Below are 56,251 nucleotides of genomic sequence, written 5' to 3' on the forward strand. Positions count from 1 at the left end.
CTGGCTGCGCTGTTCGCGCACCGCGCGCAGCACGTGACGGCCGTCGAAATCGACCCGACCAACGCGAAGTTCGCGGAAGACAACCTGCGCAACGACGGCGTGACCAACGCGGAAGTCGTCCTCGGCGACGGTTCGCGCGGCTGGGCCGGCAAGGCGCCGTATGACGTGATCTGCGTCGCGGGCGGCCTGCCCGTCGTGCCGCAGGAAATGCTCGAGCAGCTGAAGGTCGGCGGCCGCCTCGCGGCATTCGTCGGCGGCCGTCCGGTGATGAAGGCGCAGATCATCACGCGCATCGACGACAAGCAGTACCGCGTCGCCGACGTGTTCGAAACGTACATCGACCACCTCGTCAACGCGATCGAGCCGTCGCGCTTCAAGTTCTGAGCGGCGGAGCCACCATGCAGATCCTGACGGCCGCGATGCTCGCGGAATGGCTCGGCGACAAGGCGCGCCCGGCGCCGGTCGTGCTCGACGTGCGCGAACCGTGGGAAATCGCGACCGCGCACATCGCCGGCAGCGTATCGATCCCGATGCAGCAGATTCCCGCGCGCAGCGAAGAGCTCGACGACGAAGCGGAAATCGTCTGCGTGTGCCATCACGGGATGCGCAGCGCGCAGGTCGCGATGTTCCTCGAATCGCGCGGCTTCACGAAGCTGTACAACCTGCAAGGCGGGATCGACGCGTGGTCGCGCGACGTCGATCCGGCCGTGCCGCGCTACTGATCCTGCCCGCGGCGCATCACGCGCCGCCGCGCCGATCGGCACCCTGCCGCCGGCCGCACTGATCCCCCGAACGGGCACGCATCGCGTGCCCGTTGCTCTTTTCCGCTCCGGTCAGCCACCTCAACAGCGCTGCGCCCGCGCCCTGCCTGCGTGGTGCGAAGTCATGGTGCACGACGGCTCCCACACCGCGTGCAGGTGCAGGCACCGGAACGGGGAACCCTGACCGTGCACCATTTGCGCCCGTGAACCTGCACCGCGACGGACCGCGGATGCTGCACGACGCGTCATGCGCACCGTCCCGACGCCCCGCACCGCCCCGCGCAGGCACGCCGGACGTGCATCCGCACGACTGGCACATGCCTTGCGTTACTCGTTGGCCGACGCCTTCACGGCGCGCATATCCAACACGACAAGGGGATCCCGATGAAACGTCGCAGTCTGTTGAAGTTCGGTTCGATGGCCGGCGCACTCGCGCTCGCGGGCAAGAGCCCGTTCGCTCACGCGGCGGACGCGGGCACCGGCCCGATCAAGGTCGGCATCCTGCACTCGCTGTCGGGCACGATGGCGATCTCGGAGACGTCGCTGAAGGACACCGCGTTGATGACGATCGCCGACATCAACAAGAGCGGCGGCGTGATGGGCCGCAAACTCGAACCCGTGGTGGTCGATCCCGCGTCGAACTGGCCGCTGTTCGCGGAGAAGGCGCGCCAGCTGCTCACGCAGGACAAGGTTGCCTGCGTGTTCGGCTGCTGGACGTCGGTGTCGCGCAAGTCGGTGCTACCGGTGTTCGAGGAACTGAACGGCCTCCTCTACTACCCGGTGCAGTACGAAGGCGAGGAAATGTCGCGCAACGTGTTCTATACGGGCGCCGCGCCGAACCAGCAGGCGATCCCGGCCGTCGAGTACCTGATGGGCGCGGAAGGCGGCGGCGCGAAGCGCTTCTTCCTGCTCGGCACCGACTACGTGTATCCGCGCACGACCAACAAGATCCTGCGCGCGTTCCTGAAATCGAAGGGCGTGAAGGATGCGGATATTCAGGAGGTCTACACGCCGTTCGGCCATAGCGACTATCAGACCATCGTCGCGAACATCAAGAACTTCTCGCAAGGCGGCAAGACGACCGTGATCTCGACGATCAACGGCGACTCCAACGTGCCGTTCTACAAGGAGCTCGGCAACCAGGGGATCAAGGCGACCGACGTGCCGGTCGTCGCATTCTCGGTCGGCGAGGAAGAGCTGCGCGGGATCGACACGAAGCCGCTCGTCGGCCACCTCGCCGCGTGGAACTACTTCATGTCGGTGAAGAACCCGACCAACACGAAGTTCAAGGACCAGTTCGCCGCGTGGGTGAAGGCGAACAACCTGCCGGGCGGCGCGAAGCGCGTGACCAACGACCCGATGGAAGCGACCTACGTCGGCATCCATATGTGGAAGCAGGCCGTCGAGAAGGCGAAGAGCACCGACGTCGACAAGGTGCGCGTCGCGATGATCGGCCAGACCGTCGCCGCGCCGTCGGGCTTCACGCTCGCGATGGACGGCAACCATCACCTGCACAAGCCGGTGATGATCGGCGAAATTCGCGGCGACGGGCAGTTCAACGTGGTGTGGAAGACCAAGACCGCGGTGCGCGCGCAACCGTGGAGCCCGTTCATCGCGGGCAACCAGGGCAAGCCGGACATCGTCACGTCGATCCCGGCCTTCCTGCGCCGGCAGCGCGCGGCGCTCGCCTGATGCAGCGCAGTACGTCGCGTGTCACGCGCGACGTACTGCTCGCACGCCGATGCCGACCCCGCTGCACGGGCCGCGCTTGCCGTGACGAACCGCACGCGCCCGCGCATCGCCGCACGCATCCGCTTTCCCACGCCCGACAGGATTTCCCGATGCCTACACGCTTTCGCCGAGCCGCCGCCGCGATCGTCGCGTGCGCTGCCCTCGCGGGCGGGTTGCCGCACACCGCGTTTGCGCTGACGGCCACCGATACCGCCGCGCTCGCCGGCGACGACTTCGATGCGAAGACGGCCGCGATCGAACGGCTCGCCGCCGACGCCGATCCGCGCGCCGTCGCACTGCTCAACGCGCTGTCGACCGACGACGCGCTCGCGACCGGCGACGGCCGCCTGCTGATCCAGACCGGCGACACCGCACACGACGCGCTCACGCAAGCCGCGACGCCGGCCGGCGACGCGCAGCCCGTGATGCTGAACAACCTGCTGCGCACGAAGATTACGGGCGCGCTGTCGGGGCTCGCGCTCGCGTCGCCCGACGTCGCCGCACGCCGCGACGCGATCGATGCGTTGCTGAAATCGCCCGACCCGGCGCTCAAGCCGATGATCGACCGCGCCCGTGCAAAGGAAACCGATCCCGCACTGAAACGCCGCCTCGATGCGTTGTGGGCGATCGCCGCGCTGCACGACGCCGATCCGGCGAAGCGCCTCGAAGCCGCGCAGGTGGTGGCCGCGCGCCAGGACCTCGACATGATCGAGCAGTTGCGCCCGCTCGTCGCGAAGAACGCCGACGGCAGCTATGCGGAGCCCGACGCGCGCGTGCGCGACGCCGCGCAGCAGGGTCTCGACACGCTGCACGCGTTGCAGCGCCGCGGCGAGATCGTCGGCACGCTGTTCGCCGGACTGTCGCTCGGCAGCGTGCTGCTGCTCGCCGCGCTCGGCCTCGCGATCACGTACGGATTGATCGGCGTGATCAACATGGCGCACGGCGAATTCCTGATGATCGGTGCGTACGCAACCTATGTCGTGCAGACGCTGATCCAGCGCTATGCGCCCGGTGCATTCGACTGGTATCCGCTGGTCGCGGTGCCGGTGTCATTCGTGACGGCCGCGCTCGTCGGCATCGTGCTCGAACGGCTCGTGCTGCGACACCTGTACGGGCGCCCGCTCGAGACGCTGCTTGCCACCTTCGGCGTGAGCCTGATCCTGATCCAGGCGACGCGGATGCTGTTCGGCGCGCAGAACGTGCAGGTCGTGAACCCGTCGTGGATGAGCGGCGGCGTGACCGTGATGCAGAACCTGATCCTGCCGTACAACCGGCTCGCGATCCTCGCGTTCGCGCTCGCCGTCGTATTCGTCGCGTGGGCCGTGCTGACGAAGACGCGGCTCGGCCTGTTCGTGCGCGCCGTCACGCAGAATCGCCGGATGGCCGCGTGCGTCGGCGTGAAGACCGCGCGCGTCGACGCGTATGCCTTCGCGTTCGGCGCGGGCATCGCGGGCCTCGGCGGCTGCGCGCTGTCGCAGATCGGCAACGTGGGCCCCGACCTCGGCCAGAACTACATCATCGATTCGTTCATGGCGGTCGTGCTCGGCGGCGTCGGGCAGATCGCCGGCACCGTGCTCGGCGGCTTCGGGCTCGGCCTCGCGAGCAAGGCGATCGAGCCGTTCTGGGGCGCCGTGCTCGCGAAGATCGCGGTACTCGTGATGATCGTGCTGTTCATCCAGAAACGTCCGCAGGGCATGTTCGCCCCGAAGGGCCGCAGTGCGGAGGCTTGACGTGACTTCATTCACCCACTCCCTGTCGAACCCGGCTGCCGACTCGCCGCAGCCGGCTGCCGCCGCACGCACGGCAGACGGTTTCGCGCTCGGCCTGCCGCCCCGCCCCGCGCTGCTGTCGCGGCGCGCGTGGCTCGCGCTGATCGCGCTGTGCCTCGCGATCGGCATCGGCGTGCCGCTCGCCGCGCTCGTCGCGCCCGAGTCGAGCGCGTTCCATCTGTCCGCGTACGCGATGACGCTCACCGGCAAGCTGATGTGCTACGCGATCGCCGCACTCGCGCTCGATCTCGTGTGGGGCTACTGCGGGATCCTGAGCCTCGGCCACGGGTTGTTCTTCGCGCTCGGCGGCTATGCGATCGGCATGTACCTGATGCGCGAGATCGGCCGCGACGGCAAGTACGGCAGCGACCTCCCCGACTTCATGGTGTTCCTCGACTGGCACCGGTTGCCGTGGTACTGGAGCGGCACACAGCATCTCGCGTGGGCGCTCGCGCTCGTCGTGCTCGTGCCGGCCGTGCTCGCGTGGGTGTTCGGCTTCTTCACGTTCCGCTCGCGCGTGAAGGGCGTGTACCTGTCGATCATCACGCAGGCCATGACGTTCGCCGCGATGCTGCTGTTCTATCGCAACGAGACCGGCTTCGGCGGCAACAACGGCTTCACCGACTTCAAGCGCATCGCGGGCTTCGCGATCACGTCGCCCGGCACGCGCACGGTGCTGTTGCTGCTGACGTTCGCGACGCTCGTGCTCGCGTTCATCGCCGCGCGCGCGATCGTCACCAGCAAGCTCGGGCGTGTCGTCACCGCGGTGCGCGACGGCGAGACGCGGCTGATGTTCCTCGGCTACAGCCCGCTCGCGTACAAGCTGTTCGTGTGGACCGTGTCGGCCGTGCTGTGCGGCATCGCGGGCGCGCTGTACGTGCCGCAGGTCGGCATCATCAACCCCGGCGAGATGTCGCCCGGCAACTCGATCGAGATGGCGATCTGGGTCGCGGTGGGCGGACGCGGCACGCTGATCGGGCCGATCGTCGGCGCGTTCGCGGTGAACGGCGCGAAGAGCCTGTTCACCGCCTACTTCGCCGAATACTGGCTGTTCTTCCTCGGCCTGATCTTCGTGCTGGTGCCGCTGCTGCTGCCGCGCGGGATCATGGGCCTCGTCGAAACCGTGCTCGCGAAGGGGAAACGCGCATGAACGGAACGGCCCTCTATCAATTCACGCCGCCGCCCGAGGACGAAGGGCGGGCCGTCAGCGGCACCGCGTCGATGGGGCGCGTGGTGCCGGCCGGCATCGACACGTCGCACGGCACGATCCTCTACCTCGAGGATATCGAGGTGAGCTTCGACGGCTTCCGCGCGCTGAAGAAGCTGTCGCTCGCGATCGACGCGGGCGAGCTGCGCTGCGTGATCGGCCCGAACGGCGCGGGCAAGACGACGATGATGGACGTGATCACCGGCAAGACGCGCCCCGATGCGGGCAAGGTGTTTCTCGGCCAGACGATCGACCTCGCGCGGATGAACGAGCCCGAGATCGCGCGCGCGGGCATCGGCCGCAAGTTCCAGAAGCCGACCGTGTTCGAACAGCATCCGGTGTGGGAGAACCTCGAGCTCGCGATGCAGACCGACAAAGGCTGGCTCGCGTCGCTGCGTGCAAAGCTCGATCGCACCGCGCAGGCGAAGATCGAGGAGACGCTCGCGCTGATCGGCCTCGAAAGCCAGGCCTTTCGCGCGGCCGGCGAGCTGTCGCACGGGCAGAAGCAGCGGCTCGAGATCGGCATGCTGCTGATGCAGCGCCCCGCGCTGCTGCTGCTCGACGAGCCGGCGGCCGGGATGACCGACCACGAGACGATGGAGCTCGCCGAGCTGCTGAACACGCTGCGCGGCACCTGCTCGATGATGGTCGTCGAGCACGACATGGAATTCGTCGCGGCGCTCGCGGGCGACACGGGCCGCGTGACGGTGATGGCCGAAGGCGCGGTGCTCGCGCAAGGCACGCTCGACCAGGTCAAGCGCGACGACGCGGTGATCGAGTCTTACCTTGGACGATGATGCGATGCTGAAGATCGATGCACTGAACCAGTACTACGGCGGCAGCCACATCCTGCGCAACGTGAGCCTTGCCGCCGACGACGGCAAGCTCACCGTGCTGCTCGGCCGCAACGGCGTCGGCAAGAGCACGCTGCTGCGCTGCCTGATGGGCGTCGTCGCCGCGAAGAGCGGCAGCGTGTCGTGGCGCGGCACGGCGCTCGGCGCGATGCCGCCGTATGCGCGCGTCGCGGCCGGGCTCGCCTACGTGCCGCAGGGCCGCGACATCTTTCCGCGGCTGACCGTCGAGGAAAACCTGCTCGTCGGCGCGGCGAGCCGGAAGGCGCCATCCAAGGTGCCCGATCGTATCTACGACCTGTTCCCGGTGTTGAAGGACATGCGCGCGCGACGCGGCGGCGACCTGTCGGGCGGCCAGCAGCAACAGCTCGCGATCGGCCGCGCACTGATGAGCGAGCCGCAGTTGCTGATCCTCGACGAGCCGACCGAAGGCATCCAGCCGTCGATCATCCAGGACATCGGTCGCACGCTGCGCCAGCTCGTCGACGAATCGAAGATGACCGTGCTGCTCGTCGAGCAGTATTACGACTTCGCCCGATCGATCGCCGACCGCTACTGGGTGATGAGCCGCGGCGAGATCATCGCGGGCGGCGACGCGCACGAGATGGAAGCGAACGGCGTGCGCGAGCTGATCGCGGTGTGACGGGAAACGCGGCCCGGAACGGCATCGCTTCCGGCCGTCGATTCCGGCCATCGCTTCGGCACCTCGTCGAACGGCGCATGTCGGGCGCACGCCGGCGAAGCGGCTCGGCGCGAGATCGCGCGTTACCCCGCGCTGCAGCGCGGGTACCGCAGCGTATATTGTTGCGGTAGCATCCTCGTTCTCCGCGCCCGTCCCCTGCTTCCCGCCGATGTCCGCCCCCGATTCCCACGCCCCGCTGTCCCGCCCCGCCGTCGCCAAGTCGTGGCGCGGCCGCCTCGAACTCGGCTTCGAGCGGCACGGCGCGCGCACGACGCTCGCGCACCGGCTGCACGACGGCCCGCTGCGCGTGCAGCGGCCGCTGTACCCGGAAGGCGATGCGATCTGCCACGCGGTGATCGTCCACCCGCCGGGCGGCGTCGCGGGCGGCGACCGGCTCGACATCGACATCGCGCTCGGCGACGGCACGCACGCGGTGCTGACCACGCCCGGCGCGACCAAGTGGTACAAGTCGAACGGGCTGGACGCGACGCAGCGCATCGGCATCACGGTCGGCGAACACGCGAAGCTCGACTGGCTGCCGCAGAACAACCTGTTCTTCGACGCGGCGCATGCGTCGCTCGCTTTCACGGTCAAGCTCGGCGCGGGCGCCAGCGCGATCGGCTGGGACGCAACGCAGCTCGGGCGGCAGGCGGCCGGCGAAACCTGGTCGGCGGGCCGCATCGCATCGACTTCGGCGCTCGTCGATGCCGACGGCCGGCCGCTGTGGACCGAACGCGCGCTGCTCGATGCGCACGACCCGCTGCGCGGCGCGCTGCAGGGTCTCGCCGGCTTTCCCGCGTACGGCACGCTGTGGGCCGCCGGCGCCGCGTGCGACGCCGCGCTCGCCGAATCGCTCGCCGCGCGGATGCCGTTCGACGGCACGCTGCGCGCGGGCGCAACCTGCGTGACGCCGGGCGTCGTGCTGATCCGCGCGCTGTCGACGTCGATGGAAGCGTTGCAACGGCACTTCACCGAGTGCTGGCTGCACCTGCGGCCGATCGTGCACGGCGTCGACGCGCGGCCGCTGCGTCTCTGGCAAACCTGAGCGCGGTCATTCCACGCACCGTTTCGGCGCAGCGTCGCGGCTGGCGCTGCACGTTGCCCATGCATCGCGCACCACAAGCGCGCATCCGGCTGCGTTCCATGCACATGGCACGCGCCTTGCTCCTTACATAACCGATACACGACGCACGCAAAACAGCGCGGTGCTACGATGAACCGCGCGTTCGCCCCGTTGCGCACGCACCGATAACAATTACGTTTTCCTGAACGTTTGCCTTCATGAAACTGACTCCCCGCGAGAAGGACAAGCTGCTGATCTTCACGGCGGCGCTGCTGGCCGAGCGCCGTCGCGCACGCGGCCTGAAGCTCAACTATCCGGAGGCGGTCGCCTTCATCACCGCCGCGCTGATGGAAGCCGCGCGCGACGGCAAGACGGTCGCCGAAGTGATGCATTACGGCACGACGCTGCTCACGCGCGACGACGTAATGGACGGCGTGCCGGAGATGATTCCCGACATCCAGGTCGAGGCGACCTTCCCCGACGGCACGAAGCTCGTGACCGTTCATCACCCGATTCCGTGAGGCCCCGCATGATCCCCGGCGAAATCCTCACCGACGACGGCGAACACGAACTGAACGCGGGCCGCGCGACGCTGACGCTCGTCGTCGCGAACACCGGCGACCGCCCGGTGCAGGTCGGTTCGCACTACCACTTCTTCGAGGTCAACGACGCACTGTCGTTCGATCGCGCGGCCGCGCGCGGCTTTCGCCTGAACATCGCGGCCGGCACCGCGGTGCGCTTCGAGCCGGGCCAGACGCGCACCGTCGAACTGGTCGCGCTCGCGGGCAATCGCGCCGTCTACGGTTTTCAAGGCAAGGTGATGGGGCCGCTGTAAGCCGCGCCCCGCTCTTCAGGAACAACACATGACACTACGCTTGAGCCGCCGCGCGTACGCGGAAATGTTCGGGCCGACGACGGGCGACCGCGTCCGGCTCGCCGATACCGAGCTGCTGATCGAGATCGAACACGACTTCACGACCTATGGCGAGGAAGTGAAATTCGGCGGCGGGAAAGTGATCCGCGACGGGATGGGCCAGTCGCAGCGCGTGGCCGCCGACGTGCCCGACACGATCATCACGAACGCGGTGATCCTCGATCACTGGGGCATCGTGAAGGCCGACATCGCGATCAAGCACGGCCGCATCGCCGCGATCGGCAAGGCCGGCAACCCGGACATCCAGCCGGGCGTGACGATCGCGATCGGCGCCGCGACCGAAGTGATTGCCGGCGAAGGGCTGATCGTGACGGCCGGCGGCATCGACACGCACATCCACTTCATCAGCCCGCAGCAGATCGACGAGGCGCTCGCGTCGGGCGTCACGACGATGCTCGGCGGCGGCACGGGGCCGGCCACCGGCACCAACGCGACGACCTGCACGCCGGGCCCGTGGCACATGGAGCGGATGCTGCAGGCCGCCGACGGCTGGCCGATCAACCTCGGCTTTCTCGGCAAGGGCAATGCGAGCCTGCCGCAGCCGCTCGTCGAGCAGATCGCGGCCGGCGCGATCGGGTTGAAGCTGCACGAGGACTGGGGCACGACGCCCGCGGCGATCGACAACTGCCTGTCCGTCGCCGACGACACCGACACGCAGGTCGCGATCCACACCGACACGCTGAACGAAGGCGGCTTCGTCGAATCGACGGTCGCCGCGTTCAAGGGCCGCACGATCCACACGTACCACACCGAAGGCGCGGGCGGCGGCCATGCGCCCGACATCCTGAAGGTGTGCGGCGAGTCGAACGTGCTGCCGTCGTCGACCAACCCGACGCGCCCGTACACGATCAACACGCTCGACGAGCATCTCGACATGCTGATGGTGTGCCATCACCTCGATCCGTCGATCGCCGAGGATCTCGCGTTCGCCGAATCGCGGATCCGCCGCGAGACGATCGCGGCCGAGGACATCCTGCACGATCTCGGCGCGCTGTCGATGCTGTCGTCCGACTCGCAGGCGATGGGCCGCGTCGGCGAGGTGATCATCCGCACCTGGCAGACCGCGCACAAGATGAAGGTGCAGCGCGGCGCGCTGCCGGAAGACAGCACGCGCAACGACAATTTCCGCGCGAAGCGCTACGTCGCGAAGTACACGATCAACCCGGCGCTCACGCACGGCATCGCGCATGAAGTCGGCTCGATCGAGCCGGGCAAGTGGGCCGACCTCGTGCTGTGGGAACCGGCGTTCTTCGGGATCAAGCCGACGATGATCCTGAAGGGCGGGATGATCGCGATGGCGCAGATGGGCGACCCGAACGCGTCGATTCCCACGCCGCAGCCGGTCCACTATCGCGAGATGTTCGCCACCCGCGGCGGTGCGCTCGCGCGCACGTCGCTGACCTTCGTGTCGCAGATGGCCGCCGACGCGGGCATCGCGGAGCGCTACGGGCTCGCGAAGCAGATCGTGCCGGTGCGCAACTGCCGCAACGTGACGAAGGCCGACATGATCCACAACGCGTGGCGCCCGTCGATCAGCGTCGACCCCGAAACCTACGACGTGATCGCCGACGGCCAGTTGCTCACCTGCGAGCCGGCCACCGTGCTGCCGATGGCGCAGCGCTATTTCCTGTTCTGACCTGATTGCCGGCTTTCGATTCATGCGCACCCTCGACAAACGCATTGCCCCGAACGTGAAACTCGCCGCGTCGCTCGTCGCGCGCGCGCCGACGCTCACGCTCGCCTATGACGCCCGCTGCAAGAGCCGCCTCGCGGCGACGCTCGACACCGGCGAGGACGTCGCGGTCGTGCTGCCGCGTGGCACGATCCTGCGCGACGGCGACGTGCTCGTCGCCGACGACGGCGCGCTCGTGCGCGTCGCCGCGGCGCCCGAGACCGTGCTGCGCGTGCGCGCGGCCGACCCGCTCACGCTGATGCGCGCCGCGTACCACCTCGGCAACCGCCACACGCCGGTCGAGATCGGCGACGGCTACCTGAAGCTCGAAGCCGACCCGGTGCTCGCGGACATGCTGCGCCGGCTCGGCACGCAGGTCGAGGAGACCGTTGCGCCGTTCCAGCCGGAAGCCGGTGCGTACGGCGGCGGCCACAAGCACGGGCACGACGCGACCTTCGCCGAGGACTACGCGCTCGCGCAGCAGGTGTTCGGCGAGCATCACGGCCACGCGCATTCCCATTCGCACGACCACGACCACGACCACGACCATCAGCATGGTCCCGGTTGCGCGCACGGCCACGGCCATGACCACCACTGAACTCGTCGCGCTGCTGCACCTTGCATCGCCGGCGCTGCCGATCGGCGCGTTCAGCTATTCGCAGGGGCTCGAAGCGGCGCTCGACGCGAACCTGATCCACGACGCCGATACCGCGCGCGACTGGATCGCGAGCGGCCTGACCGACGTGCTCGCGCACGGCGAGCTGCCGTTCCTCGCGCATCAACTCGCGCGCTGGCACGCGCACGACGCGCCGGCGCTCGTCGCCGAGAATGCGTGGTTCATCGCGAGCCGCGAATCGGCGGAACTGCGCCGTGAAACCGAACAGATGGGCTGGTCGCTCGCGCAGCTCTGCGCGTCGCTCGAATGGGGCGATGGCGCGCGCCGCGCGACGCTCGCGGCGATTGCGCCGATCGCGCTGCCCACCGCATTCGCGTACGCGGCCGCCGCGCACGACGCGAGCGCCGATGCGGTGCTCGCTGCTTATGCATTCGGCTGGGTCGAGAACCAGACGGCCGCCGCGCTGAAGGCCGTGCCGCTCGGCCAGCTCGCCGGGCAACGCATCATCGTCGCGCTGCGCGGCGCGATCGACGCGGCCGTGCGCCGCGCGCTCGCGACGCCGCCCGACGCCGTCAACACGTTCGCGCCGCAGCTCGGCATCCTGTCCGCGCGGCACGAAACCCAGTATTCGCGGTTGTTCCGCTCCTGAACCCGACGCTACCCGCCATGAACGCACCTGCTCCCTCCTCCGCCCGCCGCACGAAGAAACTGCCGCCGCTGCGCGTCGGCATCGGCGGCCCCGTCGGCTCCGGCAAGACCACGCTGCTCGAAATGCTGTGCAAGGCGATGCGCGACAAGTACGACCTCGTCGCGATCACCAACGACATCTATACGAAGGAGGATCAGCGGCTGCTGACGGTCGCGGGCGCGCTGCCCGAGGAGCGCATCATGGGCGTCGAGACGGGCGGCTGCCCGCATACGGCGATCCGCGAGGACGCATCGATCAACCTCGAGGCCGTCGACCGGATGCTGTCGCGCTTTCCCGACGCCGATATCGTGTTCATCGAATCGGGCGGCGACAATCTCGCGGCGACCTTCAGCCCCGAGCTGTCGGACCTGACGATCTACGTGATCGACGTCGCGGGCGGCGAGAAGATTCCGCGCAAGGGCGGCCCCGGCATCACGAAGTCCGACCTGCTCGTGATCAACAAGACGGATCTCGCGCCGCTGGTCGGCGCGAACCTCGACGTGATGGCGTCCGACACGAAGAAGATGCGCGGCGAACGGCCTTACGTGATGACGAACCTGAAGGCGCTCGAAGGCGTCGCGGACGTGATCGCGTTCATCGAGAAGAAGGGTTTGCTGACGGTCTGAGCAACGCGGCGGCGCCTCCCGGTGCCGCCACGCGGGCTTCCGGCGGCATCGCGCCGCCTTCGTCTAGTCGTCGGACGGGTCCTGCACGTCCTGCAGCGCGCGCGCGCCGCGTTCGGCGGGCGGCAACAGTGCCGCGAGCACGTCGATCGTGCGCGCGGTCGCGCCGCGGTGCCGCGATGCGAACGCCGCGCCGGCCGCGCCCATCGCGATGCGCCGCGCCTTGTCGGCGAACAGCGCGTCGAGCACGTGCGCGAGATCGAGCGGATCCTCGACCTGCAGCGCCGCGCCGGCCGCGACCGCGTCGGCGGTCGCCTGCGTGAAGTTGAACACGTGCTTGCCGATCAGCACCGGCACGCCGACCGCGCATGCTTCGATCAGGTTCTGACCGCCGAGCGGCAGCAGGCTGCCGCCGATGAACGCGATGTCGGCCGCCGCGTAATATGCGCCGAGCTCGCCCATCGAATCGCCGAGCAGCACCGTCACGTCATCCGGCAGCGGCTCGGCCGCCGGCCGGCCGGACGCGAGCGCGGCCTTGTCTGCCGCCCATGCCGAGCGTCGCACGCACTTGAGGCCGCTGCGCTCGACGAGCGCCTCGACCTCGGCGAAACGCTGCGGATGACGCGGCACGAGCACCAGCAACGCGCCGGGCGTGCGCATCGCCGCGAATGCGTCGAGCACCAGCGCCTCCTCGTTCTCGCGCGTGCTCGCGGCCACCCACACGGGCCGCGTGCCGATCGCCTCGCGCCACGCATGGCCGCGCGCCGCGAGCTCCGGGGGCGTCGTCATGTCGAACTTCAGGTTGCCGAGCACGCTCACGTTGCGCGCGCCGAGCGACGTCAGCCGCTCCGCATCGGCCGGGCTCTGCGCGAGCACGCGCGAGAAGCCGCCGAACACGTCGTGGGTCGCCGCGCCGAACTTCGATGCCCGCCGGAACGAACGCGCGGACATGCGCGCATTGGTCAGCACCAGCGGCACGTCCGCACGGCGGCACTCGTCGATCAGCGTCGGCCACACCTCGGTTTCCATCACGAGGCCGAGCGTCGGCCGCCACGCGCGCAGGAAACGCCGCACCGCGCCGGGCATGTCGTACGGCAAGTAGCAGCGCAGCACGCGATCGCCGAAGATCTGTTCGCCGGTCGCGCGGCCGCTCGGCGTCATGTGCGTGAGCAGGATGCGCGCATCGGGACGCGCGTGCATCAGCGCGTCGATCAGCGGCTGCGCCGCGCGCGTCTCGCCGACCGATACCGCATGCACCCAGACCAGCGGCGCACGGTCGTCGCGCGAGCGGCCGGCCACGTGGCCGAAGCGTTCGCCGATATGTTCGCGATAGCCGCGCTCCTTGCGCGAACGCACGTATAGCCGGATGACGGCGATCGGGGCGACGAGCCACCACAGCGCGCGATAGATCACCCTCAGCATGCCGCGTCCCTTGTCTTGCTTCGACGAAAATGCGCGCTCAAACCAGCGCCCTGCCCGTCAGGCGTTCGAGAATGCCGAGCGGCGCGCATTCGCGGCGCACCATCGCGTCGACCGGCAGGAAGAAGGTCTGTTCGAGCATGAACTGGCCGGACATCACGGCGTGCGAAGTCTGATCGGAGAAACATATCCACACGCAGCCCGGCGGAAACGGCATCGTCTCCTGCGGGCTCGTCTTCTGGTAGTCGAGATCGGCCTTCATGCTGTCGTGCAGGTTCAGCATCAGGTGGTCGTACGCGCTGCGCGGCGACTTCGTCACGTGCAGCAGGTTCAGCAGCCACGCGGCGCCCGGCAACTGCGGCTTGATGTGCGGCAGGAAGCGCTTCGCGACGTCCTCGAACGGCTCGCCGACGCGCCACACGCGCGGCACGCCGGCCGGGTTCACGTTCGTGAACACGCGCAGGATGCGCTCGCCGTAGTTGGGCCGCGACGGGAACGCGTCGACGTGCAGGCGGCTGTCGTCCTTGCGCCACGACGTCTGGCGCGTCTCGACCTGCATCAGCCGCAGGCTCGTCGGCGCGACGCGCAGCTTGCCGCGGTATTCGGGAAAGAGGCCGTCGACGAGCGTGCCGGCCTGCTGCTGGAAGCGCGCGACGAGCGCGCGCACCGCCGACTGCGTGACGCTGTCGCCGAGCACGCCGGCGAGCGCGCCGCCGTTCGGCGCGAGGCTGATGTTCTTGCGTTTCGGGTCGGCGAGCGCCGGATCGAGCAGCGCTTCCTCGCCGCCCTCGATCGCGAAGCGCAGGTGCGGAAAATACAGCACCTTGCCTTCCTCGACGGCGGCCAGCAGCTGCTCGCGCGGCGCCGACAGGTTGTGTCCGCTCCAGTCGGCGGACGGGACTTCGATGATCTGGGATTCGCTCATGTTCGGTTCGCGTGGGTTCGCGCGTGTGACTGCGTTACAGGAGACCGAAGCCCGCGAGCGCCGACTTCACCTGCGCGATCGACGGGGGCTGCCCCGCCGTGCCGAGATTGACGACGTTCGGCGACCAGTAGCCGCCGGTCCGCCAGGCCGTCGCGAAATTGTACAGTTCGACCGTCGGACGCTTCAGCGCGGCCGCGATGTGAACCAGACCTGTATCAACCCCGACGGTGGCGGCCGCGCCGTCGATCAGCCCGACCACGGCCGGCAGCGACAGCCGCGGCGGTACGATCGCCGCCGCGCCGAACTCTTTCGCGAGGCGCTCGCTGGTCGCGCGCTCCGCATCGTTGCCCCACGGCAGCACGAGCGACGCGCCGCGCCGCACGAGCGCCTGGCCGAGTTCGATCCACGCGGCGTCCGGCCACTGTTTGTCGGCACGCGACGTCGCATGGACGAACACCACGTACGGCACCGGCAGGTTCAGCCCGAGCGCGGCCACCGCGAGCGCCGCCGCGCGCGTATCGAGGCCGAACTCGACCGGATCGGCCGGCGTCGGCACCGGGTCGCCCAGCGCGGCCGCGACGAGTTGCCGCGAGCGCTCGACGACGTGCGTGCGCGGCGCGATCGGCACGCGCTTGCGATAGAAGAAGCGCACGGGCCACTCGTAGCCGGCGCCGTCGGTGCGGTTGCCGAGCCCGACGAGCGGGCCACGCGCCCAGCTGGCGACCCACGCCGTCTTGATGAGGCCCTGGCAGTCGATCACGAGGTCGTACTGCTCGGCCGCGAGGCGCTGGCGGAACGCGCGGATCTCGCGCCACGTGGCGCCCGAGAACGGCTTCTTGCGCCAGCGGCGCAGCGAGAACGGCAGCACGTTGCGCACGCCGTCGACGAGCTTGACCAGGTCGACGAAGCTTTCCTCGACGAGCCAGTCGATCTGCGCATCGGGATGGCGCCGCCGGATATCGGCGATCACCGGCATGTTGTGCACGACGTCGCCCAGCGACGACACGCGTACGATCAGGATCTTTTGCACGCTGAAAAAACGCCGGCAGGCAGCCGGCGACAAGCATAAAGACGGGATTTTATCTCGCCCGGGGGGCCAGACAGACAAAAAGCGGCCGCACGCCGGTAGCGTGCGCCGCTTTTCGGGGATGGCGCGACGATCGGACTCACCGTCGCGCCGTGGGCGGCCGGCAGGCCGCCGACGCTCAGAACGGCAGCTTGACGTCCGGCTTCGCGGCCGTCAGCACGCGGCGGAAGTCCTCCTGGATGCGCTTGAGCCCTTCCTGCGTCTCCGACTCGAAACGCATCACGACGACCGGCGTCGTGTTCGACGAACGCGCGAGGCCGAAGCCGTCCGGGTACTCGACACGCAGGCCGTCGATCGTCACGACTTCCTCGGCGCCGTCGAACTTCGCCTCTTTCTGCAGCTTGTCGATCAGGCGGAAGTTCTCGCCCTCGTCGAGCCACAGCTGCAGTTCGGGCGTGCTCATCGCGTCAGGCAGCCCGTTCAGCAGCGCGCTCGGGTCGGCCGTCTTCGCGAGGATCTCGAGCAGGCGCGCGCCCGTGTAGAGACCGTCGTCGAAGCCGTACCAGCGGTCCTTGAAGAACACGTGGCCGCTCATTTCGCCGGCGAGCGGCGCACCCGTCTCGCGCAGCTTCGCCTTCACGAGCGAGTGGCCCGTCTTCCACATCAGCGGCTCGCCGCCCTTCGACTTCACCCATTGCGCGAGGTGGCGCGTGCACTTCACGTCATAGATGATCTGCGCGCCCGGGTTGCGCGACAGCACCTCTTCCGCGAACAGCATCAGCTGGCGGTCCGGATAGATGATCTTGCCGTCCTTCGTGACGACGCCGAGGCGGTCGCCGTCGCCGTCGAACGCGAAGCCGATCTCGGCGTCGGTGTCCTTCAGCGCCTGGATCACGTCCTGCAGGTTTTCCGGGTGGGCGGGATCGGGGTGGTGGTTCGGGAACGTGCCGTCGATGTCGGTGAAGCGCTCGACGAGCTCGCAGCCGAGCGCCTTGAACAGGCGCGTCGCGAGCGGGCCGGCCACGCCGTTGCCGGCGTCGACGACGAGCTTCATCGGGCGGGCCGGCTTGATGTCGCCGACGATGCGCGCGATGTATTGATCGGCCACGTCGAACTGTTCGTACGAGCCGCTGCCCGTCTCGAAACGCTCGTCGACGATGCGCTGGTACAGCGCCTGGATCTGCTCGCCGTAGATCGCGGCGCCGCGCAGCACCATCTTGAAGCCGTTGTAGTCGGGCGGGTTGTGGCTGCCCGTGACGACGATGCACGAATCGACGCGGCGCTCGCCGCCCTTCAGCGCGAGCGGGACGTTCGCCGCGAAATAGCCGACCGGCGTGGGCACCATGCCGACGTCGACGACGTCGACGCCCGCCGCACGCAGGCCGTCGGCCAGCGCGCCGACGAGGTCCGGCCCGGACAGGCGGCCGTCGCGCGCGACGACCACAGCATCGCCGCCCTGCGCACGCACTTCGCTGCCGAATGCCCGGCCGATCCCGCGTGCGGTGTCGGTGTCGAGCGTCTTGCCGACCACGCCACGAATGTCATATGCCTTGAAGATGGATTGGGAGATCATCGATTCTCTTCTCTCAGTTGCGTGCATGGAAAATTGTCTGGCTTGCCTGGCCGCCGCTCGCCGGTGCCGCGCATGATACAGGCTGGCCCGGCACGGCGTGAAACCGCTGGTGCGGAACGGCGGGAGCGACCCCGATCCCACTTATAATCGCGGGTTTTGATGACGCGCATGCCGCCCATTTTAATGCCTAGCCGCCCCGTCGCCGCCAACCTGCAGCCCCCGGGCGCCCTGCCGGCCGCCTCGCGCGCACGCCGCTGCCGCGCATGCTGAAGCGCTTCGGCAACCCGGACGTCGCGAAGGCCGTCGCGAATCTCGTCTGGCTGGGGCTCGAACGGCTCACGCAGATCGGTGTCGCGATCGCGATCAGCGGTCTGCTGGCCCGTTATTTCGGGCCAGATGTGTTCGGCAAATGGCAGTATGCGAATACGCTCCTCCTGGTACTGGCGCCGCTCACCTGGGTGTGCGGCGCGGAAATCCTCGTCCCGACCATCGTCCAGCGCCCGCCCGCCCAGCTCGGCGCGGTGCTCGGCAGCGCATTCGCGCTGCGCATCGCCGTCTCCGTCGCCGCGCTCGTCGCGACCTGGATCGCGATCGCCGCGGGCGCCTTCGATCCGCTGGTCGGCGCGATGCTCGCGGGCCTCGCGGTCACGATGGTGTTCCGCGAGCCGTTCGTCGGCGTCATCAACGCGTGGCTGCAGAGCATGACCTACAGCAAGCCGCAGCTCGTCACCAGCATGGTCACCGCGCTGGTGAAGGCGCTGCTCGTCTGGCTGCTGGTTCGTGCGGCCGCGGGCCCCGCCCGCTTCGCGTGGCTGTGGGCGCTCGAAGCCGCCGCCATCGGCTTCGCGCTGCTGCTGTACTACCGGCATCGTAACGGCGGCGCGCTCGGCTGGACGTTCGACAAACCGCTGTTCAGGCACTTTGCGACGGCCGGCACCGTGTTCTGGCTCGGCCTCATCTGCATGTACCTGTTCCTGAAGCTCGACCGCCTGATGCTCGAGCGTCACGTGTCGTTCGCCGATCTCGGCCGCTACTCGGCCGCGCAGCAGCTCAACGAGAACTGGATCACGCTCGCGCTGATGCTCGCGCAGACGATCGCGCCCGCCTTCGTCTACCGCGTGCAGGACGTCGTGCGGCTGCGCCGCAACATCGTCCGGCTGATCGCGATGACGGCCGGCCTGATGACGGCCGGCGCGCTCGTGCTCGACGCCGCCGCCCCGCTGATCGTCGGCAAGGTGTTCGGCCACGGCTACGAGGCCTCGGTCGACATCTTCCGCTGGGCGGTCTGGCTGTCGGTGCCCGCCGGCATCGAGGCGATAGGCAATCTTATCGTTCTCAAATATCAAGCAAAATTCGTGTTGCTGTCGAAATGGCTGCTCGCGCTCGCGATCGCGGCGCTCGTCAACCTGTTCGCGATCCCGCGGCTCGGCCTGTACGGCGCGCTCGTCGGGCTGGCGGCCGGCTACCTGGCCGCCGCCGCCGTCAATTTTTATTACATCCGTTTCAAGCTCCGACCATGACGTCCCCTGATTGCCCGACCCCGCTCGACGACGTGGCCGTGCTGATGCCGGCCTACAACGGGCACGACGACGTCGTTCGGACCCTCGCGTCGTTTCGCGAGGACACGCCCGTGCACGTGCTGATCGTCGATGACGGCAGCACGCCGCCGATCGTCGCGCCCGACCTGCCCGGCCTCACGATCGACGTGCTGCGCATGCCGCAGAACGGCGGCATCGAGCGTGCGCTCGCGGCCGGCATCGACGCGCTCGCCGCGCGCGGCTTCCGCTATGCGGCGCGCATCGACGCGGGCGATCTGGCCGCGCCGCAGCGCCTCGCGAAGGAGCGCGCGTATCTCGGCGCCCACCCGCGCGTGGCCTGCGTCGGCATGTGGACGCAAGTCGTGTCCCGCGCCGGCGAGCCGCGCTTCATGCTGACCCCGCCCGCCGATCCGCGCACGCTGCGCCGCACGCGCTTCCTGCGCTCGCCGCTCGTGCATCCGTCGGTGATGCTGCGCATCGACGCCGTGCGTGAAGTGGGGAACTATCGGGCGAAATACCGTGCGGCCGAGGATCTCGATCTTTTTTTACGGTTAATGCAACGCTACGATTGCGCGAACCTGCCGGAACTCGGTCTCTATTACGAACTGAACGAGGGCGGGATCAGTGCGACCAAGCGCCGGCGCCAGCTGGTGTCGACGCTCACGCTGCTGTTGAGCCACTTCAACGCGCTGAACCCGTACGACTGGGCCGGCCTCGCCAAGAACCTGCTGCATTTCGTGACGCCGTACCGAACGTTGCAGCGGATCAAGCAGACGCTGTTCGCCGGGCGGCCGTCCGCCTGACGCACATCCGGCCCTTTCGGCAATTTCGACGCTTTATTTATTCTTTTTTTCATGTCCGCCACCTCCCCGCTGCGCATCGCGCTCGTCTGCAACACGGCCTGGGCGATCTACACGTATCGCCACGGGCTGATCCGTGCGCTCGTCGCGCGCGGCGCCGAGGTCATCGTCATTGCGCCGCACGACCGCACGGTGCCCTTGCTCGAGCAGATGGGCTGCCGCTACGTGGCGCTCGCGGTTGCCTCGAAAGGCACGAGCCCGCGCGAGGATCTCGGCACGCTCGCGGCACTCGTGCGTCACTACCGTGCGCTGAAGCCCGATCTCGTGTTCCATTACACGATCAAGCCGAACATCTACGGCTCGGTCGCCGCGTGGCTCGCACGCGTGCCGTCGATCGCGGTGACGACCGGGCTCGGCTACGTCTTCATCCAGAAGAGCCGCGCGGCAAGCGTCGCGAAGCGCCTGTACCGGTTCGCGTTCCGCTTCCCGCGTGAAGTGTGGTTCCTGAACCGCGACGATCTCGCGACCTTCACCGACGAACAGTTGCTCGCGCATCCCGATCGCGCGCGGCTGCTGCACGGCGAAGGCGTCGATCTCGAACAGTTCGCGCCGGTGCCGCTACCGGCCGGCGACGCACCCGTCTTCATCCTGATCGGCCGGCTGTTGTGGGACAAGGGCGTGCGCGAATACGTGGAAGCCGCGCGCATCGTGCGCGCGCGCTTCCCGAATGCGCGCTTCCAGTTGCTCGGGCCGCTCGGCGTCGACAATCCAAGCGCGATCGGCCACGCGGATGTCGATGCGTGGGCCGCCGAAGGCGTGATCGAATATCTCGGCGAAGCGCACGACGTGCGCCCGCACATCGCGGCGGCCGACTGCGTCGTGCTGCCGTCGTACCGCGAAGGCGTGCCGCGCACGCTGATGGAAGCGTCGGCGATGGGCCGCCCGATCGTCGCGACCGACGTGCCGGGCTGCCGCGACGTCGTCGCCGAAGGCGAAACGGGGTTCCTGTGCCGCGTGCGCGACAGCGCGAGCCTCGCGGAGCAGTTGCTCCGCATGATCGAACTCGGAACGGCCGGACGCGACGCGATGGGCGCACGCGGCCGGCAAAAGGTCACGGCGGAATTCGACGAACAGCAGGTCGTCGAACGCTACCGGCGTACTATCCATTCGTTAACCGGTATCACCCTCTGAAGGAGCGCATCAGCAATGACCGCTAAAGGCACCATCCTCGTCACGGGCGGAGCGGGCTATATCGGCTCGCACACGACCGTCGAGTTGCTCGACAACGGCTACGACGTCGTGATCGTCGACAACCTCGTCAACAGCAACGCCGAATCCGTGCGGCGCATCACGCAGATCACGGGCAAGACGCCCGCGTTCCATCAGGTCGACGTGTGCGACGAAGCCGCGCTTGCAAAGGTGTTCGACGCGCACCCGATCACCGGCACGATCCATTTCGCGGCACTCAAGGCCGTCGGCGAATCGGTGGAGAAGCCGCTCGAGTACTACCAGAACAACATCGGCGGCCTGCTTGCCGTGCTCAAGGTGATGCGCGAGCGCAACGTCAGGCAGTTCGTGTTCAGCTCGTCCGCGACCGTATACGGCGTGCCAGAGCGCTCGCCGATCGACGAATCGTTCCCGCTGTCCGCGACGAACCCGTATGGCCAGTCGAAGCTGATCGCCGAGCAGATCCTGCGCGATCTCGAAGTCTCGGACCCGTCGTGGCGCATCGCCACGCTGCGCTACTTCAACCCGGTCGGCGCGCATTCGAGCGGGCTGATCGGCGAGGACCCGGCCGGCATCCCGAACAACCTGATGCCGTATGTCGCGCAGGTCGCGGTCGGCAAGCTGGAAAAGCTGCGCGTGTTCGGCTCCGACTACCCGACACCGGACGGCACGGGCGTGCGCGACTACATCCACGTCGTCGATCTCGCGAAGGGGCACATCGCCGCGCTCGACGCGCTCGCGAAGCGCGACGCGAGCTTCGTCGTGAACCTCGGCACGGGCCAGGGCTACAGCGTGCTGGAAGTCGTGCGTGCGTTCGAGAAGGCGTCGGGCCGCCCGGTGCCGTACGAGCTCGTCGCGCGCCGCCCGGGCGACATCGGCGAGTGCTACGCGAACCCGCAGGCCGCGGCCGACATCATCGGCTGGCGCGCGACGCTCGGCATCGAAGAAATGTGTGCCGATCACTGGCGATGGCAGGAGGGGAACCCGCGCGGTTTTGTATAATCCGCTGTCCATTTTTCGAGCGATCCCATGCTCAGCTTCGCGTCCGGCTTCATCGTCTCCCTGCTCGTCACGCTGTTCATCGTGCGCTATGCGCACCTTCACGAGAAATTCTCGATCGACAGCGACCTGGCCGGCGTGCAGAAATTCCACGTGCGGCCCGTGCCGCGGGTCGGGGGCATCGGGATCCTCGCGGGCGTCGTCGTTGCCGCGCTGGTGCTGTCCCGGCGCTATCCGACGATCTCCGGCAGCATTCTCGGGATCGCTGCCTGCGGGCTGCCGGCCTTCCTGTCCGGCCTCGTCGAGGACCTGACCAAGCGCGTGTCACCGCGCGCGCGGCTGCTCTGCACGATGGGCGCGGCCGCGCTGGCATTCTGGCTGCTGGGCATCGCGGTCAAGCGCATCAGCGTGCCGCCGCTCGATTTCCTGCTCGGCTACGTGGCCATCTCGGCGTTCATCACGGTGCTCGCGGTCGCGGCGCTTGCGAACGCGATCAACATCATCGACGGCTTCAACGGGCTCGCGTCGATGGTCAGCTTCATGATGTTCGCGTCGCTCGCGTATGTCGCGTTCCATGTGAACGACCCGGTCGTGATGTCCGCGTCGATCATCATGATGGGCGCCGTGCTCGGCTTCTTCCTGTGGAATTTCCCGGCCGGGCTGATCTTCCTCGGCGACGGCGGCGCGTATTTCATCGGCTTCATGCTCGCGGAGCTCGCGATCATGCTCGTGATGCGCAACCGCGAGGTGTCCGCGTGGTACCCGGTGCTGCTGTTCATGTACCCGATCTTCGAGACCTGCTTCTCGATCTACCGGAAGAAGTTCATTCGCGGGATGTCGCCCGGCATCCCGGACGGCGTGCACCTGCACATGCTCGTGTACAAGCGGCTGATGCGCTGGGCCGTCGGCACGAAGCACGCGCACGACCTGACGCGCCGCAATTCGCTGACGTCGCCGTACCTGTGGCTGCTGTGCCTCGTCGCGGTGATACCCGCGACGCTGTTCTGGCGGCACACGGTGCACCTGTTCGTGTTCGTCGTGCTGTTCGCGCTGACTTATGTGTGGCTGTATCTCAGCATCGTGCGGTTCCGCGTGCCGCGGTGGATGGTGGTGCGCAAACACCGGCCCAGTCGCTGAGCCGTTCTCGGCCCGGCATGAAAAAAGCGCCCTGCGGGGCGCTTTTCTTTTTGGCCGGCCGGCTGGTCGCTGCGTGGCGCAACCACACGGTTCTCAGCGTTCAGCGGTTCGACGCGACCCGTACGCTCTTCAGCGCCGGAACGGCAGCCGTTTGATACTCGGGCACCCAGCGGCGCAAGTCGCGCCGCACTTCGTCGTCGGGCAGGACACGATGCTGCATCAGCCACGGCAGCAGTTCGTCGAGGAAATTGTCCGGCACTTCCCGCGCCCGCGCGATCCGCAGCTTCGGATGCGGCGTGCGCGTCGTCGCCTCGTCGTCCGCCAGCAACTCCTCGTAGAGCTTCTCGCCGGGCCGCAGCCCGGTGAACTCGATCCGGATCTGCTCTTCCGAGAAACCGTACAGGCGGATCAGGTCGCACGCCAGATCGACGATCTTCACCGGCTCGCCCATGTCGAGAATGAAGATCTCGCCGCCATGCCCCATGCTCGACGCCTGTAGCACCAGTTGCGACGCTTCCGGGATCGTCATGAAGAAACGCGTGATCTCGGGGTGCGTGACCGTGACCGGGCCGCCCTTCGCGATCTGCTGCTGGAACTTCGGGATCACGCTGCCCGCGCTGCCGAGCACGTTGCCGAATCGCACGGTCTCGAACTGCGTACGCCCGCTCGTCTGCTGCAGCGCCTGACAGGCCATTTCGGCGAGACGCTTGCTCGCGCCCATCACGTTGGTCGGATTGACGGCCTTGTCGGTCGAGATCAGAACGAAGTGACGCACATCGTGGCGAATCGCCGCGCGGGCCACGCGATAGGTGCCGAGCACATTGTTGCGCAGCGCCTGCCACGCGTTGTGTTCCTCCATCAGCGGCACGTGCTTGTAGGCGGCCGCATGGAACACGATGTGCGGCGCATGACGCGACATCACCTGGTCGAGCAGCAGCGAATCCTTTGCATCTCCGATGATCGGCACGACCGGTAGGTCCGGGAAGCGCTCGTGCAACTCCTCGGTCAGCCGGTACATCGCATACTCGGACAGGTCGAACGCAACGAGTTGCGCGGGCGCGAAGCGCAGGATCTGCCGGCAAAGCTCAGAGCCGATCGAGCCGCCCGCGCCGGTCACCATCACGACGCGGCCGCGCAGCAGCGCCTCGACGTGCGGCGTGTCGATCGTCACGGCATCCCGGCCGAGCAGATCCTCGAGATCGATGTTCCGCACCTGCGACAGGAAGCCCTGCCCCGGCATCAGCGCGGTCAGCGACGGCAGCACCATCGCCTTCACGCCGGCCCGCACGCACAGCGTCGCGACGCGACGCTGCGTCTCGACCGACGCCGATGGAATCGCGATGATCGCGTATTCGACCTTCATTGCATCGGTCCAGTGCTTGAGGTCGTTGAACGAGCCCAGTACCTTGTAGCCGTAGACCTCGCGCCCCTGCTTGGTCACATCGTCATCGAGCAGACCGACGAGGCGCCATTCGCCCGAGCGGGACAGTTCGCGCGCGAGGCTTGCACCGGCCGTGCCGGCGCCGAGCACCAGCACCGGTTTGCCCTTCCCGACGAGCCCGCCGTACAGGTAATACTCCTTCGTCGCGCGATACAGCGCGCGCGCGCCGCCCATCGCGAGGAACAGCATCAGGGGCGACACGAGCAGCACCGAGCGCGGAATGATCGGCACCGGCTGGAACATCACGGCGCCGATCATCACGATCACGCCACCGCCGCCGACTGCCTTCGCGATACGCATCAGGTCTGGCAGGCTAGCGAACACCCACAGCCCGCGATACAGGCCGAACACGTGGAACATTAGCGCGTACACGGGCAGCACCCACGTCAGCGCCATCAGCGCGCCGCTCAGGAAATCGGTCGGGACACTACCGTTGAAGCGGACGAGATAGGCGAACAACCACGCTGCAAGCACCGCCAGCAGGTCGAACAGGAAAGCACTCAATGACAGCCAAGATGCTTTGGATCGCAACATCGGCGGGAGACCTCAAGATTTGTTTTCGGTGGCCATGCCGACACGGCGCCAGCGGGCGTCGATCACACAACCGATGCACGCAAGAACGCCATACCAGGCGACAAACAACCCCCACTGCTGCAGTATGGGACGGCCCAATGCCCACAAGGCTACAATTATGCCCACGAGCATCACGAGGTACCAGTAGATGGCAGTGCGCCGATGGCCTGTGCCGGAGCGCACCATGCGCTGATAATAATGCTCCCGGTGCGCCTGCCAGAACTTTTCCCCGCGTAACAAACGTCTCGCAAGTGTTACAGATGCATCCGCAATAAAGGGCGAGAACACCATCGCCGGAAACCAGATCGGCCAAACCCCGCCTCGCCAGCCCCAGTAGCCGAGCGCGCCCGCCATGAACCCGAGCGGAATCGAGCCCGCGTCGCCGAGAAACAGCTTCGCTGGATGAAAATTCAGCAGCAGAAAGCCGAACGCGGCACCTGCGATCGCCGCGCCGCCCGCCACGAGATCCGGCTCCGGCTGCCCGCCCGCCAGTGCGGCGGCCGCATACGCGCCGAAGCCGAACAGCGCCATGCCGCCGGCAAGGCCGTCCGCGCCGTCCATGAAGTTGTACAGGTTGGTCAGCCAAACCATTCCGAAACCGATGCCGACGAGAAGCCACCACGGCGCGGCGGCCGGATAGACGGCGATCAGCGCGACGACCGCGGCAAGGTGTGCCGCGAACCGGATCCGCGCCGGCAGCCCGCGCCGATCGTCGAACTGCGACAGCGCGGCGAGGCCCGCAGCGGCAACAGCGACCAGCCACATCGACGGCGCGAGCCACAGCATCGCGATCACGGATACCGGCACGATGCCCCAGCCGCCGACACGCGGCGTCGGCAGTGTGTGCAGCGAACGGTCGTTCGGAATATCGGTCGCGAGGCGCCAGGCCAGCCCCGTCGCGAGCAGCGTCCGCAGGATAAGGATCGAGGCGAAGGCAGCGGCTATGGCTACGCCGGCCACCGTGAGCCACGTGGTAATCGCGGGATGCATATTGTCTATTTCTGTTTGTCGCGCGAACGATACCACGCGGCGGTCGCCTCGAGGCCCTGTCTCGTCGTATAGGGTGGTCGCCAGTCGAGCATGCGCTTCATGCGGCCGGCGTCGAGCTGCAGGCTGCCCGTCAGGCGGTCGACGGCGGCACTGCGGCCTGTCAGCCTGCCGAGCGCGCGCAGCATCGCGGCCGGTACCGGGAACAGCCGTGCCGGCCTGCCAAGCGCGTCGCCGACCAGCCTCAGCAACCCGGCCACCGACGGCGCGTCGTCGTCGGCGACATGAAAGCACTCGCCCGCTGCCCGTGGATCGGTTGCGCACCGCAGCAGCGCGTCAGCGAGATTGTCGACATAGACGAGGCTGCGGCGCGCCTCGATCGCGCCGAGCGGCAGCGGCAATCCTCGCGCGACGGCGTCCATCATTCGCAGGAAGTTGGCCCGCACGCCGGGGCCGTATACCAGCGGCGGACGGAGGGTGACCACATCGATGCCCACCTGCCGCCCGAATTGCGCAAGTGCCTGCTCCGCACGCAGTTTCGAACGCCCGTATGGATCCTGCGGCGCGGGTGCAACGTCCTCCGCGAGCGGCACGCCGCGGTCGCCCTCACCGATCGCCTTGATACTGCTGGCAAACACGAAGCGCCGCGCGCCGTGCGCGTGCGCCGCTTCGGCAACGCGCAGCGTCCCTGCAACGTTGGTCGCCTCGAACGCGGTGTCCGGATCGGGCGACTCGTCGCGCATCACGTGGACTCGCGCGGCCAGATGGATCACGCAATCGGCCTCCAGATCATCGGGCCACGCGTGTGCGAGCCCGGCGAAATCCGGCGCGTCATGCATCCACTCGCGAACGCCGTCGACGCATCCGCCGGGACGGCGTACCACCGCCGTGACCGTATGTCCTGCCGCGAGCGCCAGTCGGCAGACCGCGCGGCCGACGAAGCCGTTTGCGCCTGTCACGACGATGCGGGTCACCACAGCCTCCAGCCGAAGCGGTTATAGAACTTGAATGCCGACGCCGCGAACATGCGGATGTGCGCGGCACCCTTGCGGGATGCGCCGCCGCCGTGATGAATCACGCGCGCCAGCGGCAGGTAGACCGTGCGTGCGCACTCGCCGGTCCGCAAGCTGAGGTCGTAGTCCTCGAAGTAGAGGAAATAGCGTGGATCGAAGCCCCGCAGACGCGCGAGCAGGTCGGTGCGGAACAGCATGAAACAGCCGCTGACGATAGGCGGATCCCACACGACGTCGGTTTCGTTGATACGGTCGCGCATCTCGTAACTTGCCAGCCGGCGCTCGAACGGCGGCCGCAAGGCCGCGGGCAGGAATCCTCTGACCAGAAGATCCACCAGCGCCGGATAGCGGCGGCACAGATACTGGATCCGGCCCGATTCGTCACCGATGCGAGGCGACAGCAAACCTGCTTCAGGATGTGCGTCGAGAAAGTCGAGCGCGCGCAGGAGCGCGTCCGGTTCGAGGTCGATATCGGGATTCAGGATCAGGTGATAGCGGCTGCGTGCCGCTTCGATCGCAAGGTTGTGGCCGCGTCCGTAGCCGACGTTGCCGTGACCGGACAGCACGCTGCAAGAGATGCCAGCCTGCTCGAATGCGGCAAGGTCGGCTGCCAAATCAGGCAAGCCGCCGTTGTCGACAAGGCAAACGCTGATGACACCGCCGCCGCGCACGGCCCGGAGACGCGCGCACGCCGCACGGAGGCTGGAGAACGTACGAGCGAGAAGTGCCTCGTCCGGATGGTACGTCACGATGGAAATCGACAGTATTTCGTCGACGGGGTGCGGTGAGCGAGTGGATGCTTGCGGATGAGAAGTCACGAGCTGACTATTGTTTACATTTGGCGCGTTAGGCGCATTACTAGTGTGCGCAGGCAGGCCAGCCCGTGCAACCGAGCTTGCCATTTGTAGCAATTATGACGTGGCGGCGCATGCCACGGGCGCCATGAATGGAAAAAGGGGCACAAGGTAGGGACTCATGTGCATGGTGCGGGCAGCCATCGCGTGCGCTGCTCGCCGCCCCAGCGGGCGCCGAAGCGCCAAATGCTTCTGTATATAATGCGTGACCTCGATACGCATCCGGCCAGCTGCACCCTATGTTTGATATTTCGGTGATTCTCAACGCCCACAATGAGGGCGGCATCATCAACCGGACGTTGCGGTCCCTGACTGAAGCGGCAGACTTCGCAAGAGCCCGCGGTATCACCCTGGAAATTGTCGTCGTCCTCGACAACCCGAACGAAGCAACCCGTTCCGTCATCGCGTCGGCGGACTTCTCCAGTTTTGATGGAGTCCAGACGATCGAGGTATCGAACCGGTCTCTGGGCTTGAGCCGAAACTCCGGTTGCGCAATTGCACGAGGCGAATATTTCGCCACGGCCGATGCCGACGATCTCGTGTCGTTCAATTTCTTCGTCGAAGCGCTGGCAGCTGCGCAGCAGTACGGCAATGATGCACTGCTGTTCCCGCAGTATCTGATCGCATTCGGTTCGATGTATTTCATTACCGAGTACGGCGAAGCGGACCTGATGCCGTTCCTGCTTGCGGATATCCATCCGTACGTGTCGCGCGTATTCTTCCATCGCTCGACATTCGATCGTCTCAAGTACGTTCACTGCGACACGCAACGCGGCCACGCATTCGAAGACTGGCACTTCAATTCGTGTGCGATTGCGCTCGGGATGAAGGCGCACTACATCCCCGATACGGTTCTTTACTATCGCCAGCGCCAGCAAAGCATCATGGCGGCCGCGCGCAACCAAAGCGTCGAGCTCGAAACGCCGGACACCAACCTGTTCGCCCCGGACGTCTACCTGCGCGTATTCGCCGACGATTATCGCGCGTATCGCGCCGGCGAACGTGCGCTGCCGCCGTGGTACGACGTCAAGCAGAAGTTCCTCGGCAGCCGGATGCTGTCGGATATGACCGAAGCCGCCAACCGGATCGATCCTGCCGTCGATACACTATCGCTGCGGCACGGCAGCCAGACGAGCGCGATGTGGTCGACGCCCGAGCCCTCCGCTGTCTACTACGAAATGTGCGAAGCCATTCGCGACGCCGGACCGATCACGGACGTGTTCCTGATTCCGTTCCTGCCCGCCGGCGGCGCGGAGCGCTATGTTCTCGACGTAATGAACGGCCTGCTGGCAAGCGGTGCGTCAAAACGCATCCTCGTGCTATCCGGCGAACCAATGGAAAAGCATGCGTGGCTGTCGCGGCTGCCCGACGCTGCGATCTTCGTCGACGTCGCGCTGCTCGGCAAGGATCTCGACGATCGTCAACGCGACCGCATCACCGCACGCCTGATTCGCGCAGCGGCGCCCGACGCCCGGCTGCACATTCGCGCATGCGTGTTTTCGCATCGCATGCTGAGCCGCCATTTCGCGCAATTCAGCGGACGTGATGTCACGTACTACCGTTTCTGCGACACGCGCGTCTACGAAGACGACGTCTCGATCATTTCGGGCGGCGCGGTCGAGTTTCTGACGAACAACATCCAGCACATCACACGGATCGTCACCGACAACGAACAGACGGTCGTCGACGACAAGTTCATCTTCGGTGCCAGCGCATCCCGTTGGATCAATCTTCCCGCGCTGCTGCACGGCATCAAGGAGCCGACGATTCATGCGACGCCGCGACGACGCCTGCTGTGGGCGTCGCGGCTGGACGGCCAGAAGCGGCCGCAACTGGCCGTCGCGCTGTCGAAGCACTTCGCGCAGAGCGACACCGGCATCACGCTCGACCTGTATGGCGGCATCACGCCAGGATTCGAAATCGACCTGTCCGGTGCAAATTACAAAGGGCCGTTTTCAGCATTCGCGGATCTTCCGCTGCACGAGTACGACGCCCTCGTCTATACGTCGTGGTTCGACGGATTGCCGAACGTGATTCTCGAAGCCATGGGCTCGGGACTCCCGGTCATCGCACCGAACATCGGCGGCATCGGCGAAGCCGTGCTCGACGGTCAGACCGGCATGCTCATCGAGGCATCCAACGACATCGACGAAGCCGTCGACGCGTATCGAGAGGCCATCGAGCGCTTGTACGCACAACCCGATCTGCTCGGAGCGCTGTCGAACCGCGCTTCCGACTACGTTCACGACAAGCACGGCGACGCACAGTACGTCGCGAACATTCAGCGGATATTCGGTATGAATGCCCCCCATCAAGAATCCCATCAGCCTGCCCAGGTGCCCGCCAATCAAGCCGCTTCGTCCGCGGAAAACCAGGAAGAACTGCGTCGACTGAGACGAGAACTCGCAGACGCGCGCGCAAAGCTGCTCGTTCATGCGCGCGAAGCCGATATCCTCAGGAACGAGTCGGTCGAACTGCGGCAGTACGCGAACCAGTGGGTCGCGTTTCAGCGCGCACGGATTTTCATCATCTATCGCGCGTATCTGCGCCTTCACCGGATTCCAGTACTCGGACCGCTGCTGCGGGCGATCATGCGGCCGTTCACAGGCAAGTGATCGCCGGTCCGTCCCGCCGCCATACCGAGCAAACCGGACGCGCGCACCCCGCATAATGAGGTTGCCCGCCAGGTATCGCTACCGTTAGACTGCCCCCCATTCAGACCGGAGTGAATGATGGAGCGAATCGCTATTTACGGGTGCGGCGGGTTCGGGCGCGAGATCCTGCCGCTGGCACGACAACATCAAGCCCGGACCGGCACCGGTTCGGCATCCGGAATCGTCTTCGTCTCCGACACGCCGTCGGAAATCGGCACCGTCCAGAATGGCGTCGAAGTCATTTCCTTCGATACGCTCATCACGCACGCACACCGCGACCGCGCGGTCGTCGTGTCGCTCGGCTCGTCCGCGGCCCGCCGCACGCTGGTCCAGCGCTGCGAACGCGAAGGCCTCGCGTTCGGCTCGCTGACTGCCGGTTCGCATGTGTCGCTCGACAACGTCGAGGTCGGCGAGGGCGCGGTGTTCTGCGATTTCTCGATGTGTACATCGGATATCAGGATCGGCCGCCATTTCCAGTGCAACATCTACAGTTACGTCGCTCACGACTGCGTGATCGGTGATTTTGTGACGTTCGCTCCGCGCGTCGCCTGCAACGGCCGGATCGTGATCGAAGACGATGCCTATATCGGCACAGGCGCGGTGCTGAAGCAGGGCACGCCCGACAAACCCCTGACGATCGGCAAGGGCGCGGTGATCGGTATGGGGGCCGTCGTGACCAAGGACGTACCACCGGGCGTGACCGTAGTCGGCAACCCAGCCGCACCGATGGTGAAACGACCGGCCTGAGCCGGACGGAGCGGTACGCCGCGGCGTACCGCTCCGGTCAGTCGGGCCGTTCCTGTCCGCGAGCGACCATTACGCCGGGCTGCACATATCCGAGCAAGCCTGCGTAGGTTTCGGCACTCGTCCACGTGATGCGGTCGAAGTACGAGTTGAATTCCCGCAGGAAATTGAGCACGGGGGGCGGCGCGTCCGCCGCGACGAACATCTCGCATCGCCGCCCCTGCCGCCACGCTTCCTTCAGTTGAGCTATCGACGGCATCGATCTCGCATCGCTCGAAAACTGCATGGCCGGCCCGGTTCGATCGCGCCCGCCACAGAGCCATCTGGTGGCGAACTGCCGGCGCACGATATTGGTCTTCCTGAACTGGCCGACGCTGTCCGACGATGTGACGGATCGCGTATGGATCCGATGCCGATAGAGCGGCTCATGCAGGTAATGGAAGCTGCCGAATTCCGCGATCTTCAGCGCCAGTTCCCAATCCTGGATCCCGGAATACGCGTCGATCGAACCACCTGACTGCAAATATGCATCGCGTCGAATGACCTTCAGATGCGACGCGACCATGCCGTCGAGCAGATCTTCCTTGATGCCCTCGTCGTTCCTGAACGCAATAGCCGGATACCCGCCGTAGTCGGCCCGCCGGATTTCGTTGCCACTTTCGTCGATGTCGAATCGGTCCGTGAACACGTAATCGTACGGCTGCCCCTGCGTCACGACCTGCGCGACACGGGACAGCGCGCCGGGCGCCAAAGCGTCGTCACAATCGACAAACGCAATGTATTGTCCGGCCGCCTGCGCGACAGCCTCATTCTGCGTGCGCGAAATGCCCTTATTCTCGCTGTTGAGGACAATCCGCACGTTCGGGTGACTTCCCTGCAGCGCACGCAACAGCGCCGTCGTACGCGCATCGGGAGAACAATCGTCGACGCAAATGATCTCGAATGCGACGTCCTGCTGCTCGATAACGGACAGCAGGCAACCATCGATATAGTCGAAATGGTTGTATGCGGGGATCACGACACTGATGAGCGGCGTCTCCGACACGGGCATCTTCGCAATGGCCGCCTGCAGGCGCGCGAGCTTCTGCGCGTGCAGATCGACGGGAACGACCGGCGACGCGGCAGCGCCCGATCCGGCTGCACGCGGGTGGCCGCGCAACTGCGCGATTTCCTCTGCGTACGCAGGGTGCTTCCGATAGAAATTCTCGAACCAGTCGACCGCAGACTCGAAAAACGCCGGTTCGCGTGCGGATACCATCGCGTCGATCTTGGCAGCCGCGTGCAGCCAGCTCTTGCCCATCTTCACATAGGACCGTCGCATGCTTTGCGCGTGCTGCCGGTAGATCGCGTTGTGCGCGTTGATATAGGCCATCCGTGCGCCGCGCGCACTCAGGCCGCACCAGAACAGCCAGTCTTCCTTGGCGCGCGCGGATGTATCGAACGGCGCATCCAACAGCACGGCGCGGCGGAACAGTGCACAATGAATCGGGATCGCGAAGCCGCGCTCCCATTTGTACAGAAAATCGGACAGCACGAGCGCCGAATGTGCGATTGCCTCGTCATGTTTCGAAAAGACCGAGCGGGAATCGTCACACAACAGAAAGTTGGACACCGATACGTCGAGCGCATTCGCCACCTGGAAATGCGCAACCTGCAAGTCTAGCTTCGGCGGAACGATGAGGTCGTCCGCGTCCAGCAATTGCACGAATTCGCCGTTCGCAGCGGCAATACCCGTGTTGCGCGCACCCGAAAGCCCTGCGTTCTGCTGCGAAATCACACGTACTGCGGGCGACAGCGCTTCCGCCGCGCGCAAGTGAATATCGGTCCGGGATGCCGTGCTGCCGTCGTCGACGACGATGATCTCCAACGGCCCGCGGTATGCGTCGAGCACCGACGAGATCGACTCATTCAGATACTGCGCCTGATTGAAACAGGGGATTACCACCGATACGAGCGGCAACGACAAATCACGCGAGTCGTCCGTGCCCGATTCCTTCCGGTCAGGTCCCATAACCTTCCAACTCCTTGACATGCTCGACGAACCGCTGCCACGTGTGTCGCCCGTCGATCAGCTCGACGAGCGCGCGTGCGCGCGCTTCGACTTCCTGCGAATTCGAAATGACTGATTCCATCGCCGCGCGATAATCGGCGACATCCGGCTTCTCCGTCAGCAGATATCCGGTCGAATCCGATATCAGCTCGCCCACGCCGCCAACCGACGGCGCGATGATCGGTACGCCCAACGTCCCGATTTCAAGCAGGATGTTCGGCATGCCCTCCCATTTCGACGTGAAGATGAAGCCGGTGTACGCGCGATCACGCATCAGCTCCTCCGGGGACGTGAACGGCCCCATCAGATGCAGGTTCGCGAGATCGGGAAGCTGCTCGCTGACATTCACGACGGCCTGGCCGTAGACGTAGAAATCGATGTGCTGGCACGCCTGCACAAGTGCCAGCAGTAGGTCGACGCGCTTCTCCTTGTCGAGTCGCCCGGCCCACAGAAACGCCGGGCGACGCCCCGCCAGATCCTGCCCGCGGCTCGCGATGCGCGCGAGCGCCCGGGCCTTCCACCCGGCGGTCGCCATGCGGCTGGGGTTGTACACGGCGCGCAGCTTGTCGCCCTGCTGCCCGAGGCTGTACTCGGCGCGTGCATCGGTCACGAAACGCTGGTTGTCGGACAGCAGCGCAGTCAGCGCCGGCAACCCCGGTTGCAGGAAATAGGCCGCATAGCCGATCTTGCTCTTTCCGTCCTCGGCGAACTGGAACGCGAAAATGCTGGCGAACAGGCGCGTGATTTCCTTGAGCTGCCGCCCTTGCGCGATGACCGCGTTCCACGCGACCTCGCTGTTGATGTTGTGGAATACGGCGGGCCGGATCGCCAGCAGCATGTCGTACAGCAGCGCCTGCTTCAGCGCGTACGAATCGTCGCGCGTGAAATCGCGCAAGACGACCACATGCACACCGTCGATCCGCGTAACACGCTCGTCGACCAGATCGCGATCGGCAACGACGAGCAGAACCTGACGGTCGGGATGGATCTCGCGGAGCGCTTTCGAGAAATTGAGCGCGACATTCTCCGCGCCTCCCGTTCCAAGGAACGGCACGGCAATGACATGGCTGACATTTTTCACGCCACGCTGCGCGAGGTCGAGCATCAGGTGTTGCAGGCGCGACTCACGCGCGTGGTCGAGCAACACCTCACGCGTGACGGCAGACCGCAGCGCCTGACGAATCGACTTGCCGTGGCGCAACGACGTGATGACCGGCGAAATGGCCTTGCGGACGCGCCACTTCGCCTCCTGGCTCAACGGCAGGCGATGATAGACGCGTTGTGCAAAGTACAGAAGATGCTGGTATCGCGGCATGGTTAGATATCTTGAATCATTCGCGGGGGCACGGGCTATCGGCTCAGGCGCCGGTACAGATTATCCGCCTTGCCCCAGATGGTGCCCCTGACACGATCGAGTTCCGTCTGCGCGTCAGCCAGGCTGGCAGTGAGCCGCCCTTCCCGGTCGGCTGCGGCACGCAGCTCCGCTTTCGCGTGCTCGAGTTCCGTGGCGACACGTTCGTGCTCGGCACGCACCTGATCCAGTTCGGCGAGCGCACGGTCGCGCTCGCCTCGAATCAGCAGTTGAAACGTCGCGGCGCCTGCGGCCGCCTGCGCGTTCGCCGCCGGTGCCGGCGCCGAACCATCGTACTCGCCCTCCGGCTTCGACAAGCGCTCGCGAACGGCGGCAAAAGCCTGCGGTGACCACCCGGACGCGAGTCTCGTGACGAACGCGGTCAGTTCGCCATTGAAGAACAGATGCGGCGGAATCCTGAACGTGTCCTCGTGACGGTCGTACACGCGCAGCATCTCGATCAGCTCCAGGAACCGCCGCCAGTCGCCGTCAATCTCGAAGAAGCGCCCGACGAACGACTCCATGCTCTTGCGGAGCAGGTCGAAGCGCTCGATCCGCTCAAGGTACGGATGCACGACGCCGCCGGAGATATCCGCATACTCCCACATCAGCGCATCGCGATTGCGATGCGTCACGTTGCCGCCGTGCGCACGGTAAAGGAGGAGCGCGTCCTTCATCACATGAAACCGGGCGCCGCCGGCGAGCGAACGCAGCCAGAAATCCCAGTCCGGCGAGTAGGTCAGGTCCTCCCGGAAAAAGCCGATCCGGTCATGCGTGGACTTCCTGACCAGCACGGTCGAATGGCACAGATGGTTCTCCCACACCCAGCTGTCGGGCGCGTTCAGGTCGAGATCCTGATTGAACCACGGCGCATAGAAGCATTTGTCGGGGTCGACCGGCTGGCTCGATGCATCGATCTCCGCCATGAAGCTGCCGCAGATATCGACATCCGGATGGGCGTCCATGAACGCAACCTGCGCCGCAAGCTTCTCTGGCACGAACACGTCGTCGGAATCCAGGCTCGCGATGAATTCACCGGACGCGAGACGCAGCGCCGTGTTGTACGCCGCGCACGCGCCCTGGTTGCGCTCCTGGCGCACCGCGCGAATCCGCGGATCATCGAACTGCTGGATGACCTCCCATGAATCGTCTGTCGAACAGTCGTCGACAATGATCAGCTCCCACGACGCGTACGTCTGGGACAGCACCGACCGGATCGTCTCCCCGATGAATCTGCCGTAGTTGTAAGACGTCGTGAGAACGCTGACACGCGGCCGCGAATCCCCGATCGAATAATTATTGTTTGCCATTGCAGATGTATTGAATGATGTCGACGATGCGATTCGCCCCGTCTTCCCCAAGCTCGCCGTACAGCGGCAACGCGAGTACTTCGCGCGACACGCGCGTCGCAACCGGCAAGCGCCCGGGATCGGCGCTCGGCAGCGCACGATAGCAATTGTGCTCACTACAAAGCGGGTAGAAATAGCGCCGCGAAAATACGTTGAACTGCTTCAGCGTGTCGTACAACCGGTCGCGCGACACGCCGCATGCCTGTGCGTTCACGCGCACGATGAAATACTGCATGCTGTGGCCAACGTTCGGAGGCAGCCGGAAGCATGTGATGCCGGGAATCTCGTCCAGGCGACTCAGGTAAACCTGTGCAACGCGCTGCCGCGCGGCATGCTCCGCGTCGTAATGGGCAAGATTGACGAGACCCAGGGCCGCCTGTACTTCGTTCATCTTGCCATTAGTACCCGGCATGATGACTTCGGTCTCGTTCAAGATTCCGAAATTCTTCAGCAGATCGACGCGCCGCTTCATCGCCTCGTCAGCCATTGCCAGCCCGCCGCCCTCGGCTGAGTGAAACAGCTTCGTCGCGTGGAAGCTGTACATCGTCGCATCGCCGAACTCGGCGACCGGCTTGCCGTCGATTTCCGTGCCGAACGCGTGCGCGCCGTCGTAGAGCACCTTGACGCCATACTGCTCACGAATGCGCTCGAACGCCTTCACGTCGCACGGCATCCCATACACGTGCACGCCGAGCACGCCCGTCGTGCGTGGCGTGATCAGCGCTTCGGCCACGGCCGGATCAATGGTCAGCGTTTCCTCGTCGATGTCGCAAAACACCGGCGTCACGTTGTTCCAGTGCAGCACATGCGGCGTCGCGGGAAACGTGAACGGCGTCGTAATGACTTCACCGGCGAGCCGCAGTGCCTGGCAGGCGACGAGCAACGCGCTCGTCCCGTTGTTGAAAAGCGAGAAGTGCCGTGCACCGAGCCGCTTCGCGAGCGCCGCCTCCAGCTCAACGTGCTTCGCACCGCCGTTCGTCAGCCAGGCGCTGTCCCAGATGTCTTCCAACTGCGACATGAACTCGCCAAGCGGCGGCAACATCGGTTTCGTCACATAGATCGGACTGGCGAAACCATCCGGCTTTTGTCTCATAGGGCGCTCCTGATTGATTCCTCGTGCGGATCCGCACGCGCCGGCCCCGGCGCCGGATCCACTGCCGGCCAACGCTGCGTCAGGCCACCGTCTTCGACAACAGCCGCGTCTGGACCTTGTTGTCGAAATGTACGGCGCCATAAAGCGGCAGATAGGTGCCGCGCGAGACGTTGAATTGCACGGCGATCGGCACATGATCACACGTGTCGACCTGACCTATGCTCAGGTCGGTCGGCACTGACGTGGCCGCGCTGATGCTGTAATCGCCGCCGCGCAGCGATACTTTGAACGTCCAGTCGACCACGTGGACTTCACCCGCGTGCACGTCGTACAAATGCGCGTGCTCGAGGCCGGTGTCCGAGTACGCGATATCGAACCCGTTCTTGTCGCGCAGGTGATAGCCGAATGCCAGCAGCGGCAGATCTTCCTCGACGCTCACGATCATTCTCAGCGTCACGGTGTCGCCGTAGGTAACCTGGCGTGTCGCGCGCCCCTGTTCGTTCAACAACTGCACGTTGACGAAGCTTGCGCGGCCGTTGCGGATCCGCTGGAACGCCGCCTGCTTCTGGAATTCGTCCGCGCCGTCGTTGAGATCGGCATCGAGCTCGGCGATCTGCGTCGACGGCGCCTCGTCGTCGGCAATCACGTGCTGCTTCTTGCGGACATAGGACGAGTAATACGACTCGATCACATGGTCCGTCGATCCGACAGCAAGCATGTTGCCGTGATCGAGCAGGATCGCGCGGTTGCAGAGCGCCTTCACCGAACCGGGGTCGTGGCTGACGAACAGCAGCGTCGTGCCTCGATCCATCAGCTTCTTCATCACGGCCATGCACTTCGCCTGGAACAGCGCGTCACCGACCGACAGCGCCTCGTCGACGATCAGGATGTCCGGATTGACGTGGATCGCGACCGAGAATGCGAGGCGCACGTACATGCCCGACGAGTACGTCTTCAGCGGCTGGTTGACGAAATCGCCGATCTCGGAGAAATCGACGATGGCCGGATACTTCTCTTCCAGCTCTTCCTCGCTCATCCCGAGAATCTGGCCGTACAGCATCACGTTTTCGCGACCGGTGAACTCGGGATTGAAGCCCGACCCGAGCTCGAGCAGCGCGGCAACCTTGCCGTTCGTTTCGACTGTGCCGGCGCTCGGCGCGAGCGTCCCGGAGATCACCTGGAGCAGCGTGGACTTTCCGGAGCCGTTGTGACCGACAATCCCCACCGTCTCGCCGCGCGCGATATCAAACGAGACATCGCGCAACGCCCAGAACTCCCGGAAATACTGCTTGCGGGAGCCGAACAGCATCTGCATCAGGCGTGCACGCGGGTTATCGTAAATATGAAAGACCTTGCTCAGATCCTTCACGCTGACTGCAAGATCAGAGGACATCTGCGAATCCTTTCCGCGTGCGATTAAACCATTGGTAGCCCAGTGCCGCGACGCCGACACTAACGATCATCATCACCAACACACCGGTCCAACTCGGCACGGTTCCAAAGATCACGACGTTGCGGCTTTGCTCGATGACAAACGCGATCGGATTCATTCCGACGATACGCTGGTAACTGGCCGGCAGCGAACTCACCGGATAAAACACCGGCGTCAGGAACATCAGCACCGTCGTCACGAGCCCGATCGACTGGCCGATGTCCTGGATGAATACGCCCAGCGACGCCAGGAACCAGCAGACACCGAGGGTGAACAGGACGAACGGCAAGACGATCAGCGGGAAATACAGGATCGTGAGATGCACCTGGAAACCCAGCACGAGCATCGCGAGCACCAGCACGCAGAAGCTGATCGCGGCATGGAACAGCGCGACGAGCAGCGCGACGACAGGCAGCACCTCGAGCGGGAACACGACCTTCTTCACGTAGTTCGCGTTACTGATGATCAGTGATGGCGCACGGTTCACGGCTTCCGAGAACACCTGGAACATGATCATCCCGACGAACAGCACGACTGCAAATTCCGTCTTCGAATCAGATCCGGTATTCCAGCGTGCCTTGAAAATCACGCTGAACACGAACGTGTAGACGGTCAGCAGCAGCAGCGGGTTGAAGAACGACCACAGCAGGCCGAGCACCGAGCCGCGATATCGGCCAACCACTTCGCGGCGCGCCATTTGGAGGATCAGGCGGCGATGCCGCCAGATAGGAAGTGATGGTTGAATGATTTCCCGCATGACAATCTCTAGCTAAACCATGCCGCACGAACGACTCGGCATGTAGTGTGATGTGCACCGCCCGGATCGGGCAGCATCAGGCATCGAACAGTTCCGCGAGGACGAGCGCAAGCCCGTCCGACCACTGCGGTCGGTGCAATCCGAAACGCTCGTCGAACCGCGTGTTGTCGAGCACCGAGAAGGTCGGACGCGGCGTCTTCGCCGGATACTCGGCTGCGGGGATCGGCTTCACTTCGCGGACAGACAGGCCTGTCTGTGGGGACAGGCTTCTGGCACCGGCAAAAATGGCTTCCGCGAACGCGTGCCAGGTCGTCGAGCCTTGCGCCGTCATGTGATAAAGGCCGCTCACGAACGATTCCGCCCGCCGCTCGACGAGCGCTTTCGCCGCCGCGTGCGCGGTCAGGTCCGCAATCGTGCGCGCGCTCGTCGGCGCGCCGAACTGATCGCTGACGACCGACAGCGTCTCGCGACTCGCACCCAGCCGAAGCATCGTGCGCAGGAAATTCTGGCCGCGCGACGCGTAGACCCACGACGTGCGGAACACGAGCCAGTCGCCGCCAGCGTCGGCGATCGCCTGTTCGCCGGCCAGCTTGCTCGCACCGTAAGCGTTCAGCGGGCGCACTGCGTCGCTCTCGGCATACGGCGTTCGCTTGCTCCCGTCGAACACATAGTCGGTCGAGAAGTGGATCAGCAACGCGCCACGCTTCCGGGTGGCACGCGCGAGCGCGCCCGCCGCATCGCGATTGATTGCAAATGCAGTGTCGGGCTCGTCCTCGGCGCGATCCACCGCGGTATACGCAGCCGCATTGACCACGAGATCGGGCGCAAGCGCGTCGACATATGCAGCGACGGCCGCCGCATCGCCGAGATCAACGACTTGACGTGTCGCGGCTACCACCTCGCCCAGCGGTTGCAGCGCACGCACGAGCTCCCATCCGACCTGCCCGTTCGCCCCCGTCACGAGAATCTTCATGCGTAGGTCTCCAGATCCGCCAGCACGGTACCGGCGAGATCCTTCGGTGCAATCACCGGAGCGCCGTCGAGCGGCCAGTCGATGCCAACGTGTGTGTCGTTCCACAGCAGCACGCGCTCGAATTCGGGATACCAGAAATCGGTCGTCTTGTATTGAAACGTCGCCGCCTCGGACATCACCAGAAAGCCGTGCGCAAATCCGGCAGGCACCCACATCTGCAGGTGATTTTCCGCGGACAGAACGCTGCCAACCCATTTGCCGAACGTCGGCGAAGAACGACGCAGATCGACGGCGACGTCGAACACTTTGCCTTCGACGACGCGGACCAGCTTACCCTGCGCGTGGCGCACCTGATAATGCATCCCGCGCAGCACGGACTTGACCGAGCGCGACTCGTTGTCCTGAACGAACTCGACATCCGCAACCTGCTCACGGAATTCCCGCTGATTGAAGCTCTCGAAGAAATACCCGCGAGCGTCGCCGAAGACCTTGGGCTCGATCAGCTTGACGTCTGGAATTGCCGTGGAAGTTACCGTGATTGCCATAGAATCTTGTCCGTCAGTAGGTTCTTCAGATATTGCCCGTACGCGTTCTTGGCGAGAGGCGCGGCGAGCGTCAGCAGGCGCTCGGCGTCGATCCAGCCCATTCGGTAAGCAATCTCCTCGGGGCACGCCACCACGAGGCCCTGGCGCTTCTGCAGGGTCGCGATGAAAGCCGCAGCCTCCATCAGCGAATCGTGCGTGCCCGTGTCAAGCCATGCGTAGCCGCGCCCCATGATCTCCACCTGCAGCTTGCCTGCCGCGAGATAACGGGAATTGACGTCGGTGATTTCGAGCTCGCCGCGCGCTGACGGCTTGATGTCGGCCGCAATGTCGCACACGTCGTTGTCGTAGAAATAGAGTCCAGTCACGGCGTAGCGGGAGCGCGGCTGGGCCGGCTTCTCCTCGATCGACATCGCGCGCATCTGGTCGTCGAATTCGACGATGCCGTAGCGCTCCGGATCCTGCACGTGATAGGCAAAGACGGTCGCGCTTTCGGTACGCCCATTCGCCGCGTGAAGCTGCTTCGCGAGATCGTGACCGTGGAAGATGTTGTCGCCGAGCACCAGTGCGCTCGGATCGTTGCCGATGAAGTCCCGCCCGATGATGAACGCTTGCGCGAGTCCGTCGGGCGACGGCTGGATCGCGTACTGCAGGTTCATCCCCCACTTCGAGCCGTCGCCCAGCAACGCCTCGAAGCGCGGCGTGTCCGCCGGCGTCGAAATGACCAGCACATCGCGAATGCCCGCGAGCATCAACGTCGAAAGCGGGTAGTAAATCATTGGCTTGTCGTACACCGGCAGTAGCTGCTTCGACACCGAGTGGGTAATCGGATACAGCCGCGTGCCCGAGCCGCCGGCGAGAATAATGCCTTTACGTGCCATCGATCAGATCCTCACGTGCGTTGCGCATAGTTCGTTTCGACCCACTTGCGGTAATCGCCTGACGCGACTTCGTCCACCCAGACCTGATTGTCGAGATACCAGCGCACGGTCTTCGCGAGCCCCGTCTCGAACGTCTCGGCCGGCTTCCAGCCGAGCTCGCGCTCGAGCTTGCGCGCATCGATCGCGTAGCGCCGGTCATGGCCGGGACGATCCTTAACATAGGTGATCTGGTCGCGATACGATCCCGTCGCCTTCGGCCGCGCCGCGTCGAGCAGATCGCAGAGCGTGTGCACGACGTCGAGGTTCTTCTTCTCGTTCCAGCCGCCGATGTTGTACGTCTCGCCCGGCACGCCGCGCGCAAGCACTTCGCGGATCGCACTGCAGTGATCGCCGACGTACAGCCAGTCGCGCACGTTCTGGCCATCGCCGTAGACCGGCAGCGGCTTGCCGGCGAGCGCATTTGCGATCATCAGCGGGATCAGTTTCTCCGGGAACTGGTACGGACCGTAGTTGTTCGAGCAGTTCGTCGTGAGCGTCGGCAGACCGTACGTGTGGTGATACGCACGCACCAGGTGGTCGGAGCCGGCCTTTGTCGCCGAATAGGGGCTGTTCGGGGCGTAAGGCGTCGTTTCCGAGAACTGGGGATCGGTCGCGGACAGCGACCCGAACACCTCGTCGGTCGACACGTGCAGGAAGCGGAACGCCTCCTTGTCCGCATCGTTTAGGCCGTTCCACTGCGAGCGTGCCGCTTCGAGCAGCGTAAACGTACCGACGACATTGGTCTGCACGAAATCGGCCGGCCCGTGGATCGAACGATCGACGTGGCTCTCGGCCGCAAAGTGGATCACTGCGCGCGGCTTGTGCTCGGCAAACAGCGCGTCGAGTGCCGCACGATCGCAGATATCGACACGAGCGAACACATGATCCGGATTCCCGTCGAGCGGCGCCAGCGTACGCAGGTTGCCCGCATAGGTCAGCTTGTCGACGTTGAGCACGGCCTCGTCGGACACATCCATCCAGTCGAGTACAAAATTGGCACCGATAAAACCCGCGCCGCCGGTAACCAGGATCATGAAACACCCTCTAGTAATGTGTGCGGCGCGCCTGGCAGGCGCTCATCGCACTTCTTGTCATGTCACAGTGGCCAAGTCTCGGCCGATCAGGCCCGGCATTTTAACCGGTCGCCCTACCAGCAAAGTCACGAGATGTTAATTTCGGAGCGAAAATGACAATTATAGGAATCCAGCCGGCGCCAACTCCATGCTGCTAACAACTTGATACAGCGCGAGGCCCTTTGCGCCACGAAAAATAGCATGCCTGGCGGGCCGCCCGATGTGGAACTGCCGTCGCGCCATCGTATATTCATACGATATTCCCAAGTTCACCTCGTTTCGGTACGATCTGACCCTCATGCTTTCCGCCCCCATCGCCATCGGCGACATCCAAGGCTGTCATTCCGCTTTCCAGTCCCTACTCGACAAACTTTCAGCCCCCGCCGACACCCCGCTGTGGATCGCCGGCGACGTCGTCAACCGCGGCCCGGACTCCCTCGCCTCGCTGCGCGCACTCGTCGACCTCGGCCCGCGCGCGACCGTCGTACTCGGCAATCACGACCTGCACCTGCTCGCGGTCTCCGCCGGCCTGCGAACCGAACGCCCGGGCGACACCATCGGCGAGATCCTCGACGCGCCCGATGCCGATGCGCTGCTCGACTGGGTCCGCCACCGCCCGTTCGTGCATGCGGAGAACGGGATGCTGCTCGTCCATGCGGGCGTGCTGCCGCAGTGGGATGCGACGCTCGTGCTGGAGCTCGCCGACGAACTCCAGCGCGCGCTGCGCGCGCCCGACTGGCGCGACACGCTGCAGAAGCTGTACGGCAACGAGCCGAATCAATGGAGCCCGGATCTGAAGAAACGCGACCGGATGCGCGTCGCGTTCAATGCGTTCACGCGCGTGCGCTTCTGCACGCCCGACGGTGCGATGGAATTCAAGGCGAATGGCGGCCCCGACAGCGCGCCGCCCGGCTACCTGCCGTGGTTCGACGTACCGGGGCGCCGCACCGAGGACGTGACGGTCGTGTTCGGCCACTGGGCCGCGCTCGGCCTGATGGTGCGCGAGAACGTCGTCGCGCTCGATTCGGGGTGTGTGTGGGGTAACCAGCTGTCGGCCGTGCGGCTGACGGCCGACCCGGCGCAGCGCACGGTCACGCAGGTGCAGTGCGAAGCATGCCGCGCGCCGGGCGGCGAGTGATTAAAGGCTGAGTCGCGTCGCCGGGAAGCGCGTCAACCCTCACGCCCCGGCACCGGTGCGTCGGTCGCCTCATGCCCTGCCGCGCCGGCGCCAACCTCGGTCGCCGGATACGCATGTTTGGCCAGTTCCGCGAGCGACTCGGCCGCCGGTTTGCCAACCTTCGCCTGCAACTTCACGAGCGCAGCCCCGATCGCATCACGCGCCGCCGCGGACGTCGCCCGCCGGTCGCCACCCGGCGCGATCGGCTCGCACACGTACAGGTGCGCGACGAGCGGGCCGCCGCGCAACACCATGTCGAGCGACGTGCCCAACGCCAGTTCGCCCGTATAGGCCGGCGCAACCGACTGCCGCCCCTGCGCATCCTCGTACATCAGGCAGATCGGCTGCACCGCGCAGCCGGCCGATACCGCGGCCTGGAACAGGTTCGCGTGGAACGGCAGCAGTTCCTGCCCGTCGGTCGTCGTCCCTTCCGGGAACACGCACATCAGCCCGCCGTTGCGCAGGCGCTCGGCCATCTCGTGCATGACGCGCATCGCCTCGGTGCGCTTCTCGCGCTGCAGGAACACGGTGTCGAGCTTCTCGGCGAGCCAGCCGACCACCGGCCACTGCCGCACCTCGGCCTTCGACACGAACGGCGTCGGCCGCCACGCGTTGACCGTGTAGATGTCGAGCCACGACACGTGATTGCCGACCACGAGCGCGCTCGCGTCGAGCCGTGCGCTGTCGTTGTGGACGACGAGACGCATCCCGCAAATCCGCAGCAGCTTGAGCGACCAGCGGCGTATCAGCTCGGCGCGGCGCGCGGGCGTGACGTGCGAAAAACGCAGCGCGACGATCGCCATGCCGCGCAACAGGTGAAAGACGAGACGCAGCTTGCGAATGGCAATCATGGCGATAGTCCGGCGTGGTTCAGTGGCGCTCGAACGCGACCTGCCCGGCCACGAGCGTCGTGCGCACGGTGGCCGGCAGTTCGTAGCCGAGGAACGGCGAGTTGTGGCCCTGGCTCTTCAGCGCCCGCGGCTCGACCCGCCAGTGCGCGCGCGGGTCGAACACGCACAGGTCGGCCGCGCCGCCTTCGGTGAGGCGGCCGGCCGGCAGCTTCAGCACATCAGCCGGCGCGGACGTGATGCGGCGCAGCGCCTGCGCAAGCGGCGTACGCGTCTCGTCGGCCCACTTCAGCGTCAGCGACAGCAGCAGCTCGAGCCCGGTCGCGCCCGGCGTCGCTTCGCCGAACGGCAGCAGCTTCTCGTCGTCGTCGACCGGCGTATGGTCGGAACAGATCGCATCGATCGTACCGTCGGCGAGCGCCACGCGAATCGCTTCGCGATCGCGCTCGCTGCGCAGCGGCGGATCGAGCCGGAACTGCGAATCGAAGTAGCCGATGTCGACGTCGATCAGATGCAGGTGATTCACACCGACGTCGCAGGTCACGGGCAGCCCCTCGGCCTTCGCTTCGCGCACGAGCGCGAGGCCGGCCGCCGACGACAGCCGCGCGAGGTGCACGCGTGCGCCCGTCACGCGCATCAGTTCGAAAATCGTGTGCAGCGCGATCGTCTCGGCCGCGACCGGCACGCCGGACAGCCCGAGCCGCGACGCCAGCGCGCCGCTCGCGGCGACACCGCCGCGGCCGATGAAGGCGTCCTGCGGGCGCAGCCACGTGGTGTAGTCGTAGGTACTCGCGTACTGCAGCGCACGCAGCAGCACCTGCGTGTCGCGCACCGGCACGTTGGCGTGCGTAAAACCGACGCAGCCGGACTCGGTCAGCGCGACCATCTCGGTGATCACCTCGCCCTTGAGGCCGACCGTCAGCGCGCCGAGCGGATGCACGTTCGCCTGGTGCAGGTTGCGCGCGCGGAACTTGAGCATCTCGACGAGGCCCGGCTCGTCCAGCACGGGGTCGGTATCCGGCGGGCACACGAGGGTCGTGACACCGCCCGCGACGGCCGCGGCCATCTCGGACGCGAGCGTCGCCTTGTGCTCGTAGCCGGGCTCGCGCAGCCGCGCGCACAGGTCGACGAGGCCGGGCGCGACGATCATGCCCACGGCGTCGATCGAGTTGTCCGCGTTGAAACCGGCCGGCGCCGCCGTGCCGAGCGCGGCGATCTTGCCGTCCGCGACGAATACGTCGGCCTGCTGCTCGGTGCCGGCGACCGGATCGATCAGCGTGCCGCCTTTGATATGAATCTTCATGCGCTGTCAGTGAATGCGTTGATTGCGTGAATAAGGATGCGCGAAAGCGGGCTCAGTCGCTGTTGCCGGCGACGATGCCCATCACCGCCATCCGCACGGCGATGCCGAACGTGACCTGGTTGAGGATCACCGACTGCGGGCCATCGGCGACCTGCGAATCGATCTCGACGCCGCGGTTCATCGGGCCCGGGTGCATCACGATCGCGTCGGGCGCGGCGAGCGCGAGACGCTCGGGCGTCAGGCCCCAGGTCTTGAAGTATTCCTGCGCGGACGGCAGCAGCGCGCCGCTCATCCGCTCGTTCTGCAGGCGCAGCATGATGATCACGTCGACGCCCTTCAGCCCTTCGTCGAGGTTGTGGAACACCTTCACGCCCATCTGCTCGAGCCCGCCCGGCAGCAGCGTGCGCGGGCCGATCGCGCGCACTTCCGGCACGCCGAGCGTGGTGAGCGCGTGGATGTCGGAGCGCGCGACGCGCGAATGCAGGATGTCGCCGACGATCGCCACGCGCAGCTTCGTGAAGTCGCGCTTGTAGTGACGGATCGTGTACATGTCGAGCAGGCCCTGCGTCGGGTGCGCATGGCGGCCGTCGCCGGCGTTGATCACGTGCACGTGCGGTGCGCAGTGCTCGGCGATCAGGTACGGCGCGCCGCTCGACGCATGGCGCACGACGAACAGGTCGGCATGCATCGCCGACAGGTTGTTGATCGTGTCGAGCAGCGATTCGCCCTTGCTCGTCGACGACGCATTGATGTTCAGGTTCAGCACGTCGGCCGACAGGCGCGTCGCGGCGATCTCGAAGGTCGTGCGGGTGCGCGTCGAGTTCTCGAAGAACAGGTTGAACACGGACTTGCCGCGCAGCAGCGGTACCTTCTTCACTTCACGGTCCGTCACGCTGACGAACTGCTCGGCGGTATCGAGGATGTGGTTGACGATCGAGCGCGGCAGGCCCTCGATCGACAGCAGATGCTTCAGCTCGCCGTTTTTCGTGAGCTGCGGGTTGCCCTTCAGGAAGCCGTAGCGGAACCGGTCGGGGCTCGCGGCCGCGGCGGGATTGCCGGTGCGGCCAGTGGTGTCGGTGGTCATGGTGTGCGTGATTCCAACTATGCAAACGGGCCGCGGTGCAAACCAGCGGCCCGGGATACGGATCGCGTGTCGTTCAGGCGCCGTGTGCCTCGACGCGCAGCGTGAACTGCGCATCGTCGCGTGCGAGCACGAGCGTCGCGCCGGCCGGCACGTCGAGCGCGCCGCCCGCGAAGCGCGCGGCGACCGGCAGCTCGCGGCCGCCGCGATCGGCGAGCACCGCGAGCTCGACCGCGGCCGGACGGCCGTAGTCGAACAGCTCGTTGAGTGCCGCGCGCACGGTGCGCCCGGTAAACAGCACGTCGTCGACGAGCACGATGCGCGCGCCGTCGATCTCGAACGGCAGCGACGTCGGGCTGGCCTGGCTGTGCAGCCCCTTCTTCGCGTAATCGTCGCGGTGCAGCGCGACGTTCACGACGCCGAACGCCGGCGCGCCGAGATCGCGCGCGAGGCGCTCGGCAAGCCATGCGCCGCCGCTGTGAATGCCGGCGAGCCGCGGGCCGCCCGGTTCGGCGAAAGCCGTGCCGTACGCGGCGCGGATCTGGTCGAGCAGGACGCGGTAAAGCGCCTCGGCGTCAATGGTGCTCATGGTCGGACAATTGATCGAGATACTGTTGAAGGATGACGCGCGCGGCCTCGGCATCGAGCATCTCGGCCCGTGCGCGGCCGCGCACGTTGCGCTCGCGCAGCCCGGCCTCGGCCTCGACCGACGAATAGCGCTCGTCGACCCACGTGACGGGCAGCCCGAAGCGGCCGTTCAGCTGGTTGCCGAAGCGCTTCGCCTGCTGCGTCATGTCGTGCGGCGTGCCGTCCGGATGCATTGGCAGGCCGACGACGAGCGCGTCCGGCCGCCATTCGGCCAGCAGGTCGCCGACCGCCTTGAAGCGGTGTTCGCGATTCAGGTTCTGGATCACGACGAGCGCACGGGCCGAGCGCGTCAGCGCATTGCCGACCGCGACGCCGATACGTTTTTCGCCGTAGTCGAACGCGAGGAGCGTCGCATCGCGCGCGCTCGCGCCACTCATGCGTGCCCTGCTTCGCCGGACAGCATCGACGAGCTGACGCCGAGCAGGCCGAGTGCGGCTTCGAAGCGCTCTTCGGCCGGCGTGTCGAACACGATGCGCGGATCGGCGGCGACCGTCAGCCAGCCGTTGCGGGAGATTTCTTCCTCGAGCTGCCCTGCCCCCCAGCCCGCATGGCCGAGCGTCAGCAGGAAGCGCTTCGGGCCGGTGCCCGTCGCGACCGCCTCGAGCACGTCCTTCGACGTGGTCATCTCCAGCCCGCCCTCGACGGACATCGACGAGTTGTAGCTCGCGCCCTCTACCGGCTCGTGCAGCACGAAACCGCGCTCGGTCTGGACCGGGCCGCCGAAGTACACCGGAATGTGCAGCAGCGGCTCGATGTCGAGCTTCAGGTCGATGCGGTTGAACAACGATTCGAGGTCGATGTCGGTAGGACGATTGATGACGAGGCCGAGCGCACCGCGCTCGCTGTGATCGCAAAGATAGACCACCGTTCCCGAGAACGTCGGATCGGCCATGTTCGGCATGGCGATCAGGAACTGGTTGGTGAGATTGATGCGATCGGAAGGCTTTGACATGGTTTGAATTTTAGCAAAGACGCCGCGGCCTGACCGGGCCGCGATCAACAAGCAACGCCGCACCGCGCTGGCAACGGCGCGCACGGATCACACGGCACTCTAACACGCGCGCGGGCGCTGTCGGCAGCGTGTTGCAGGCCCGCGCGGCAAGGGCCGCCGGCGCGTGTTCGTCCCCTTCTTCGTCAGGCCCGGCCGAGCGCCGCGCCGAGCGCGCCGGACGCCGCCGTGAGATCCGGCGGCGCAACGCCGGCTGCAATCTTCAGCAGCGCCGCGCGCAGCATGTCGGACGCGTGGCCGTGCGCATCGAGGCCGCCGTCGGCGAGCGGCACACCGTGCGCCGCACGCCGCCACGCGAGGCCAAGCGTGTCGGCCAGCAGCGCCGCATGGCCGAGCCCCAGCGCGCACGCGGCCGTGCCGACCCGGTAGGCGGCGCCGGACGCATGCCATGCGGCACCCGCGCCGGCTCTCGCCGGATCGGCCGCGAGGTCGACCATCGACGCATCGGCCGTCTGCAGGAAATCCTCATAGGCATGCGCATTGACCGTCACGACGCCGAGTGCGCGGGTCGGCGCGGCGGCAACCGCGTCATGCTCGGCCCGGGCGGCATCGGCCTCCCACAGCGCTTCGGACGCGGGCGTGCCGGCGACGTGCCAGTCGACCGTCAATCCGTAGTCGTGCAGCACGTCGACGAGCGCGACATCCTCGGCCGCGGCGCCGAACAGCGCGAAATCGCGCCACAGCAGCGCCACCGTCTCCCGCACGAGTTCGGGCGGCGCACTGCGCCGGCCCTGCGCGTGCTCGCCGAGCAGGAGGTTCGTGCGCGCGAGAAAGCGCTTCAGCTCGGGTGCGCCGCTGGCGCGCAGCGCGCGCACGCATGCGGCCGCGAGCCGCCAGAAATCGTATGGATCATCGCTGGCGAGCGCGGCCAGCATCGCATCGAGTTCGTCGAGTGCCGCATCGGGCGCGCCGTGTTCCGCGCGCAGCACGCCAAGCAACGCCTGTTCGTAGCGGGCACGAATCCGGGTCGCGAACGCGTCGGGCAGCGCGCGCAGCGTGGCGGGCGGCACCGCACGGCCGACGAGCGCGAGCGCGTCGAGCGGCGCCTGCGCGCGCAGGTCGGCGGCGCTTTGCGCACGCAAGGCACGGAAGTGTTCGAAGAGAACCGGCGAGCAGGCGAGCTCGCGCAGGTTGTGGCGTGCGACGGCCGCGCGGAAATCGCGCAGCGCGGCACGCCAGCCGGCCGAGGTCGGCTCGGCGGCGACGAGCGGCACGGCGGCCGACAGCTGCCCCGCGAAACGCGCGGCCGGCAGCCAGCCGGCTTCCGCGAGCACGGCCGCAGCAGCGGAGAGCGGTGCGGCCGCGTCGTCGCGATGCTCGAAAGCGTCGGCGGCCGCCGCAAGCCATGCGTCGGCCGCGCGCACGGCCCCGCCGCGCGGGTTGGGCAGTGCGTCAGGGTGGGGAACGTTCGCCGGTTCTGGCCTCATGGACACGCGCGCCTGTCGTCGTCAAGTCGCTCGCGCGAGCCTCGACGCATGAGCGCCGGGTCGATGCGAGGCCTGAGCGGTGTGTCCGTGGGCCAAGGGTCCGGTCAGATCTGGACCATCTCGAAGTCTTCCTTGCGGGCGCCGCATTCAGGACACGTCCAGTTGATCGGGACGTCTTCCCAGCGCGTGCCCGGGGCAATGCCCTCTTCCGGCAGCCCGGCTTCTTCGTCGTAAATCCAGCCACAAATCAGGCACATCCAGCTCTTGTATTCCATCTTAAGCCGCGTCGGGAAAGTCGGTAAATTCGGGAGCCATGATGGTACCGTGTCGGGGCCGGACTGCCTAGCAATCGCGCTGGAGTAACGCGACTACGTTGCGCTGCGCTAAAAAATCCGTCGTGCGGGCCGGATTCCGCCGCATAATGGCTGAAAAGTGCGGCCTGCCGGGCAACACAGGGCCGAAAACGCCCATTTCGCCTCGCCGTCCGCATGCCCGTCGCTTTCCCGTTTTTCTCTTGCCCCATTTTTACATGTCCAGCAACGCCCCTCCGATCGTCCTCACCTTTGGCCTGTCCGACCCCACCGGCGGCTCTGGCATCCAAGCCGATCTGTTGACCCTGGCGAGCATGGGCTGTCACGGCGTGTCCGTCCTGACGGGCTACACCGTGCGCGACTCGGCCGCCTGCGACGAAGTGACCGGCCTCGATCCCGACGTGGTCGCCGCCCAGGCGCGCATGCTGCTCGAAGACATGCCGGTTGCGGCGTTCAAGATCGGCGCGGCGACGCGCGCGGAAGTCGTGAGCGCGATCGCCGAGGTCGTCGCCGACTACGACGGCGTGCCGCTCGTGCTCGCGCCCGACTTCACGCTCGACGACGAGCACGTGCTCGCAGCCGACGACCTGCGCGAATCGATCGCCGACCTGCTGGCGCCGCAAACCACGCTGCTCGTCGCCGACTACGCGACGCTGATCGCGCTCGCGCAGCCGGACGGCGACGCCGAGGCGCCGAATCTCGACGCGGCCGTCTCGCACCTGCTGTCGCAGGGCTGCGAGTACATCCTGTCGTCCGAGACGGGCTCGCACCGGCTCGTCAACACGCTGTACTGCGAGGAAGGCCAGCTCCGCGAGGACATGTGGGATCGCTCGCCGCACCGGCTGATGGGCATCACCGACACGCTGGGCGCGGCCATCGCAGCGTTGCTCGCGAACGGCCAGGAGCCGCCCGAAGCGGTTCGCGAGGCGCAGGAATACCTGTACCAGGCCACGCGCGACGCGTTCCGGCCCGGCATGGGGGCGTACCTGCCCGACCGGTTCTTCTGGGCGCGCAGCAATGAGGATTCGGATACGCCGCCGGCCGTGAAGGCCGACGCGGTGCCGAGGACGTCGCATCGGCATTGACGCACGTGCGGCGGGGCATGCCCCGCCGTCGCCCCCCAATGTCACGCCCTGTGGGCGCGACATCTCCGGCCGCCCCGCGCACGCATCGAAATCCGCGCGCCCATAAAAAAAGACCCGCATCGCTGCGGGTCTTTTCTTTTGGCTGGAACGCGCATCGCTGCGCGCTCCGGACACCATCGACCGAAGTCGATTACATGTCCATGCCCATGCCGCCCATGCCGCCGGGCATGCCGCCCGGCATCGGTGCGTCTTCCTTCGGCAGTTCAGCAACAGCTGCGTCCGTCGTCAGCAGCAGGCCTGCAACCGACGCTGCGTTCTGCAGTGCGGTACGCGTGACCTTGGTCGGATCAACCACACCGGCTTCGACCATGTCGACGTACTCGCCCGTCGCTGCGTTGTAGCCGTAGTTGCCCTGGCCTGCAGCAACTGCCGCCACCACGACGCTGGCTTCTTCGCCGCCGTTCGTGACGATCTGGCGCAGCGGCTCTTCCATTGCGCGCAGCACGATCTTGATGCCGGCGTTTTGATCGGCGTTAGCGCCGGTCAGGCCTGCGATCGCGGTGCGAGCGCGGATCAGCGCAACGCCGCCACCTGCCACGATGCCTTCTTCCACAGCCGCGCGCGTTGCGTGCAGTGCGTCTTCGACACGTGCCTTCTTTTCCTTCATTTCGACTTCGGTCGCGGCACCAACCTTGATCACTGCAACACCGCCAGCCAGCTTGGCCACGCGCTCTTGCAGCTTTTCACGGTCGTAGTCCGACGTCGCTTCTTCGATTTGCGCGCGCACTTGCTTCACGCGTGCTTCGATGTTCACGGCTTCGCCTGCGCCGTCGATGATCGTCGTGTTTTCCTTGCCCACTTCGATGCGCTTCGCCTGGCCCAGTTCTGCCAGCGTTGCCTTCTCGAGCGTCAGGCCGGTTTCTTCAGCGATCACCTGGCCGCCGGTCAGGATCGCGATGTCTTCCAGCATCGCCTTGCGACGATCGCCGAAGCCCGGCGCCTTGACCGCAACGGTCTTCAGGATGCCGCGGATGTTGTTGACGACCAGCGTGGCGAGCGCTTCGCCTTCGATGTCTTCAGCGATGATCAGCAGCGGACGGCCAGCCTTCGCGACTTGCTCGAGTACCGGCAGCAGATCACGGATGTTCGACACCTTCTTGTCGTGCAGCAGCACGAACGGGTTGTCGAGGACGGCGACTTGCTTTTCCGGGTTGTTGATGAAGTACGGCGACAGGTAGCCGCGGTCGAATTGCATCCCTTCGACGACGTCGAGTTCGTCAGCCAGCGACTTGCCGTCTTCGACGGTGATGACGCCTTCCTTGCCGACCTTGTCCATCGCTTCAGCGATGCGATCGCCGATCGACGTGTCGCTGTTCGCCGAGATCGAGCCGACCTGTGCGATTTCCTTGTTCGTCGTGCACGGCTTGCTGATCTTCTTCAGCTCTTCGACAGCCGCTGCGACTGCCTTGTCGATGCCGCGCTTCAGGTCCATCGGGTTCATGCCCGATGCGACGTACTTCATGCCTTCGCGAACGATCGATTGCGCGAGGACGGTTGCCGTCGTCGTGCCGTCGCCTGCGTTGTCGCTGGTCTTGGAAGCGACTTCCTTGACCATTTGCGCGCCCATGTTCTGGAGCTTGTCCTTCAGCTCGATTTCCTTCGCGACCGACACACCGTCCTTGGTGACCGTCGGGCCGCCGAAGCTGCGCTCGAGCACCACGTTGCGGCCCTTCGGACCCAGCGTGACCTTGACTGCGTTGGCGAGAATGTTCACGCCTTCGACCATCTTCGAACGGGCGGAATCGCCGAATACGACGTCTTTAGCTGCCATCTTCTAACTCCTTGAATTCTTGGGAATATGTACCGTCGGTGGACGCTTACTTCGCGTTGACCACGGCCATGATGTCTTCTTCGCGCATGACCAGCAGTTCGCTGCCGTCGACCTTCACGGTCTGGCCTGCGTACTTGCCGAACAGGACGCGATCGCCGACCTTCACGTCGAGCGCGATCGGGGCGCCCTTGTCGTCGCGCTTGCCCGGGCCGACGGCCAGGACTTCGCCCTGGTCCGGCTTTTCAGCAGCGGCGTCGGGGATCACGATGCCCGAGGCGGTCTTGGTTTCCTGATCCAGGCGTTTGACGATCACGCGATCGTGCAAAGGACGAAGGTTCATATTCACTCCTCTCTTGACTGAGATTGAAGAACGCTTAGGGAATCTGCCCGGCTTGTCGCCTGGCAGAGAATTGTTAGCACTCTCGTGCAGCGAGTGCTAATTATATGGACGGGTTTTGACAAATTCAAGAAGGGGAACCGGACGAATTTTCGGGGCGGGGACGGGGCGGAAAAAGCACGTGGATCCGACAAAAAACCCTTTGAAAACAAACCCCGACAAGCGCCACCCCGCCTTGCAGGCGGGGCCGCGCGGCCCCGGAATCCCATCCAGCCCCGTTTGGACACCGGGAAAGCACGGAGTTCCTTCGATCGGCGGCATCACTCGATAAATGCCGCAGCGGCGTCGATTCCGTCCGCCGGCATGCGCCCTCCCGCACCCGCCGGTTGCCGCCTGCGCCTCGCGCCGCGGATCCATCGACCCGCATAGAAGCATTCATTTTCATTACAACGATATTTACGGTTTACCTCGTCAGTAAACCCGTGTCGGGCCCCACCCGTAAGGAGGCGGATTACATTCAGTAATTTAGATGCGAATCATTCTCGTTTACATTGACATTCCCATTCGACACTCCTACGATGCGCCGCGTTGCGTTCATCTTCATGCCCTGGCCGATCGGTGCCGAGCGTCCGGACAGCGACCGACAAGCAGGACTCCACACTAATTAGAACCAGGGATTTGATATGAAGTTTGCATCGTTCCAGGGAGACAGCGCCCGTGCCCGGATGCGCCCCGCCGCCTGCGCGGCCATCCTCGCGTGTGCATCGTTCGCGAGCGGCGCAGCTTTCGCCGACGTGCCGGTCGACGCACAGCCGGAAGCCCCCGAGGCCGACCTGGCGATCCAGGCGAAGCCGACCAACATGTGGACCGGCATCTGGACGCGCCAGAGCCTGCTCGGCGACATGGGCGGCATCCGCCCGTGGCTCGGCAAGTACGGCGCGACGCTGCAGATCACCGAAACCAGCGAATACCTCGCGAACCTGCGCGGCGGCCTGAACCGCGGCGGCGCGTACGACGGCTTGACGACGGCCACCCTGACGGTCGACACGCAGAAGGCAATCGGCCTGCCGGGCGGGACATTCAACGTCAGCGCGCTGCAGATCCACGGCACCAACCTGAGTGCGCGCAACCTCGGCACGCTCAACACCGCGAGCGGCATCGAGGCGCAGGGCACGACGCGCCTGTGGGAGCTGTGGTACCAGCAGTCGTTCCTCGACAAGCGCGTCGACGTGAAGATCGGCCAGCAGAGCCTGGACCAGGAATTCATGGTCAGCACGTATGCGAACACGTTCGTCAACACGATGTTCGGCTGGCCCGCGCTGCCGTCCTACGACCTGCCGAACGGCGGCCCCGCGTATCCGCTCGCGGGCCTCGGCGTGCGCGTACGCGCGCAGATCACGCCGAAACTCACCGCGCTCGCGGGCGTGTTCGACGGCGATCCGCTCGGCAACAACCCGAACAACCTCAGCGGCACCAACTTCAACCTGCACAACGGCGCGCTCTATATCGGCGAACTGCAGTACGCGCTGAACCAGCCGTCAGACGGCGAAATGGATACCGGCCGCTCGAACGGGCTGCCGGGCACCTACAAGATCGGCGTCTGGTATCACAACGGCCGCTTCGCGGACCAGAACGTCGGCAGCGACGGGCTGTCGCTCGCAGATCCCGCGTCGAACGGCGACGCGCAGCAGCGTCACGGGAACTACAGCTTCTACGCGGTGGCCGACCAGATGATCTGGCGCCCCGACCCGACCGGCCCGCGCAGCCTCGGCGTGTTTGCGCGCGTGATGGGCGCGCCGGGCGACCGCAACCTGGTGAGCTTCTCCGCCAACGCGGGGATCGTGCTGAAGGCGCCGTTCGCCGGCCGCGACAACGACAGCGTCGGCCTCGGCGTCACGTACATCCAGGTCGGCAACCACGTGACCGACCTCGACCAGACCGCGCGAACGTTCGCGACCGGCCCGTACGGCGTGCGCACCCGCGAGACGACGCTCGAGGCGACCTACCAGTACCAGGTCAACCCGTGGTGGATCGTCCAGGCCGACGCGCAGTACACGTTCAATGCCGGCGCCGGCCAGAACCCGAGCGACGCGACCCAGCCGCTGCGCAACACGTTCGTGCTCGGCGCGCGGACGACGATCACGTT

At 66.2% G+C, this 56,251-nt stretch carries 53 protein-coding genes (2 of these 53 only partly in view); 25 read left to right on the forward strand and 28 right to left on the reverse strand.

Annotated features, from left to right (window positions below; all coding sequences use genetic code 11):
- From LGM89_RS18595 to ureG, 14 genes are all read left to right on the forward strand, one after another.
- On the forward strand, nt 1-384 hold the 3' portion of the coding sequence (locus LGM89_RS18595; protein WP_089494245.1) for a protein-L-isoaspartate O-methyltransferase family protein. 270 nt of this gene lie to the left of the window's left edge; 384 of the gene's 654 nt are visible here — the last part of the coding sequence; its start codon lies beyond the left edge, outside the window; the stop codon is at nt 382-384.
- 14 nt (nt 385-398) lie between these two features.
- Complete coding sequence (locus tag LGM89_RS18600) at nt 399-722, forward strand: rhodanese-like domain-containing protein (RefSeq protein ID WP_089424695.1); 324 nt, start codon at nt 399-401, stop codon at nt 720-722.
- A 423-nt stretch (nt 723-1,145) separates the two neighbouring features.
- Nucleotides 1,146-2,453 carry an urea ABC transporter substrate-binding protein gene (gene urtA, locus LGM89_RS18605; RefSeq protein ID WP_166957188.1) on the forward strand — a complete coding sequence of 436 codons (1,308 nt, stop codon included), beginning with the start codon at nt 1,146-1,148 and terminating at the stop codon, nt 2,451-2,453.
- 149 nt (nt 2,454-2,602) lie between these two features.
- On the forward strand, nt 2,603-4,222 hold the full coding sequence (gene urtB / locus LGM89_RS18610) for an urea ABC transporter permease subunit UrtB (RefSeq protein WP_226273597.1): 1,620 nt from the start codon (nt 2,603-2,605) through the stop codon (nt 4,220-4,222).
- A gap of 1 nt (nt 4,223) precedes the next feature.
- Entirely contained in the window at nt 4,224-5,411 is a 1,188-nt protein-coding gene (gene urtC, locus LGM89_RS18615) for an urea ABC transporter permease subunit UrtC (RefSeq protein WP_226273598.1), read from the forward strand.
- Nucleotides 5,408-6,265, forward strand: a complete 858-nt coding sequence (gene urtD, locus LGM89_RS18620; protein ID WP_089494242.1) for an urea ABC transporter ATP-binding protein UrtD — start codon at nt 5,408-5,410, stop codon at nt 6,263-6,265. Before urtC ends, urtD begins: the two co-directional genes overlap by 4 nt.
- A 4-nt stretch (nt 6,266-6,269) precedes the next feature.
- On the forward strand, nt 6,270-6,962 hold the full coding sequence (urtE, locus tag LGM89_RS18625) for an urea ABC transporter ATP-binding subunit UrtE (protein WP_089495248.1): 693 nt from the start codon (nt 6,270-6,272) through the stop codon (nt 6,960-6,962).
- A gap of 208 nt (nt 6,963-7,170) precedes the next feature.
- Nucleotides 7,171-8,046, forward strand: coding sequence for an urease accessory protein UreD (locus tag LGM89_RS18630; RefSeq protein WP_226273599.1), 876 nt, complete (start codon nt 7,171-7,173; stop codon nt 8,044-8,046).
- A 236-nt stretch (nt 8,047-8,282) separates the two neighbouring features.
- Nucleotides 8,283-8,585, forward strand: a complete 303-nt coding sequence (gene ureA / locus LGM89_RS18635; protein ID WP_006406310.1) for an urease subunit gamma — start codon at nt 8,283-8,285, stop codon at nt 8,583-8,585.
- 8 nt (nt 8,586-8,593) lie between these two features.
- Nucleotides 8,594-8,899 (forward strand): urease subunit beta, encoded by a 306-nt coding sequence (locus LGM89_RS18640; RefSeq protein WP_226273600.1) that lies wholly within the window; start codon nt 8,594-8,596, stop codon nt 8,897-8,899.
- Between the two features lie 28 nt (nt 8,900-8,927).
- Nucleotides 8,928-10,634 carry an urease subunit alpha gene (gene ureC, locus LGM89_RS18645; RefSeq protein ID WP_226273601.1) on the forward strand — a complete coding sequence of 569 codons (1,707 nt, stop codon included), beginning with the start codon at nt 8,928-8,930 and terminating at the stop codon, nt 10,632-10,634.
- A 22-nt stretch (nt 10,635-10,656) separates the two neighbouring features.
- Nucleotides 10,657-11,268, forward strand: coding sequence for an urease accessory protein UreE (gene ureE, locus LGM89_RS18650; RefSeq protein ID WP_226273602.1), 612 nt, complete (start codon nt 10,657-10,659; stop codon nt 11,266-11,268).
- Complete coding sequence (locus LGM89_RS18655; protein WP_226273603.1) at nt 11,255-11,935, forward strand: urease accessory protein UreF; 681 nt, start codon at nt 11,255-11,257, stop codon at nt 11,933-11,935. Before ureE ends, LGM89_RS18655 begins: the two co-directional genes overlap by 14 nt.
- Nucleotides 11,936-11,952: 17 nt before the next feature.
- Entirely contained in the window at nt 11,953-12,600 is a 648-nt protein-coding gene (ureG, locus tag LGM89_RS18660) for an urease accessory protein UreG (protein WP_046196649.1), read from the forward strand.
- A gap of 63 nt (nt 12,601-12,663) precedes the next feature.
- Here ureG and waaA read toward each other — a convergent pair whose 3' ends face one another.
- From waaA to LGM89_RS18680, 4 genes are all read right to left on the reverse strand, one after another.
- On the reverse strand, nt 12,664-14,019 hold the full coding sequence (waaA, locus tag LGM89_RS18665) for a lipid IV(A) 3-deoxy-D-manno-octulosonic acid transferase (protein ID WP_226273604.1): 1,356 nt from the start codon (nt 14,017-14,019) through the stop codon (nt 12,664-12,666).
- Nucleotides 14,020-14,056: 37 nt separating this feature from the next.
- Nucleotides 14,057-14,941: a Kdo hydroxylase family protein gene (locus tag LGM89_RS18670; protein WP_089494237.1), complete on the reverse strand. Its 885-nt coding sequence runs from the start codon at nt 14,939-14,941 to the stop codon at nt 14,057-14,059.
- 34 nt (nt 14,942-14,975) lie between these two features.
- Nucleotides 14,976-15,971: a lipopolysaccharide heptosyltransferase I gene (gene waaC / locus LGM89_RS18675; RefSeq protein WP_089494236.1), complete on the reverse strand. Its 996-nt coding sequence runs from the start codon at nt 15,969-15,971 to the stop codon at nt 14,976-14,978.
- A 175-nt stretch (nt 15,972-16,146) separates the two neighbouring features.
- Nucleotides 16,147-17,541, reverse strand: coding sequence for a phosphomannomutase/phosphoglucomutase (locus LGM89_RS18680; RefSeq protein WP_089445078.1), 1,395 nt, complete (start codon nt 17,539-17,541; stop codon nt 16,147-16,149).
- 263 nt (nt 17,542-17,804) lie between these two features.
- Here LGM89_RS18680 and LGM89_RS18685 point away from each other — a divergent pair, with 263 nt between their 5' ends.
- The 5 genes from LGM89_RS18685 to LGM89_RS18705 are packed head-to-tail and all read left to right on the forward strand — an operon-like array spanning nt 17,805 to nt 23,242.
- The gene (locus LGM89_RS18685) at nt 17,805-19,061 is read left to right on the forward strand and encodes a lipopolysaccharide biosynthesis protein (protein WP_089494234.1); all 1,257 of its coding nucleotides are present in this window, start codon (nt 17,805-17,807) and stop codon (nt 19,059-19,061) included.
- Nucleotides 19,058-19,882 carry a glycosyltransferase gene (locus LGM89_RS18690; RefSeq protein WP_089494233.1) on the forward strand — a complete coding sequence of 275 codons (825 nt, stop codon included), beginning with the start codon at nt 19,058-19,060 and terminating at the stop codon, nt 19,880-19,882. Before LGM89_RS18685 ends, LGM89_RS18690 begins: the two co-directional genes overlap by 4 nt.
- A 51-nt stretch (nt 19,883-19,933) precedes the next feature.
- Nucleotides 19,934-21,070: a glycosyltransferase family 4 protein gene (locus tag LGM89_RS18695; protein WP_226273605.1), complete on the forward strand. Its 1,137-nt coding sequence runs from the start codon at nt 19,934-19,936 to the stop codon at nt 21,068-21,070.
- 15 nt (nt 21,071-21,085) lie between these two features.
- Nucleotides 21,086-22,108 (forward strand): UDP-glucose 4-epimerase GalE, encoded by a 1,023-nt coding sequence (galE, locus tag LGM89_RS18700; protein WP_089494231.1) that lies wholly within the window; start codon nt 21,086-21,088, stop codon nt 22,106-22,108.
- Between the two features lie 27 nt (nt 22,109-22,135).
- Entirely contained in the window at nt 22,136-23,242 is a 1,107-nt protein-coding gene (locus LGM89_RS18705; RefSeq protein ID WP_089494230.1) for an MraY family glycosyltransferase, read from the forward strand.
- Between the two features lie 100 nt (nt 23,243-23,342).
- Here LGM89_RS18705 and LGM89_RS18710 read toward each other — a convergent pair whose 3' ends face one another.
- Genes LGM89_RS18710 through LGM89_RS18725 form a run of 4 tightly spaced genes read right to left on the reverse strand, consistent with a single transcriptional unit; the run spans nt 23,343 to nt 28,074 of the window.
- The gene (locus LGM89_RS18710; protein ID WP_226273606.1) at nt 23,343-25,217 is read right to left on the reverse strand and encodes a polysaccharide biosynthesis protein; all 1,875 of its coding nucleotides are present in this window, start codon (nt 25,215-25,217) and stop codon (nt 23,343-23,345) included.
- Between the two features lie 12 nt (nt 25,218-25,229).
- Nucleotides 25,230-26,246, reverse strand: coding sequence for an MraY family glycosyltransferase (locus tag LGM89_RS18715; protein ID WP_226273651.1), 1,017 nt, complete (start codon nt 26,244-26,246; stop codon nt 25,230-25,232).
- Nucleotides 26,247-26,251: 5 nt separating this feature from the next.
- Nucleotides 26,252-27,217: a UDP-glucose 4-epimerase family protein gene (locus tag LGM89_RS18720; protein WP_226273607.1), complete on the reverse strand. Its 966-nt coding sequence runs from the start codon at nt 27,215-27,217 to the stop codon at nt 26,252-26,254.
- Nucleotides 27,214-28,074 carry a glycosyltransferase family 2 protein gene (locus LGM89_RS18725; RefSeq protein ID WP_226273608.1) on the reverse strand — a complete coding sequence of 287 codons (861 nt, stop codon included), beginning with the start codon at nt 28,072-28,074 and terminating at the stop codon, nt 27,214-27,216. The genes LGM89_RS18720 and LGM89_RS18725 overlap by 4 nt, the downstream gene beginning before the upstream one ends.
- A gap of 275 nt (nt 28,075-28,349) precedes the next feature.
- Here LGM89_RS18725 and LGM89_RS18730 point away from each other — a divergent pair, with 275 nt between their 5' ends.
- Together LGM89_RS18730 and LGM89_RS18735 are read left to right on the forward strand one after the other, a co-directional pair.
- Nucleotides 28,350-30,725, forward strand: coding sequence for a glycosyltransferase (locus LGM89_RS18730; RefSeq protein ID WP_226273609.1), 2,376 nt, complete (start codon nt 28,350-28,352; stop codon nt 30,723-30,725).
- A 117-nt stretch (nt 30,726-30,842) separates the two neighbouring features.
- A complete protein-coding gene (locus tag LGM89_RS18735) occupies nt 30,843-31,511 on the forward strand; it encodes an acetyltransferase (RefSeq protein WP_226273610.1) in 669 nt (222 codons plus the stop codon).
- A 37-nt stretch (nt 31,512-31,548) separates the two neighbouring features.
- Here LGM89_RS18735 and LGM89_RS18740 read toward each other — a convergent pair whose 3' ends face one another.
- Together LGM89_RS18740 and LGM89_RS37325 are read right to left on the reverse strand one after the other, a co-directional pair.
- Nucleotides 31,549-33,474 (reverse strand): glycosyltransferase family 2 protein, encoded by a 1,926-nt coding sequence (locus tag LGM89_RS18740; RefSeq protein WP_226273611.1) that lies wholly within the window; start codon nt 33,472-33,474, stop codon nt 31,549-31,551.
- Nucleotides 33,475-33,508: 34 nt separating this feature from the next.
- Nucleotides 33,509-34,468: a glycosyltransferase family 4 protein gene (locus tag LGM89_RS37325; RefSeq protein ID WP_226273612.1), complete on the reverse strand. Its 960-nt coding sequence runs from the start codon at nt 34,466-34,468 to the stop codon at nt 33,509-33,511.
- Here LGM89_RS37325 and LGM89_RS18750 point away from each other — a divergent pair.
- Nucleotides 34,463-34,879, forward strand: a complete 417-nt coding sequence (locus tag LGM89_RS18750; RefSeq protein ID WP_226273613.1) for a hypothetical protein — start codon at nt 34,463-34,465, stop codon at nt 34,877-34,879. The two genes, LGM89_RS37325 and LGM89_RS18750, sit on opposite strands and share 6 nt — an antisense overlap.
- 29 nt (nt 34,880-34,908) lie before the next feature.
- On the opposite strand, the gene LGM89_RS18755 is transcribed toward LGM89_RS18750, so the two are convergent.
- The 8 genes from LGM89_RS18755 to rfbB form a co-directional block, all read right to left on the reverse strand.
- Entirely contained in the window at nt 34,909-36,219 is a 1,311-nt protein-coding gene (locus LGM89_RS18755; RefSeq protein ID WP_124576640.1) for a glycosyltransferase, read from the reverse strand.
- Nucleotides 36,206-37,351 carry a DegT/DnrJ/EryC1/StrS family aminotransferase gene (locus LGM89_RS18760; RefSeq protein WP_206138164.1) on the reverse strand — a complete coding sequence of 382 codons (1,146 nt, stop codon included), beginning with the start codon at nt 37,349-37,351 and terminating at the stop codon, nt 36,206-36,208. The genes LGM89_RS18755 and LGM89_RS18760 overlap by 14 nt, the downstream gene beginning before the upstream one ends.
- Before the next feature lie 79 nt (nt 37,352-37,430).
- A complete protein-coding gene (locus LGM89_RS18765) occupies nt 37,431-38,744 on the reverse strand; it encodes an ABC transporter ATP-binding protein (RefSeq protein WP_226273615.1) in 1,314 nt (437 codons plus the stop codon).
- Nucleotides 38,734-39,540: an ABC transporter permease gene (locus LGM89_RS18770; protein WP_124576638.1), complete on the reverse strand. Its 807-nt coding sequence runs from the start codon at nt 39,538-39,540 to the stop codon at nt 38,734-38,736. The genes LGM89_RS18765 and LGM89_RS18770 overlap by 11 nt, the downstream gene beginning before the upstream one ends.
- 76 nt (nt 39,541-39,616) lie before the next feature.
- Entirely contained in the window at nt 39,617-40,513 is an 897-nt protein-coding gene (gene rfbD, locus LGM89_RS18775; RefSeq protein ID WP_226273616.1) for a dTDP-4-dehydrorhamnose reductase, read from the reverse strand.
- Entirely contained in the window at nt 40,510-41,058 is a 549-nt protein-coding gene (gene rfbC, locus LGM89_RS18780) for a dTDP-4-dehydrorhamnose 3,5-epimerase (protein WP_089460516.1), read from the reverse strand. Before rfbC ends, rfbD begins: the two co-directional genes overlap by 4 nt.
- Nucleotides 41,043-41,936, reverse strand: coding sequence for a glucose-1-phosphate thymidylyltransferase RfbA (rfbA, locus tag LGM89_RS18785; protein ID WP_124576636.1), 894 nt, complete (start codon nt 41,934-41,936; stop codon nt 41,043-41,045). The genes rfbC and rfbA overlap by 16 nt, the downstream gene beginning before the upstream one ends.
- A gap of 11 nt (nt 41,937-41,947) precedes the next feature.
- Nucleotides 41,948-43,009, reverse strand: a complete 1,062-nt coding sequence (rfbB, locus tag LGM89_RS18790) for a dTDP-glucose 4,6-dehydratase (RefSeq protein WP_226273617.1) — start codon at nt 43,007-43,009, stop codon at nt 41,948-41,950.
- Nucleotides 43,010-43,346: 337 nt separating this feature from the next.
- Here rfbB and LGM89_RS18795 point away from each other — a divergent pair, with 337 nt between their 5' ends.
- Nucleotides 43,347-44,186 carry a symmetrical bis(5'-nucleosyl)-tetraphosphatase gene (locus tag LGM89_RS18795; RefSeq protein ID WP_226273618.1) on the forward strand — a complete coding sequence of 280 codons (840 nt, stop codon included), beginning with the start codon at nt 43,347-43,349 and terminating at the stop codon, nt 44,184-44,186.
- A gap of 32 nt (nt 44,187-44,218) precedes the next feature.
- On the opposite strand, the gene LGM89_RS18800 is transcribed toward LGM89_RS18795, so the two are convergent.
- The 8 genes from LGM89_RS18800 to LGM89_RS18835 all read right to left on the reverse strand — a co-directional run bounded on the left by LGM89_RS18800 (nt 44,219) and on the right by LGM89_RS18835 (nt 50,816).
- Entirely contained in the window at nt 44,219-45,076 is an 858-nt protein-coding gene (locus LGM89_RS18800; protein ID WP_226273619.1) for a lysophospholipid acyltransferase family protein, read from the reverse strand.
- A gap of 19 nt (nt 45,077-45,095) precedes the next feature.
- Entirely contained in the window at nt 45,096-46,376 is a 1,281-nt protein-coding gene (locus tag LGM89_RS18805; protein WP_226273620.1) for a dihydroorotase, read from the reverse strand.
- A gap of 52 nt (nt 46,377-46,428) precedes the next feature.
- Entirely contained in the window at nt 46,429-47,460 is a 1,032-nt protein-coding gene (locus LGM89_RS18810) for an aspartate carbamoyltransferase catalytic subunit (RefSeq protein ID WP_006476735.1), read from the reverse strand.
- A 73-nt stretch (nt 47,461-47,533) separates the two neighbouring features.
- Nucleotides 47,534-48,046, reverse strand: coding sequence for a bifunctional pyr operon transcriptional regulator/uracil phosphoribosyltransferase PyrR (pyrR, locus tag LGM89_RS18815; RefSeq protein ID WP_039361132.1), 513 nt, complete (start codon nt 48,044-48,046; stop codon nt 47,534-47,536).
- Complete coding sequence (ruvX, locus tag LGM89_RS18820) at nt 48,033-48,482, reverse strand: Holliday junction resolvase RuvX (protein WP_011351144.1); 450 nt, start codon at nt 48,480-48,482, stop codon at nt 48,033-48,035. The genes pyrR and ruvX overlap by 14 nt, the downstream gene beginning before the upstream one ends.
- A complete protein-coding gene (locus LGM89_RS18825) occupies nt 48,479-49,057 on the reverse strand; it encodes a YqgE/AlgH family protein (RefSeq protein ID WP_011351143.1) in 579 nt (192 codons plus the stop codon). The genes ruvX and LGM89_RS18825 overlap by 4 nt, the downstream gene beginning before the upstream one ends.
- A gap of 182 nt (nt 49,058-49,239) precedes the next feature.
- Nucleotides 49,240-50,541, reverse strand: coding sequence for a hypothetical protein (locus LGM89_RS18830; RefSeq protein ID WP_226273621.1), 1,302 nt, complete (start codon nt 50,539-50,541; stop codon nt 49,240-49,242).
- A 104-nt stretch (nt 50,542-50,645) separates the two neighbouring features.
- Nucleotides 50,646-50,816, reverse strand: coding sequence for a rubredoxin (locus LGM89_RS18835; RefSeq protein WP_004186709.1), 171 nt, complete (start codon nt 50,814-50,816; stop codon nt 50,646-50,648).
- Nucleotides 50,817-51,070: 254 nt separating this feature from the next.
- Here LGM89_RS18835 and LGM89_RS18840 point away from each other — a divergent pair, with 254 nt between their 5' ends.
- Nucleotides 51,071-51,937, forward strand: a complete 867-nt coding sequence (locus LGM89_RS18840) for a hydroxymethylpyrimidine/phosphomethylpyrimidine kinase (RefSeq protein WP_226273622.1) — start codon at nt 51,071-51,073, stop codon at nt 51,935-51,937.
- A gap of 190 nt (nt 51,938-52,127) precedes the next feature.
- Here the strand turns inward: LGM89_RS18840 and groL are convergent, their stop codons facing one another.
- Both groL and groES read right to left on the reverse strand, forming a co-directional pair.
- A complete protein-coding gene (gene groL / locus LGM89_RS18845; RefSeq protein ID WP_039361154.1) occupies nt 52,128-53,768 on the reverse strand; it encodes a chaperonin GroEL in 1,641 nt (546 codons plus the stop codon).
- A 46-nt stretch (nt 53,769-53,814) separates the two neighbouring features.
- Nucleotides 53,815-54,108 (reverse strand): co-chaperone GroES, encoded by a 294-nt coding sequence (gene groES / locus LGM89_RS18850; RefSeq protein ID WP_039361157.1) that lies wholly within the window; start codon nt 54,106-54,108, stop codon nt 53,815-53,817.
- Nucleotides 54,109-54,788: 680 nt separating this feature from the next.
- Here groES and LGM89_RS18855 point away from each other — a divergent pair.
- On the forward strand, nt 54,789-56,251 hold the 5' portion of the coding sequence (locus LGM89_RS18855; protein ID WP_226273623.1) for a carbohydrate porin. It continues 4 nt past the right edge of the window; the window shows 1,463 of its 1,467 coding nt (coding positions 1-1,463); its start codon is at nt 54,789-54,791; the stop codon falls past the right edge of the window.

The sequence above is a fragment of the Burkholderia sp. AU31624 genome (assembly GCF_020420065.1).
Lineage (GTDB): Bacteria > Pseudomonadota > Gammaproteobacteria > Burkholderiales > Burkholderiaceae > Burkholderia.

What these genes read in the sequence shown, in the direction of transcription:
- ureG (WP_046196649.1), top strand. Translation starts at nt 11,953, where the DNA reads ATGAACGCACCTGCTCCCTCCTCCGCCCGCCGCACGAAGAAACTGCCG.
- LGM89_RS18755 (WP_124576640.1), bottom strand. Translation starts at nt 36,219, where the DNA reads ATGGCAAACAATAATTATTCGATCGGGGATTCGCGGCCGCGTGTCAGC.
- ruvX (WP_011351144.1), bottom strand. Translation starts at nt 48,482, where the DNA reads ATGAGTGGCGCGAGCGCGCGCGATGCGACGCTCCTCGCGTTCGACTAC.
- LGM89_RS18835 (WP_004186709.1), bottom strand. Translation starts at nt 50,816, where the DNA reads ATGGAATACAAGAGCTGGATGTGCCTGATTTGTGGCTGGATTTACGAC.
- LGM89_RS18685 (WP_089494234.1), top strand. Translation starts at nt 17,805, where the DNA reads ATGCTGAAGCGCTTCGGCAACCCGGACGTCGCGAAGGCCGTCGCGAAT.
- LGM89_RS18765 (WP_226273615.1), bottom strand. Translation starts at nt 38,744, where the DNA reads ATGTCCTCTGATCTTGCAGTCAGCGTGAAGGATCTGAGCAAGGTCTTT.
- LGM89_RS18735 (WP_226273610.1), top strand. Translation starts at nt 30,843, where the DNA reads ATGGAGCGAATCGCTATTTACGGGTGCGGCGGGTTCGGGCGCGAGATC.
- LGM89_RS18715 (WP_226273651.1), bottom strand. Translation starts at nt 26,246, where the DNA reads ATGCATCCCGCGATTACCACGTGGCTCACGGTGGCCGGCGTAGCCATA.
- LGM89_RS18630 (WP_226273599.1), top strand. Translation starts at nt 7,171, where the DNA reads ATGTCCGCCCCCGATTCCCACGCCCCGCTGTCCCGCCCCGCCGTCGCC.
- LGM89_RS18750 (WP_226273613.1), top strand. Translation starts at nt 34,463, where the DNA reads ATGCACACCGTCGATCCGCGTAACACGCTCGTCGACCAGATCGCGATC.
- ureE (WP_226273602.1), top strand. Translation starts at nt 10,657, where the DNA reads ATGCGCACCCTCGACAAACGCATTGCCCCGAACGTGAAACTCGCCGCG.
- LGM89_RS18640 (WP_226273600.1), top strand. Translation starts at nt 8,594, where the DNA reads ATGATCCCCGGCGAAATCCTCACCGACGACGGCGAACACGAACTGAAC.
- ureC (WP_226273601.1), top strand. Translation starts at nt 8,928, where the DNA reads ATGACACTACGCTTGAGCCGCCGCGCGTACGCGGAAATGTTCGGGCCG.
- LGM89_RS18810 (WP_006476735.1), bottom strand. Translation starts at nt 47,460, where the DNA reads ATGACCACCGACACCACTGGCCGCACCGGCAATCCCGCCGCGGCCGCG.
- LGM89_RS18800 (WP_226273619.1), bottom strand. Translation starts at nt 45,076, where the DNA reads ATGATTGCCATTCGCAAGCTGCGTCTCGTCTTTCACCTGTTGCGCGGC.
- LGM89_RS18805 (WP_226273620.1), bottom strand. Translation starts at nt 46,376, where the DNA reads ATGAAGATTCATATCAAAGGCGGCACGCTGATCGATCCGGTCGCCGGC.
- pyrR (WP_039361132.1), bottom strand. Translation starts at nt 48,046, where the DNA reads ATGAGCACCATTGACGCCGAGGCGCTTTACCGCGTCCTGCTCGACCAG.
- LGM89_RS18670 (WP_089494237.1), bottom strand. Translation starts at nt 14,941, where the DNA reads ATGAGCGAATCCCAGATCATCGAAGTCCCGTCCGCCGACTGGAGCGGA.
- urtB (WP_226273597.1), top strand. Translation starts at nt 2,603, where the DNA reads ATGCCTACACGCTTTCGCCGAGCCGCCGCCGCGATCGTCGCGTGCGCT.
- rfbB (WP_226273617.1), bottom strand. Translation starts at nt 43,009, where the DNA reads ATGATCCTGGTTACCGGCGGCGCGGGTTTTATCGGTGCCAATTTTGTA.
- galE (WP_089494231.1), top strand. Translation starts at nt 21,086, where the DNA reads ATGACCGCTAAAGGCACCATCCTCGTCACGGGCGGAGCGGGCTATATC.
- LGM89_RS18710 (WP_226273606.1), bottom strand. Translation starts at nt 25,217, where the DNA reads ATGTTGCGATCCAAAGCATCTTGGCTGTCATTGAGTGCTTTCCTGTTC.
- LGM89_RS18690 (WP_089494233.1), top strand. Translation starts at nt 19,058, where the DNA reads ATGACGTCCCCTGATTGCCCGACCCCGCTCGACGACGTGGCCGTGCTG.
- LGM89_RS18680 (WP_089445078.1), bottom strand. Translation starts at nt 17,541, where the DNA reads ATGATCTCCCAATCCATCTTCAAGGCATATGACATTCGTGGCGTGGTC.
- urtD (WP_089494242.1), top strand. Translation starts at nt 5,408, where the DNA reads ATGAACGGAACGGCCCTCTATCAATTCACGCCGCCGCCCGAGGACGAA.
- LGM89_RS18655 (WP_226273603.1), top strand. Translation starts at nt 11,255, where the DNA reads ATGACCACCACTGAACTCGTCGCGCTGCTGCACCTTGCATCGCCGGCG.
- urtE (WP_089495248.1), top strand. Translation starts at nt 6,270, where the DNA reads ATGCTGAAGATCGATGCACTGAACCAGTACTACGGCGGCAGCCACATC.
- LGM89_RS18705 (WP_089494230.1), top strand. Translation starts at nt 22,136, where the DNA reads ATGCTCAGCTTCGCGTCCGGCTTCATCGTCTCCCTGCTCGTCACGCTG.
- LGM89_RS18770 (WP_124576638.1), bottom strand. Translation starts at nt 39,540, where the DNA reads ATGCGGGAAATCATTCAACCATCACTTCCTATCTGGCGGCATCGCCGC.
- LGM89_RS18795 (WP_226273618.1), top strand. Translation starts at nt 43,347, where the DNA reads ATGCTTTCCGCCCCCATCGCCATCGGCGACATCCAAGGCTGTCATTCC.
- LGM89_RS18600 (WP_089424695.1), top strand. Translation starts at nt 399, where the DNA reads ATGCAGATCCTGACGGCCGCGATGCTCGCGGAATGGCTCGGCGACAAG.
- LGM89_RS18830 (WP_226273621.1), bottom strand. Translation starts at nt 50,541, where the DNA reads ATGAGGCCAGAACCGGCGAACGTTCCCCACCCTGACGCACTGCCCAAC.
- rfbD (WP_226273616.1), bottom strand. Translation starts at nt 40,513, where the DNA reads ATGAAGATTCTCGTGACGGGGGCGAACGGGCAGGTCGGATGGGAGCTC.
- LGM89_RS18695 (WP_226273605.1), top strand. Translation starts at nt 19,934, where the DNA reads ATGTCCGCCACCTCCCCGCTGCGCATCGCGCTCGTCTGCAACACGGCC.
- rfbA (WP_124576636.1), bottom strand. Translation starts at nt 41,936, where the DNA reads ATGGCACGTAAAGGCATTATTCTCGCCGGCGGCTCGGGCACGCGGCTG.
- LGM89_RS18840 (WP_226273622.1), top strand. Translation starts at nt 51,071, where the DNA reads ATGTCCAGCAACGCCCCTCCGATCGTCCTCACCTTTGGCCTGTCCGAC.
- groES (WP_039361157.1), bottom strand. Translation starts at nt 54,108, where the DNA reads ATGAACCTTCGTCCTTTGCACGATCGCGTGATCGTCAAACGCCTGGAT.
- waaA (WP_226273604.1), bottom strand. Translation starts at nt 14,019, where the DNA reads ATGCTGAGGGTGATCTATCGCGCGCTGTGGTGGCTCGTCGCCCCGATC.
- rfbC (WP_089460516.1), bottom strand. Translation starts at nt 41,058, where the DNA reads ATGGCAATCACGGTAACTTCCACGGCAATTCCAGACGTCAAGCTGATC.
- urtA (WP_166957188.1), top strand. Translation starts at nt 1,146, where the DNA reads ATGAAACGTCGCAGTCTGTTGAAGTTCGGTTCGATGGCCGGCGCACTC.
- LGM89_RS18730 (WP_226273609.1), top strand. Translation starts at nt 28,350, where the DNA reads ATGTTTGATATTTCGGTGATTCTCAACGCCCACAATGAGGGCGGCATC.
- ureA (WP_006406310.1), top strand. Translation starts at nt 8,283, where the DNA reads ATGAAACTGACTCCCCGCGAGAAGGACAAGCTGCTGATCTTCACGGCG.
- groL (WP_039361154.1), bottom strand. Translation starts at nt 53,768, where the DNA reads ATGGCAGCTAAAGACGTCGTATTCGGCGATTCCGCCCGTTCGAAGATG.
- LGM89_RS18760 (WP_206138164.1), bottom strand. Translation starts at nt 37,351, where the DNA reads ATGAGACAAAAGCCGGATGGTTTCGCCAGTCCGATCTATGTGACGAAA.
- LGM89_RS18825 (WP_011351143.1), bottom strand. Translation starts at nt 49,057, where the DNA reads ATGTCAAAGCCTTCCGATCGCATCAATCTCACCAACCAGTTCCTGATC.